45 protein-coding genes and 2 pseudogenes (1 of these 47 only partly in view) are annotated in these 57,671 nt (G+C 43.5%); 22 read left to right on the top strand and 25 right to left on the bottom strand.

The window, feature by feature from the left end; all coding sequences use genetic code 11:
- The 4 genes from QR722_RS06805 to QR722_RS06790 all read left to right on the top strand — a co-directional run.
- Positions 1-437, top strand: the 3' end of a protein-coding gene (locus tag QR722_RS06805) for a haloalkane dehalogenase (RefSeq protein WP_286286498.1). The gene continues 472 nt to the left of window position 1, outside the view; only the last 437 of its 909 coding nucleotides appear in the window; the start codon falls outside the window, past its left edge; the stop codon is at positions 435-437.
- 29 nt (positions 438-466) lie between these two features.
- Positions 467-1,234: an SDR family NAD(P)-dependent oxidoreductase gene (locus QR722_RS06800; RefSeq protein ID WP_286286496.1), complete on the top strand. Its 768-nt coding sequence runs from the start codon at positions 467-469 to the stop codon at positions 1,232-1,234.
- Between the two features lie 39 nt (positions 1,235-1,273).
- A complete protein-coding gene (locus QR722_RS06795; RefSeq protein ID WP_286286494.1) occupies positions 1,274-2,914 on the top strand; it encodes a long-chain-fatty-acid--CoA ligase in 1,641 nt (546 codons plus the stop codon).
- A 185-nt stretch (positions 2,915-3,099) separates the two neighbouring features.
- Positions 3,100-3,495, top strand: coding sequence for a DUF3718 domain-containing protein (locus QR722_RS06790; RefSeq protein WP_286286492.1), 396 nt, complete (start codon positions 3,100-3,102; stop codon positions 3,493-3,495).
- Positions 3,496-3,585: 90 nt separating this feature from the next.
- On the opposite strand, the pseudogene QR722_RS19420 reads toward QR722_RS06790, so the two are convergent.
- The 5 genes and pseudogenes from QR722_RS19420 to QR722_RS06760 all read right to left on the bottom strand — a co-directional run bounded on the left by QR722_RS19420 (position 3,586) and on the right by QR722_RS06760 (position 9,765).
- Positions 3,586-5,154, bottom strand: a pseudogene (locus QR722_RS19420) (substrate-binding domain-containing protein).
- A gap of 279 nt (positions 5,155-5,433) precedes the next feature.
- On the bottom strand, positions 5,434-6,399 hold the full coding sequence (locus QR722_RS06775) for a hypothetical protein (RefSeq protein WP_286286491.1): 966 nt from the start codon (positions 6,397-6,399) through the stop codon (positions 5,434-5,436).
- Positions 6,400-6,497: 98 nt separating this feature from the next.
- The gene (locus tag QR722_RS06770; RefSeq protein WP_286286489.1) at positions 6,498-7,472 is read right to left on the bottom strand and encodes an NADPH:quinone oxidoreductase family protein; all 975 of its coding nucleotides are present in this window, start codon (positions 7,470-7,472) and stop codon (positions 6,498-6,500) included.
- A complete protein-coding gene (locus QR722_RS06765; protein WP_286286487.1) occupies positions 7,473-8,513 on the bottom strand; it encodes a phosphotransferase family protein in 1,041 nt (346 codons plus the stop codon).
- A gap of 22 nt (positions 8,514-8,535) precedes the next feature.
- A complete protein-coding gene (locus QR722_RS06760) occupies positions 8,536-9,765 on the bottom strand; it encodes an acyl-CoA dehydrogenase family protein (RefSeq protein ID WP_286286485.1) in 1,230 nt (409 codons plus the stop codon).
- A 357-nt stretch (positions 9,766-10,122) separates the two neighbouring features.
- Here QR722_RS06760 and QR722_RS06755 point away from each other — a divergent pair, with 357 nt between their 5' ends.
- A complete protein-coding gene (locus QR722_RS06755) occupies positions 10,123-12,759 on the top strand; it encodes a TonB-dependent receptor (RefSeq protein ID WP_286286483.1) in 2,637 nt (878 codons plus the stop codon).
- Between the two features lie 69 nt (positions 12,760-12,828).
- On the opposite strand, the gene QR722_RS06750 is transcribed toward QR722_RS06755, so the two are convergent.
- The 3 genes from QR722_RS06750 to QR722_RS06740 form a co-directional block, all read right to left on the bottom strand.
- On the bottom strand, positions 12,829-15,216 hold the full coding sequence (locus QR722_RS06750; RefSeq protein WP_502872456.1) for a zinc-dependent metalloprotease: 2,388 nt from the start codon (positions 15,214-15,216) through the stop codon (positions 12,829-12,831).
- An 84-nt stretch (positions 15,217-15,300) separates the two neighbouring features.
- Positions 15,301-15,894: an HAD family hydrolase gene (locus QR722_RS06745; RefSeq protein WP_286286481.1), complete on the bottom strand. Its 594-nt coding sequence runs from the start codon at positions 15,892-15,894 to the stop codon at positions 15,301-15,303.
- A gap of 293 nt (positions 15,895-16,187) precedes the next feature.
- Positions 16,188-16,352: a hypothetical protein gene (locus QR722_RS06740; protein WP_286286479.1), complete on the bottom strand. Its 165-nt coding sequence runs from the start codon at positions 16,350-16,352 to the stop codon at positions 16,188-16,190.
- Between the two features lie 327 nt (positions 16,353-16,679).
- On the opposite strand from QR722_RS06740, the gene QR722_RS06735 reads away from it, so the two are divergent.
- Positions 16,680-17,333, top strand: a complete 654-nt coding sequence (locus tag QR722_RS06735; RefSeq protein WP_286287587.1) for a dUTP diphosphatase — start codon at positions 16,680-16,682, stop codon at positions 17,331-17,333.
- A 117-nt stretch (positions 17,334-17,450) separates the two neighbouring features.
- Here the strand turns inward: QR722_RS06735 and QR722_RS06730 are convergent, their stop codons facing one another.
- The 4 genes from QR722_RS06730 to moeB form a co-directional block, all read right to left on the bottom strand.
- Positions 17,451-18,881, bottom strand: a complete 1,431-nt coding sequence (locus QR722_RS06730) for a tetratricopeptide repeat-containing sulfotransferase family protein (protein WP_286286478.1) — start codon at positions 18,879-18,881, stop codon at positions 17,451-17,453.
- 82 nt (positions 18,882-18,963) lie between these two features.
- Entirely contained in the window at positions 18,964-21,612 is a 2,649-nt protein-coding gene (locus QR722_RS06725) for a TonB-dependent receptor plug domain-containing protein (RefSeq protein ID WP_286286476.1), read from the bottom strand.
- A 582-nt stretch (positions 21,613-22,194) separates the two neighbouring features.
- Positions 22,195-23,661: a decarboxylating NADP(+)-dependent phosphogluconate dehydrogenase gene (gnd, locus tag QR722_RS06720; RefSeq protein ID WP_286286474.1), complete on the bottom strand. Its 1,467-nt coding sequence runs from the start codon at positions 23,659-23,661 to the stop codon at positions 22,195-22,197.
- A 228-nt stretch (positions 23,662-23,889) separates the two neighbouring features.
- Positions 23,890-24,690: a molybdopterin-synthase adenylyltransferase MoeB gene (gene moeB / locus QR722_RS06715; protein ID WP_286286473.1), complete on the bottom strand. Its 801-nt coding sequence runs from the start codon at positions 24,688-24,690 to the stop codon at positions 23,890-23,892.
- A 59-nt stretch (positions 24,691-24,749) separates the two neighbouring features.
- On the opposite strand from moeB, the gene QR722_RS06710 reads away from it, so the two are divergent.
- A complete protein-coding gene (locus QR722_RS06710; protein ID WP_286286471.1) occupies positions 24,750-25,277 on the top strand; it encodes a nicotinate-nicotinamide nucleotide adenylyltransferase in 528 nt (175 codons plus the stop codon).
- A gap of 19 nt (positions 25,278-25,296) precedes the next feature.
- Here QR722_RS06710 and QR722_RS06705 read toward each other — a convergent pair whose 3' ends face one another.
- Both QR722_RS06705 and QR722_RS06700 read right to left on the bottom strand, forming a co-directional pair.
- Positions 25,297-25,542: a DUF6868 family protein gene (locus QR722_RS06705; protein ID WP_286286468.1), complete on the bottom strand. Its 246-nt coding sequence runs from the start codon at positions 25,540-25,542 to the stop codon at positions 25,297-25,299.
- A 125-nt stretch (positions 25,543-25,667) separates the two neighbouring features.
- Positions 25,668-26,201, bottom strand: a complete 534-nt coding sequence (locus QR722_RS06700; protein ID WP_286286467.1) for a hypothetical protein — start codon at positions 26,199-26,201, stop codon at positions 25,668-25,670.
- A 99-nt stretch (positions 26,202-26,300) separates the two neighbouring features.
- Here QR722_RS06700 and QR722_RS06695 point away from each other — a divergent pair.
- Positions 26,301-26,627: pseudogene (locus QR722_RS06695) on the top strand (diacylglycerol kinase); the annotation flags it as partial.
- A 19-nt stretch (positions 26,628-26,646) separates the two neighbouring features.
- On the opposite strand, the gene QR722_RS06690 reads toward QR722_RS06695, so the two are convergent.
- The 3 genes from QR722_RS06690 to hutI all read right to left on the bottom strand — a co-directional run bounded on the left by QR722_RS06690 (position 26,647) and on the right by hutI (position 29,520).
- A complete protein-coding gene (locus QR722_RS06690) occupies positions 26,647-27,261 on the bottom strand; it encodes a flavin reductase family protein (RefSeq protein WP_286286466.1) in 615 nt (204 codons plus the stop codon).
- A 104-nt stretch (positions 27,262-27,365) separates the two neighbouring features.
- Positions 27,366-28,316, bottom strand: a complete 951-nt coding sequence (hutG, locus tag QR722_RS06685; protein ID WP_286286464.1) for a formimidoylglutamase — start codon at positions 28,314-28,316, stop codon at positions 27,366-27,368.
- On the bottom strand, positions 28,309-29,520 hold the full coding sequence (hutI, locus tag QR722_RS06680; RefSeq protein WP_286286462.1) for an imidazolonepropionase: 1,212 nt from the start codon (positions 29,518-29,520) through the stop codon (positions 28,309-28,311). Before hutI ends, hutG begins: the two co-directional genes overlap by 8 nt.
- Positions 29,521-29,629: 109 nt before the next feature.
- On the opposite strand from hutI, the gene hutC reads away from it, so the two are divergent.
- From hutC to QR722_RS06655, 5 genes are all read left to right on the top strand, one after another.
- The gene (gene hutC / locus QR722_RS06675; protein ID WP_286286460.1) at positions 29,630-30,355 is read left to right on the top strand and encodes a histidine utilization transcriptional repressor HutC; all 726 of its coding nucleotides are present in this window, start codon (positions 29,630-29,632) and stop codon (positions 30,353-30,355) included.
- On the top strand, positions 30,352-32,025 hold the full coding sequence (hutU, locus tag QR722_RS06670; RefSeq protein ID WP_286286459.1) for a urocanate hydratase: 1,674 nt from the start codon (positions 30,352-30,354) through the stop codon (positions 32,023-32,025). Before hutC ends, hutU begins: the two co-directional genes overlap by 4 nt.
- A gap of 4 nt (positions 32,026-32,029) precedes the next feature.
- Positions 32,030-33,553, top strand: a complete 1,524-nt coding sequence (hutH, locus tag QR722_RS06665; RefSeq protein WP_286286457.1) for a histidine ammonia-lyase — start codon at positions 32,030-32,032, stop codon at positions 33,551-33,553.
- A gap of 184 nt (positions 33,554-33,737) precedes the next feature.
- Positions 33,738-34,112 carry a BlaI/MecI/CopY family transcriptional regulator gene (locus QR722_RS06660; protein WP_286286453.1) on the top strand — a complete coding sequence of 125 codons (375 nt, stop codon included), beginning with the start codon at positions 33,738-33,740 and terminating at the stop codon, positions 34,110-34,112.
- Complete coding sequence (locus tag QR722_RS06655) at positions 34,105-35,280, top strand: M56 family metallopeptidase (RefSeq protein ID WP_286286451.1); 1,176 nt, start codon at positions 34,105-34,107, stop codon at positions 35,278-35,280. The genes QR722_RS06660 and QR722_RS06655 overlap by 8 nt, the downstream gene beginning before the upstream one ends.
- A 68-nt stretch (positions 35,281-35,348) precedes the next feature.
- Here QR722_RS06655 and QR722_RS06650 read toward each other — a convergent pair whose 3' ends face one another.
- From QR722_RS06650 to QR722_RS06630, 5 genes are all read right to left on the bottom strand, one after another.
- Complete coding sequence (locus tag QR722_RS06650; protein ID WP_286286449.1) at positions 35,349-36,476, bottom strand: ABC transporter permease; 1,128 nt, start codon at positions 36,474-36,476, stop codon at positions 35,349-35,351.
- Positions 36,476-37,402 (bottom strand): ABC transporter ATP-binding protein, encoded by a 927-nt coding sequence (locus QR722_RS06645; RefSeq protein ID WP_286286447.1) that lies wholly within the window; start codon positions 37,400-37,402, stop codon positions 36,476-36,478. The genes QR722_RS06650 and QR722_RS06645 overlap by 1 nt, the downstream gene beginning before the upstream one ends.
- On the bottom strand, positions 37,395-38,354 hold the full coding sequence (locus tag QR722_RS06640) for an HlyD family secretion protein (protein ID WP_286286444.1): 960 nt from the start codon (positions 38,352-38,354) through the stop codon (positions 37,395-37,397). Before QR722_RS06640 ends, QR722_RS06645 begins: the two co-directional genes overlap by 8 nt.
- Positions 38,351-38,971: a TetR/AcrR family transcriptional regulator gene (locus tag QR722_RS06635; protein ID WP_286286442.1), complete on the bottom strand. Its 621-nt coding sequence runs from the start codon at positions 38,969-38,971 to the stop codon at positions 38,351-38,353. The genes QR722_RS06640 and QR722_RS06635 overlap by 4 nt, the downstream gene beginning before the upstream one ends.
- 353 nt (positions 38,972-39,324) lie before the next feature.
- Positions 39,325-39,807 carry a MarR family winged helix-turn-helix transcriptional regulator gene (locus tag QR722_RS06630; protein WP_286286440.1) on the bottom strand — a complete coding sequence of 161 codons (483 nt, stop codon included), beginning with the start codon at positions 39,805-39,807 and terminating at the stop codon, positions 39,325-39,327.
- Positions 39,808-40,248: 441 nt separating this feature from the next.
- On the opposite strand from QR722_RS06630, the gene proB reads away from it, so the two are divergent.
- From proB to QR722_RS06615, 3 genes are all read left to right on the top strand, one after another.
- Complete coding sequence (gene proB, locus QR722_RS06625) at positions 40,249-41,355, top strand: glutamate 5-kinase (RefSeq protein ID WP_286286438.1); 1,107 nt, start codon at positions 40,249-40,251, stop codon at positions 41,353-41,355.
- Positions 41,352-42,599, top strand: coding sequence for a glutamate-5-semialdehyde dehydrogenase (locus QR722_RS06620; protein ID WP_286286436.1), 1,248 nt, complete (start codon positions 41,352-41,354; stop codon positions 42,597-42,599). The genes proB and QR722_RS06620 overlap by 4 nt, the downstream gene beginning before the upstream one ends.
- 348 nt (positions 42,600-42,947) lie before the next feature.
- Complete coding sequence (locus tag QR722_RS06615) at positions 42,948-44,438, top strand: tryptophan halogenase family protein (protein ID WP_286286434.1); 1,491 nt, start codon at positions 42,948-42,950, stop codon at positions 44,436-44,438.
- A 95-nt stretch (positions 44,439-44,533) separates the two neighbouring features.
- Here the strand turns inward: QR722_RS06615 and QR722_RS06610 are convergent, their stop codons facing one another.
- The gene (locus QR722_RS06610; RefSeq protein ID WP_286286432.1) at positions 44,534-45,559 is read right to left on the bottom strand and encodes a LacI family DNA-binding transcriptional regulator; all 1,026 of its coding nucleotides are present in this window, start codon (positions 45,557-45,559) and stop codon (positions 44,534-44,536) included.
- 411 nt (positions 45,560-45,970) lie between these two features.
- On the opposite strand from QR722_RS06610, the gene QR722_RS06605 reads away from it, so the two are divergent.
- The 4 genes from QR722_RS06605 to QR722_RS06590 all read left to right on the top strand — a co-directional run bounded on the left by QR722_RS06605 (position 45,971) and on the right by QR722_RS06590 (position 50,709).
- On the top strand, positions 45,971-46,129 hold the full coding sequence (locus QR722_RS06605; RefSeq protein WP_286286430.1) for a YqaE/Pmp3 family membrane protein: 159 nt from the start codon (positions 45,971-45,973) through the stop codon (positions 46,127-46,129).
- Positions 46,130-46,216: 87 nt separating this feature from the next.
- Positions 46,217-47,179 carry an endonuclease/exonuclease/phosphatase family protein gene (locus QR722_RS06600; RefSeq protein ID WP_286286428.1) on the top strand — a complete coding sequence of 321 codons (963 nt, stop codon included), beginning with the start codon at positions 46,217-46,219 and terminating at the stop codon, positions 47,177-47,179.
- Positions 47,180-47,327: 148 nt separating this feature from the next.
- The gene (locus QR722_RS06595) at positions 47,328-49,439 is read left to right on the top strand and encodes a diguanylate cyclase (protein ID WP_286286426.1); all 2,112 of its coding nucleotides are present in this window, start codon (positions 47,328-47,330) and stop codon (positions 49,437-49,439) included.
- Between the two features lie 148 nt (positions 49,440-49,587).
- Positions 49,588-50,709, top strand: a complete 1,122-nt coding sequence (locus QR722_RS06590; RefSeq protein WP_286286424.1) for a zinc-binding dehydrogenase — start codon at positions 49,588-49,590, stop codon at positions 50,707-50,709.
- A 91-nt stretch (positions 50,710-50,800) separates the two neighbouring features.
- On the opposite strand, the gene QR722_RS06585 is transcribed toward QR722_RS06590, so the two are convergent.
- Positions 50,801-52,204: an MBL fold metallo-hydrolase RNA specificity domain-containing protein gene (locus tag QR722_RS06585; protein ID WP_286286422.1), complete on the bottom strand. Its 1,404-nt coding sequence runs from the start codon at positions 52,202-52,204 to the stop codon at positions 50,801-50,803.
- Between the two features lie 148 nt (positions 52,205-52,352).
- Positions 52,353-53,990, bottom strand: a complete 1,638-nt coding sequence (locus tag QR722_RS06580; RefSeq protein WP_286286420.1) for a Na/Pi cotransporter family protein — start codon at positions 53,988-53,990, stop codon at positions 52,353-52,355.
- A gap of 473 nt (positions 53,991-54,463) precedes the next feature.
- Here QR722_RS06580 and QR722_RS06575 point away from each other — a divergent pair, with 473 nt between their 5' ends.
- Together QR722_RS06575 and QR722_RS06570 are read left to right on the top strand one after the other, a co-directional pair.
- Positions 54,464-56,596, top strand: coding sequence for a TonB-dependent siderophore receptor (locus QR722_RS06575; protein ID WP_286286419.1), 2,133 nt, complete (start codon positions 54,464-54,466; stop codon positions 56,594-56,596).
- 290 nt (positions 56,597-56,886) lie between these two features.
- Positions 56,887-57,516 (top strand): hypothetical protein, encoded by a 630-nt coding sequence (locus QR722_RS06570; RefSeq protein WP_286286417.1) that lies wholly within the window; start codon positions 56,887-56,889, stop codon positions 57,514-57,516.
- Positions 57,517-57,671 lie beyond the last annotated feature (155 nt).

The raw sequence follows: 57,671 nt of genomic DNA, 5'->3' as shown, positions 1-57,671 counted from the left end.
GTGCAGCCTTTGAAAAGTGGCAAACATTCTCACAAACTGTCGAAGAATTACCTATCGGCGGTATCATTAAAGGCGGCACCACAACCGAGTTATCTCCGCAGGTTTTGGCTGGTTATGATGCCCCCTTCCCTGACGAGCGCTACAAAGCCGGTGCTCGGGCGTTCCCAAACTTAGTTCCCGCCACCGCAGACAGCCCTGAATCCGAGGCAAATCGTCAGGCATGGAAAACACTCGCCCAATGGCAGAAGCCCTTTTTAACCGCATTTAGTGACTCGGATCCTGTTACCCAAGCAGCGGATAAAATATTCCAACAACGAATTCCAGGATGCGCTGGCCAAGAGCATGTCACAGTCGTAAATGGCGGGCATTTTTTACAAGAGGATCAGGGACCAAGATTGGCTCAAATTGTCGTTCAATTTATTCAGAATAACCCATAATTAATAACCCTATTTTAAGGAGAAAGCATTTGGATTCACTACTCGATTTTAGCGGCCAAGTTGCAATGATCACTGGTGCTGCAAGTGGCTTCGGTAGACTGTTGTCGCAAGGGCTTGCCGCCAGAGGATGTAATCTTGTTATCGGTGACATTAATCAACAAGAACTCGAAAATACGGTGTCATCTCTTCAATTAAAAGACAATAAAGTGGTTTCATTGGCCTGTGATGTTAGCGATGAAAGCCAAGTCAAAGCTATGGTAGATGCGGCGATGTCAAATTTCGGTCGCCTTGATATCGGGGTAAATAATGCCGGTATAGCCCATTCCATGACGCCATTGCACGAAATTGAAAAAGCCACTATGGATAGTCAAATGGCTGTCAATGTTAATGGCGTTCTATTTGGCATGAAACATCAAATTGAAGTGATGCTAAAACAAGGATCGGGACATATTTTAAATCTAAGTTCCATGGCCGGGATAGGTGGAGCGCCAAAAGGGGCGGCTTATTCAGCAGCCAAACATGCAGTTGTTGGCTTAACCCGCACTGCGGCAGTGGAATACGCGAGAAAAGGCATTAGAGCCAACGCTATTTGTCCATTTTATAGCCCGACCAATATTTTAGCCCAAGATGGCTTCGATACCGAAGAAAGTCAGCAACGTCTGGCGCGCGGTTGCCCAATGCGTCGCCTTGCCCAGCCGCAAGAGATCGTCAACACCATGATCTTGATTCTGTCTCCGGGTAATTCTTATATGAGTGGCCAAACTATCGCTATTGATGGTGCAGTAAGTGCCTGGTAATAGACTATTAATTAATGTGTAGAGCGAAGGAACAAGATAATGAAAGCGTTAATGATGAATACCCAATTGATGATATCGTCAATTTTAAGACATGCTGAGAAAAACTACCCAAATCAGCAAATTGTTTCAGTCACGGCCGACAATCCAAGACATAGATATACTTATACAGAATTAGCCAAGCGGAGCCGCCAGTTGGCCAATGCGCTGGAGGGTTTAGGGGCTAAATTTGGCGATCGAATTGGCACATTGGCATGGAATGATTATCGCCATTTGGAACTATACTACGGCGTATCAGGCACAGGCATGGTGTGTCACATGATCAACCCTAAACTCTTCCCTGAGCAGGTCAATTATATTGTCAATCATGCACAAGACAGATTCTTATTTGTCGATGTCTTGGTTATGCCTTTAGTTGAAGCCTTACATCAAAATTTTGAAAGTGTCGAAAAAATCATAGTGCTGACGGATAAAGCGCACATGCCAAAAACAAGCTTACCGAATGTACTCTGTTACGAAGAATTGCTTGCGCAGCAAAGTGATAATTATATCTGGCCAGAATTTGATGAAAATACCGCCTGTGGTATGTGCTATACCTCAGGCACCACTGGTAACCCTAAAGGTGTAGTATATAGTCATCGTTCTACCCTCTTACACGCCTACGCGGGCGCTTTACCAGATGCTACTAATGCATCAAATATGGATGTCTGCCTACCTATAGTTCCGATGTTTCACGTCAATGCTTGGGGGATCCCTTATGCATCTATCATGGTCGGTGCAAAATTGGTGATGCCCGGCCCGAAAATGGCCGACGGCGAAACTCTTCAAGATTTGATTGAAAATGAAAAAGTATCATACAGTTCCGGTGTCCCCACGATCTGGATGGCATTGTTAGACTATCTGGATAAGTCAGGCAAAAAAATTGATTCATTGAAAGTCGCTAGTACCGGGGGGGCGGCCTGTCCAAGGGGGATCATCGAACGCTTCAAGTATGACTATGATACTAAAGTCCTGCAAGGCTGGGGCATGACCGAAATGAGCCCACTTGGGACCTTGTTTAGTTTAAAGCCAGGCATGCAAGATTTACCCGACGAAAAAATTATTGATCTGCAAGCCAAGCAAGGACGCAGCGTGTTTGGCGTCGAGCTGAAAATTGTTGACGATGACAATAACGAACTCCCTTGGGATGGCGTGGCTTTTGGCGCGCTTAAGGTGAAAGGTCCTTGGATTGCAACAGGCTACTATGGCATGTCACAAGTACCTGGCAGCGAAGGCTGCCCAGTAGATGAGGACGGCTGGTTAAATACTGGTGATGTGGCCACTATCGATCCTGATGGCTTTATGCAGATAACAGATAGAACCAAAGATGTGATTAAAACCGGCGGAGAATGGGTCAGTTCAATTGAAATTGAAAACGCCGCCGCAAGCCACCCATTAATTGCTGAAGCAGCCGCCATCGGGCGCTATCATCCTAAATGGACAGAACGTCCATTATTAATAGTGGTGCTAAGCGATGGCGCTGAACTTACTGCCGAGCATATAATCGACTATCTAAAAGATAAGCTTCACAAATGGTCGGTACCTGATGATGTAGTCTTTACTGACGCCCTGCCCCACACCGCCACAGGGAAACTAAACAAATTGGCACTGCGTAATACCTATAAGGAGTACCAATTTTCATAAAATGATATATTCTGCTGAATCGACTTAAAAAGAGGCAATATGCCTCTTTTTTTGATCTCTAAAATAGTATTAAAAAGCATACTTATGTATCACTTGATAGATTTTTTTTTGACCCAAGTTGGACTTTAATAAGGTCATGCAACACATCTTTTAATCAATTTAAATTTCTTTCGGAGGAATTAACCATGTTGAAAATCGTTAAAACTTCTATCGCCATTGCTGCTGTATCTTTGACTTTTTCAGGCGCAGCGAATGCTGATATTAATGACGCCCTGCAAAATATTTGTACCATCGTGAAAACCGATGACAAGGGAGAGCTGCGCAAGAAAATGAAAAAAGTGCAGTCTGACTTTAGATTGAAATTGAAAGATTACTACTCAGGTATTACCTGTGGCGGCAATAGCTTAATCCGCACGGCGATGCTAAGTAACGCAGTTGAAACCGGTGAATTACTAGTTAAAAAGATGCCTAAGGGTGATCTAACCACTCCCGAGCAAGATGGAAAAACGTTACAACAGTGGGCAACTGAAAACGGTCTTGCCGACTCGCCTATCACCGCAGTGCTTAACGAGCGCATTTAAACTGCGTAAATCTAGTGATAAGCTGTTGTATCAAAGCCTCGTAAAGAGGCTTTTTTGTATCTTCAAACTGCTAAGGGAGTTAACTCTAAGTTAATTGTCAAATGGGAAAACGGGATAACCCCATTTGAGATACAATTGTTTCAGTTTTCCAGAGTGCAACAGAACCGGCATTCTTTGGTCATAAATTCTAGCCAATTTGCGCCCTTTGGCGCTTGTCGAGAAGGCTGGATAGAGTTTTAACGTAGCAAGATATTCAAATTGATATTGGCTTAAATCAAACTCGCCCTGCAAACTTTCGCTAGTTTTGAGTATTTCTACCTTATCGTCGATATACACATCAATTCTATCTTTGGCGAGCATCTTCAAAGCACTGCTACGATAGGTATTCTCAATGCTCAAAGTATCAACTGGGATATATCGCTCAAAACCAAAGCCCCTGACCCACGCGACTTTTTTGCCAATTAAAGCCTTGCTATCTTGCCAATCTAAACTGTTTTTCTTGAACACCGCATTGACTTGTTGAACAGCATAATGCCACTGCGGAATGAGCATATTAGAGGCAACCCCTCTATAATTGTCTAACATGCCATCAGCCCTATTATTCATAACCATATGCACTGCACGCTTATATGGCACAAATTCTAGCTTAACTTCAATTCCAATAGGCTCATAAACTTGTTTAAGGATCTCATAAGCTAAACTACTACTGTGCTTGGAGACTAGATTTTGAGGTATCTCTGTGGTTAGCAAGAAATCTTCAACTTTTATGTCAAGGGAAAGTTTTTGAGTTTCAGTCAAAAACGTCCTGACGTTGTCTTTACTCACAACCTCGGTAGGAACTTCAACGAAGACCCCGGTAAATCGCCCCTTTAACACATCCAACAGCACGTTGTGCACAGTGATACCTTGAAGTTGTGCATTGACCATACTGGTCGCAGTAATATCATTGCTGGCTATCAACTCAAGCGCATCTTCCACGCCATCATAGCCAAACAGCAGTATATCTTCCCGAGCGAGAATATCTAATGCAGCTGAGGCACCAATGATCTCGAAGTCATTCGCTGCGAAAATCGCTGAGACGGCAGGATCTTGTTGAATAATATGCATAGTCGCGGCATAACCGCCAACAGAATTCCAATGGCCATTAATCCTGTGGACCACCTCTAAACCACTGCCTTCAATACCATCCAGCAAACCGCCCACTCGCTCTGTAGAAAACTGCCCTTCTTCACCTGTAATAATAGCAACTTTAGCCGGACGTGTTTGAATCCGAGTCAATGCCTAATCAACTAATTCCCGGGTGCTTCTTCGCTGCTTGACCCCCACCACAGCATGCACCGGATACGCCAAATCGATATTGTCACTATTGACATTTATGACGATGATTCCTTGCTGCACAGCTCTTTTTATAATTGGTGCTATAGCTTCTTCAGTCTGAGGTAAAAATGACGAAAAGACGATGACATCCACGCCCTTTTTCACCGCCTCGTCGATCATAGCCACATGTTGCTGCCAATCTTGCCCACTTTGCGGGGCTTTTAACTCAAAGCTGAAATTTTGCTTTAGCGCTTCTGACTCGAGGGCATTACCTAATTTCAAATAAAAGTTGTATTCAGTCGCAGGGGGGAGATATGCGATGGAAAGAGAGGGTTTAATCATTTGGCTGTGCTTGAACGGCGCTTGCAAGTTTAATGGGGCTGATACTACATAGGGAGTCTGCTGGGCAACCGCAATGGAAGCCAAGTAAAACTGCATAAGAAGGATGAATCCCAGCAGCGCAAGTGACGTGCTTTTATACATTACGGAATGCGTCAGTAGACAAAGTCAATAAACGGCCAAATGGTGATCTAGATAACCACACTATAGCCCAATTAATTACTCCAACCAAGGGCGGCGGTTAAAACTCTCTCAAGCTGATTTTTTATTAATAACGGGCAATTACTTGCTATTGATTGATATTTTTGACCTGACATTACCAATCTCTGCTCGGCCTTGTCGTTTCTTTTCATCGTGCAGTAGCGGGTATTCTTCCTCAATCATGGCTAACACCGACATCATGCCCCAATGGTAACCTGATGAAAGCACTAAGTAAGCAAAGTCATTTTGCTGAGCTTCAGCGATGACATGATTGCGCATAGAAGACAACTTTGTAACCTGCTGACCGTAGGATTGTACATTTTCATACTTGTTAACTTCAAAAAATAAGGTTTCATAGTCATCAGTTTGTTGATACGCGTGACTGTAGACTAAAGCATCAAATTGTTCATATTGTTTTTGCAATAATATATTGAATGCCTTGTAGCCATTTTGCGCGTGCAGTGCCAACTGATTATTGGTTGCCAGAAAATCTTCTTGAAATGAACGCCAAGCGAGATCTTGAGGGTAATCCAAAAATTCAGAGGAATCTTGATATAACTGACCACCACATAACTCCTCACGCAAGCCTGGGGATAATTCATCAGCTAATTTGACTTGTCGTGCATAGCCTTTTGCATAGCTGGCACTAAATAATCGGTAGGCCAACTGGGACACATCATACAGAGCCGCTTTTTCGGCATCGGATGAAAAGGTAGCTTGATGGCTGGCTAGTATAGCCATCGCGTCGGCAAACACAGGTTGATTAGTTTGGTAGGACTGAGTTAATTGCTCTAGGTTGTTGTCCACCCCACAAGAATAAGCGCTTAACAACAGATTCCACGCTCTACGATCTACCGACCACACGTGGATCATCCCAGTGTAAAGATTACTGTGTACGAATTGTTCAGCTTGTTCAATTATTTCGTCATGGGCTTGTATTTGCGCCTTTTGTTCCAAGGTATGGGTGGGACTGTTTACACAACCGCTTAACGCGCAGGAAAGCGTAAAAACCAGAACATAATACAGCGGTGAAAACCAAGAGGACATAGAAACTGCGCCACAATAATAAGTGGCAGCAGTTTATGCTCTAGTGAAGCACTGTTCAAGTAGCATTTTGCTATTGCCGCCTTTAACCGAACAGTAGACTATGGGCGCAGCGCCATCTTGCCTTTTACTTGGCGCCCCATCACTTTATTTAACGCCAATTTAGCATCTTTAAGGGGGAGGGTTTCATCTACGATGACTTTGACTTTTCCGGCCAAATACCAGCCGATTAGCTCCTGCATGTTATCAGCAAAGTCTTGTGGCTGATGTTGAGTAAATGAGCCCCAGAACACGCCCATCACGGAATAACCTTTTACTAAGGCTAGGTTGACAGGAAACTCAGGGATGGTGCCCCCCGCAAAACCCACCACCAATAAACGGCCATTCCAGCCCATACTGCGAGAACAGGCATGAAAAGTATCTCCGCCTACACACTCGTAAACCACATCCACACCTTTTCCATCGGTCACTTCTTTCAGCGCCGTTTTGAGATCTCGCTCGGTGTAATTAATTAGAATGTCAGCCCCATTTTGCTTGGCCATATCTAACTTTTCCTGAGTAGAGCATACCGCGATAACCTTAGCGCCTAAGGCTTTACCAATTTGTACCGCTGCCAATCCTGTCCCGCCCGCAGCTCCAGTTACAACTAAGGTTTCACCTGGTTGAATGTTAGCTCGCTGCTTTAATGCATGATGGGCTGTAGCGTGAGCGGTGACCAGCGCCGCGGCTTCATCGTCAGGGATCGCGTCAGGAATAGGAATAACATGGCTGGCTGGCAGGGCTACTTTTTCGGCATAGCCGCCTAACATACACAGCGCAATTACCCTGCGTCCAACTTTGAGATGTTTGACCCCTTCCCCTACTTCACAGATGACACCTGCTACTTCGCTTCCAGGTATAAATGGTCGCTCCGGTTTCATCTGGTATAACCCTTGAACTAACAAACCATCAGGAAAATTTACTCCACAAGCCTTGATGTCAACCACGACTTGTCCCTTGCCGGCGCTTGGATCTGGCACCTCTTGATAGACTAGCTGTTCTACCGGTGCGAATTCATTGCATACAATCGCTTTCATCTAATACTCCTTAATTAATTCAATTGCCATTTGCGCGAGTGGCTGTACCATGGCTCCTACTTTACTGGCCTGCGCACTAGAAGCATTGCCTTCTTGAGCCCGTTTAGCGACCCCTTGTGCGATGGCGCCTAAACGGAAAAAGCTAAAGGCTAGATACACATGCCAGTTTTCAATTTTGCTGATACCAGCATGTTGACAATATTGCTCAACAAATTCGTTTTCACTAGGGATCCCCAGTGCGGCTCTATCAACGCCCCCCAAACCACTCGAATGACCAATGTGAGCTGGCAAACGAAGTTGCATGCATTGATAGGCTAAATCCGCTAATGGATGTCCTAAGGTGGATAATTCCCAATCCAGCACAGCTAATATTTGCGGGCTGTTTTTAGCAAACATTAAATTATCTAAACGATAATCACCATGCACCAACGCCACCCGTCCATCATCTGCAGGCATATGGTTATCCAACCAGCGGATCAACTCGTGCATTTCAGGGATGGGTTGGATCTCGGACAGTTTATACTGTTGTGACCAACGACTCAGTTGCCTCTCAAAATAATTTCCCGCTTTGCCATAGGTCGCCAAGCCGGCCTGATTAATATCCACACAGTGCAGATTGGCCAACACCTGGGACATCTGGGCATACATCTGGCTGCGTGTATGGTTATCGGCTACCTCGGGTAAACTGCTATCCCAGTAAACCATGCCATCGACGTACTCCATCACATAAAACATGCTGCCTAAAACCGAGCTGTCTTCGCATAAATGGTAGACTTTAGCGACCGGCACCTTACTACCCGCCAATGCCTTTAAGACACGATATTCACGATCGACGGCATGGGCTGACTTGAGTAACTTCCCCGGCGGCTGGCGTCGCAGCACGAAATTTTGCTCACCGTTAGTTAGTTTAAAGGTTGGATTAGATTGCCCCCCACTAAATTTTGTTGCGCTAAGCTTGCCCGTTAAGTTAGGCAGCTTATCGCGCAAATAATCGTTTAGAACGTTTTCGTCAAGTAAATTGACAGAGTCTTGTTGAGACACATTCACCTCGTTTTCAATTCAGTTAACCTAGTGCTTTTCGACCAACATGATCTTTAATTAAATTACGACCCAATTGCATCATGTGCACTTGATCTGGGCCATCAGCCAACCTGATTGTACGAGCGTAGGCATAAATGGCTGACAGCACAAAGTCTTGACTGGTTCCAGCCGCTCCGTGCATTTGAATTGCTTGGTCGATCACTCTACATGCCATGCTTGGAGCCACAATCTTAATGGCTGCAATAATATCTCTGGCCACTTTGTTGCCGTAGCGGTCCATTTTGTCCGCCGCTTTTAGCGTCAACAGACGAGCTTGCTCGATATCACAATGCATCTGTGCAATTGATTCACGTACCGACTGTTGTTTACTCAAGGACTGTCCAAATGCAACTCTAGAATCAACCCGCTCACAGGCTAAATCTAATGCACGTTGAGCGCAGCCGATTAAACGCATGCAATGATGAATGCGGCCTGGGCCAAGGCGGCCTTGAGCAATAGCAAAGCCTTCCCCTTCTCCAACCAATAGGTTGCTAGCAGGTACTCGGACATTTTTGAATTCTATCTCAGCATGACCAACAGGTTCATCGTAGTAACCCATCGCCTGCATAGGTCTGATAATGGTGACCCCTGGGGTGTTCATTGGCACTAATATTTGCGATTGTTGACGATGGCGGTCAGCGCTGGTATCGGTTTTACCCATCACCACCATGATTTTACAATTGCTGTTCATTGCGCCACTGGTATACCATTTTAGGCCATTAATAACGTACTCATCCCCATCTCTGACAATGGCCGTCTCAATGTTGGTCGCATCACTAGAAGCCACATCAGGTTCAGTCATAGCAAAAGCAGAGCGTATTTCACCGTTGAGTAAGGGCTCTAGCCACTGCTTTTTATGTTCTTCGCTACCATATCGAGACAACACTTCCATATTGCCGGTATCAGGTGCCGAACAGTTAAAGACTTCAGAGCTCCACATTACACGCCCCATAGCTTCGCACAAAGGAGCATATTCAAGATTGGTCAGTCCTGCACCGTAAGGCAGATACTCTTCTGGTAGAAATAAATTCCACAATCCTGCAGCTTTAGCTTTTGCTTTAAGATCCTGCATCAGTGCAGGGGTAGTCCAACGCTGCTGATTGTTTTCCACAGCGTTAATATATTCTTGCTCAACAGGATAAATATGTTGATCCATGAAATCATTTAATTTGTCGAGCAACCCTTGGGTTTTGGATGAATAATCGAAATGCATAATATATCCTCTATCTGATTTACAAAAATAGTAGAGTCAATAGCACTATAAGTTTAATTGATTATCTTGATACCTTTCTATTAGCATTATAAATACTCGTGCAAAATCAATTCAATACAGGCTACTAGCCTGAGCCAATTTAAAATCATTCCGCTTGACTCCAGCGGTTTATTCTTCGAATAACACTTTACATATTCACAACATTTTTTTTACTTTTTATGCGAAAACTTGGTAAGTTAGGGATTGGTACGATGAGTTGAAAGGGTATTCAATTCATAACTGGGTAATTTTGACCAATAAACTTACCGTACTCATTATAATTACAATAATCCTTAACACACCATTAGAGAACACATTATGAGTAAGTATTTGCCATCCACTTTCAAGCAAAAACCCATTCCATTGCTTGTTGCTTTATCTCTAGGTCTTAGCGGGACACACGCGTTGGCCCAAGAGCAAGCAGAAGTTAAAAAGTCCGGCTTGGAAACTATTACCGTCACCGCACAAAAGCGTGCCCAGAACCTTCAAGAAGTTCCGGTAGCGGTCACTGCATTCACCGGCGATGAAATGGGCGAGTCGGTTATCAAAGATTTATACGATTTACAAACCAACGTTCCAGGCCTTGGTGCTTTTCAAAGCCAAAGTGCCACCAACTCCAGTTTTTCCATTCGCGGTGTGGGAACATCTTCACAAAACTTTGGTTTAGAATCCTCGGTCGGTTTATATGTGGATGGTGTATACCGTGCTCGTCAAAATTCAATGATTAACAATTTAGTCGACATCGCAGCTGTAGAAGTATTAAGAGGGCCTCAGGGTACCTTGTTTGGTAAAAACACTCCCTCAGGTGCGATATTAATTCGCACAGTGGCCCCAAGCCATGATGGCGACGATGGGTTTGTGGAAGCAACCGTGGGTAATTTTGGACTAATTAACTACTCAGGTGCTATGTCATTCTCGGCAATCGAAGACGTGCTGGCGTTCAGAGCGACAGGTTTTGGTAGCAAAAGAGACGGTATTATCAGCGATGTAAATTTGGGTGATGATAAGGTTAATGACCGAGATCGTTGGGGTGCCCGCTTGCAGGCTTTATATACGCCTACTGATGATTTATCTATCCGTTTGATTGCAGATTATGCCGAAATCGATGAAATATGCTGCGGCGCACCGGTTCAACGCAGTAACCGAACCTCTGAAGGGGTTGAGGGCCGTTTTGGCTCTGATGCAGCAATATCTTTACTTGGTGGCACCTACATGGAAGGTGGCGATGCATTTTTCAATCGTGAAATTGCCGTATCCTTTTTACCAGAATCGAGTATGACCGACAAAGGTTTGTCGGCTGAGATAAATTACGACATCGATGACAACTATACCTTTGTTGCCATTTCAGCGTACCGTGATTTTGAATCCTATGACTTAATAGATTCTGATTTTACCGATGCCGATTTATTTGGTACCAAAAACGATGCCCAACAAAGCTCATTCTCGCAGGAGTTCCGTCTCGATTATACCAGCCAAGATTTAAACTACATTGTGGGTGTTTACTACTTCGAACAAGAATTAGATCTAGATTACAGTCTGTATACGGATACCTTGTTCAACCCCTTCTTCTTATCACAGTTCGGCGGGGCCTTTGATCCACTATTTGCCGGCATTAACCAAATCAGTGCGCTAAGTGGCGGAGCAATCGCGCCAGTGGCTGAAGCTGCTCCTGCAGGTACAGGTTTTGACCATGTTGCCCAGCAAGACCATAAAAGTTATGCCATATATGGTCAGTTTGATTACAAATTGAATGAGCAATTTACCTTAACCGCTGGTTTGCGCTACACCGATGAAACGAAAGACATACTCAACGTCTTTAGCGAAAACATGCCTGGGGGGGAAGAATATCCAACTTTCTTCAGTGAAGTTGGCAACCCTAGCGCTCCGGCACCTGGCTCACTGATTTATGGTGCTGCGGTAGCTGGCGCTGCATTGCCTAATATTGGCGCTGCATTGATGAGTGGTCAAGCGCCTAGCGCGGCCGACATGGCGGCTATTGCCCCCTTCCAAACTTTAGGCTGGGGCTTCAAAGCACTGGCTGCAACGACATCTGATAGACCTGATGTCGAAGATTCTTTAAAGGATGACCGCATTACTGGTACTTTGAAACTAAGTTATCAGCCAGACGATGACACTTTGATGTATGCATCTGTGGGAACAGGATATAAATCTGGTGGCACCAACACTGATAGGATCCGTGCTGGATTCAATCCGCTGTTTGAAGCGGAGACCTCTACGTCTTATGAATTGGGAATTAAGAAGGATTTTGATGAGCAAAACCTGCGTATTAATGCAGCAGCTCATTACACCACAGTAGAAGACTTCCAAGCAAACACCTTTACCGGCAATGGCTTTAACTTACAAAATGCCGGTGATTATGAAATCTCTGGACTGGAGTTAGAAGCCACTTGGTATCCCATGGATACGGTTGAAGTGAACTTTGGCTATGCGCTAGTCAATGCTGAATACAAGAGCTTCGAGCGAGGAAATTGCTGGGTTGCCTACGAGTTTCACTATACCCCTGATGGTTCTCCGCCAGCGGATCCTGGACAAGAGTTCGATTCTAATGGCAATCCAAACCCCTACTGTAACCGTTCGGGAGACAGACCAGGTGGTGAGCCACAAAATTACGCGGTCGTTAAAGTCAAAAAAGACTTCCAAATGAGCGATGATATCTACTCTTATGTGTTAGCAGAATATAGCTACACTGGAGATATGGTATTGGATGGCAGCAATGATCCTTTGACCACCCAAGATGCTTATCAAATCTTGAATCTACGATTCTTCATGAGCTTCTCTGACTATGATACAGATGTGGTATTTTGGGCCCGTAACGTGTTGGACGAAGAATATATAAATCGCACCAACTTCAACACTCCCTTACAATCAGGTAAGTTAAATGCCTATGTAGCAGAGCCTGCGACATACGGTATAACAGTGAAGAAGCGTTTCTAAGAGATATGTTTCTACAATCCAAAAAGTAAGCCGGCTATTTAGCCGGCTTTTTTATAATCAGATTAATAGTTAGATTGGTGAGCCAGGCGGCATTTCTTTGATTTCAAACTCGCCTCTCCACTCACCTGTTTGTAGGAACCAACTCAGTTGTTGTTCCATAGCTCGAAAGTGCGGGTCGCGTCTATGTTTACCCAGCCAAGCGTGTACAATTGTGATTTGCGACAATAATTCTCCGCGCACCTCTGGCGCTAATTCAGCGTTGTGCATAGCTTTAATGATGCTATTGAGCACCACATAATCAATTCTTCGTTTAATCTCCTGACCCAAATGACCCTGTTTCTTTTGGATAGTGTTAGTAACGATTTGTTGCAATAAGCTACTGACGGAAAGCTGCTCTTTGCTGTTAATGGGACGAGATGCCAATCTGTTTAAACGTTGGGTTTGCAGCAATAACGACAAGCTATGGCCTACCCCAGCTTCAGCGGCACTAACGGGATCAAAAACCAGTCCATTTCGGCCTTTAAAGCTTTCTCTAGAGTGACTCTCGCCGTAAATTTTGGGGGGAATTAATTGGGTTACTGCAACAGGCAATTTCCAAAAGCCACTGGATAAGGTCTCCAACATAGTTGTTAGTGCCTTTTGTTGAACGTCTTGTGGCACGAAGCTTACACCTTGAGGTACGTCAAAATCCCCTTTAAGTTCGTACTGATAGTTCACTCCACCGATCAATTTACTCACGGCTTCTATCTGAAAGCGATGCAAATAGTAAACCGGTACTAGGGTTTCTTGCAGAGATGATAGCGACGCACCTTGCGCCAGACTATTAATGCCAAAATTAGCTAAGGCTGTTTTGCGTACTTCGTATAAATGAGTTAATTCGGCTATAGGGTCTGCGCCGCCGTCCCATAAGTGCCCTTGTGCATTTGCAGCTGACGCTGGACGTGCATCAGGGTCTGACTGATAAGACAAGCCTGCTTTATGGGCTTTGCGGATCAATTCGGCCAGAAACTCACTTTCCATTTGTTGATTGGGTAGGTCTTGATAACCGTAGGCAATAGTGTGCATATCCCACTTCCCTAGTCCACTGGCGTAGGCATCCTCAAGTGTAACCTGAGCATTTTCAACTGTCAGTTTTGGATGTGGGTAATCCATAACGGATCCACGACCATCCGCACTAGCGGCAAAATTATGTGCAATTCCTAAGGTATGCCCGACTTCATGAGCTGATAGCTGCCGAATACGAGCCAACGCCATATTTTTCTGTGCTAGGGTGCTGGTGTTGCCGTCTTTGAACGGACTAGTCAGTCCTAAGGCAATAAGATAGTCTTGTCGTACCCTCAACGATCCCAAGGTGACATGCCCTTTGATTATTTCTCCACTTCTAGGGTCAATCACCGAACTGCCATAAGACCATCCTCGGGTGGCGCGATGGACCCACTGGATCACGTTAAAACGCACATCCATAGGATCCGCATCCGTTGGTAACATTTTAACTTGGAAAGCATCTTTATAACCTAGTGCCTCAAACCCGTCATTCCACCACGAAGCACCTTCTAGTAGCGCAGTTTTAATCGGCTCAGGCGTACCGGGATCGAGATAATAAACTATTGGCTCTATGGCTTCGGTGACTTTCGCTGCAGGGTCTTTCTTGGCAAGACGATGGCGAGGTATAAACTTTTGCTCCATGGGTTCATCGATAGCCGTGGAATAGTCTTGATAGCCCACTTTCCAAAACCCTGAATAAGGATGAAAACGTCGCGGTTGATACTTATCATCTGGTAATTCGATTAACGAATGATGCAAGTGCACGCTAATGCTATCTGGCGAGGGAGCGACTTGCCGCAGGTATTCCCCAGCATTGCTGCCGCCAAAGGTCACTAAGGCTTCCAGCTCGGTATTTTTGGGGAAGGCTTTGCTGCGCGCAATGTAGGCCCCACTGCGGGTTTTATCTAACTTAAAACTTCCTTGCTTAGTTTGCTCTAAACGCTCGGCAATACCATGAATATCTGAAAGTAAAAAATCAGTATAGTCGACCAATACGCTGCTCTCATCTTGGGCCACTATATTCAGCCCGGCAATCACTGAGTCGGCAAATGCTTCATCAATGCTGGCCCGCTCGGCAGCATTTTGTGAATTAACCCGGTAAACCGTATTGAGCTGCTTGAATAACACACGATCACCAAAGCGCTCGAACTCCACGAGCCGAGTTTCTCCTAACTGCCCTCGGTCTAAGCCTATATCGTTAGAGCCAACACCTTGGGGCATACTGCTTTGAAATAATAATGGCTGGCGAAATTTATCAATATGCAGATAAACCTTGCCATTTTGTCGATCATAATAGAATGAGTAAAATCCTTCTTGCGCAGTCATCTGCTGGGTGAACTCATCGATACTCTTAATTTGGCTAAACGCACTAAACGAAAAAATTACAAGGCAAAGGGCAAAAAGTTTATTCACTTCAATCTCCTAACAAACAATTGACAGACCTTATCAGCAATTAATCTTGGCCGATAGTAGCGCAAACCCGCCCTATGCCATTTTTCATCTCGATTTAACTGCATCACTTAACTGGTTAAAGTGTTCAAACACAACATTCGCTTGACTTGCATACACTGGAAGCTCGCCTGGTGCATATAAGCAAGACAGCATCCCAGCATTGTTGGCTGCTTGAACGTCATACAGGTAGTCACCTATATAGGCTAGCTTGGTTACATCAATCTCCCATAATTCAGCGATTTGCAATAATGAAGTGGGATCTGGCTTTGGGGGGGCATCTTCTCGGGTAAGTAATAACTTAATCTGACCAGCACTTTGCCCCATCTTAATGGATGCTGCTTGGCGACAATTACGTGTCACTATGGCGATTGGATATTTTAACTGAAGCAATAGCTGAATGAATTCGTGCGCGCCTTCTATCCAGGCCGAGCCTTGAGCATCATTAATTTCATGTTCAATTATAATTTGATTAGCTAAGCGCTTTTGCTCTGCTTGCAAGCCTGCGACAAAGCTAAGGATGTCAATATTTGCTGGGCAGCTTATCGCGTTCCGAATAGCGTTAAAATCAAGGGTTGAGTGCATCAATGTGCCATCTAAATCAAAAATAAAGCCCTTGAGTGACGAGATGTTTGAAAGCATAACTGGTAATTAACTGTGGTTAATATAGCACGGCGAATGAAGGTACGAGAATAGCTTACTTTGGGCTGACATGTATAGACTAGAAAGCCCTAATTGGCGCAATGCTTAGCAATTAATACTAAGGCCAGTTAGCCCTAATAATACTAACCATGCAGGGAGGCTTGTTCTGTGTTAAATCCATGGTGTAACGCGTGGAATTAAATTAATAAAGCACAATATTGTGCAGCAAAAAACGCCAGCCATGTTGATGGAATAATGTCAATCATCACCACTGGCGTTGATACATTAATAGATTAACACGCTTTCTTTAGTCTAGAGCCTACTGTCGCGGCACAGTCTTTATTCGCTTTGTCGCTAGCGGTGTTCGCCTGATCTGCTTTGTCGGCAGAGTCAGTTGATTTACATCCTGTCATTGCCAGAACGGCTAGTACACTGATAAAAATGAGTTTAGATTTCACGCCTGTTTCCTTTTTGCATGTTTAATTCCGACTTCTAAATGGATTTAACCTAAAGCCATCCTTGTTTGTTGAGTAGCAACTTTCAACCTCAACTCGGAATATCTTGCTACCGAGCAAAGTTTTCTACTTAAGACTAAGTAGATAAGACAAACGTTATATGAAATTGTTTACCTTAGTCAATATTTTTAACAAAATAGGCATAAAAAAGACCTAACTTTATGATATCAGGTACTATTTTTGACCTATAAATTTTGCTTTTTCGCCTATCCGGTGAAAGTTAAAACAAGTAAACTAACCGGCAAAATATTACCGGCTTACAGGATCACTATGCTCTCCACTACACAATTAAATACCATGCTTGAATTACAAGATAAAATGAACACTAAAGTTAACCCACAATGGTTAACCGCTGGTTACCAGTACTTACGAGCAGCAATGATTGAAGCGGTGGAAGGAATAGAGCACCACGGTTGGAAGTGGTGGAAGGCGCAAACTAAAGATTTACCGCAATTACAAATGGAATTGGTCGACATCTGGCACTTTGCTTTATCGGCCATTATCATAGAATTTGATGGTGATATTCAGCGCTCTGCAAAGACCATTTCTGAGCAACTTGAAAGTGGCGAAACCAGCGTAAAATTTGATGGCAAGGATTATCACTTTAGCCAGCAAGGTATTTTAGATAACTTAGAATTATTAAGTGGCCTATGCGCAGCGAAACGCTTTTCAGTGCCGCTGTTTATTCAAATCGTCGAACAGGCTGATATGACCCCAGATGAATTGTATCGACAATATGTGGGGAAAAACATCCTTAACTTTTTCCGCCAAGACAACGGTTATAAAGAGGGTAGCTACATTAAAATTTGGCAAGGACAGGAAGACAATGAACATCTAGTAGAAGTATTAAATAGTCTGGATATTCAGTTGCAAGATTACAGTAATTTAGTCTATCAAGGTCTTCGTCAACGTTACCCTAATTAAGACCATGCTATACAAACAGGCGACGCTGTTCGTTGCCTGTTTTTAATTGTCTTGGCTATGACTAGCAAACTCATTTGGACGCGTTAATCCCTCCTTTGAAAATCAACAAGCATGATATTAATATCCCAATAATGTCCCGTAGTTTCGCCAACACCCAATAGACTGAGCATTGATTGGTTCGCGCACTTGAACGGCGCTGAGGGTCTTTACAGCAGCCGTTGTGTTGTTGTGTGAGGATAAACACTCAGGCTGCCATGCCAAACCCAAATATTCTAAACATGCCCGAACCGATTTTTCAGGCTGGGTAACCAGTTGCTCATAGCTAGGTGTAAAGATCTTATTAGGGAAGATCTCCTGCCATTTTTCCATCATATTGTGGTACATCTTAGCGTATAAATTAAATTCACTTACATCACAAAAATAGGGCTCATTTTCAGCGAAATGATTCTTAAACACAGACAGGGCGACATCTTCAATATCACGGCGAATATCAATAATTTTCGCATTCGGAAATAGTTGTAAAATCAAACCCACATGCTGAAAATTTGCGGGTAACTTATTAATAATGAAACCTTGTTTAAGATTTGTTGACACCACGTCTAAATAACGCTGTGCAGCAAGTTTCAACGTTTCACTCGATACCGACTGGGCAAACATCGGAAAAGGTTGCTTAGCCTGGCTCTCAATAAAAGGCACCACAAAATCACTCAAGTAGGTTTGTTCGCCGACAGTGGCGATATCGCTATGCTGGCAGAGCATTTGCTCTAACAATGTCGAACCCGTTCTTGGTAACCCAAGGATAAACACCGGAGTTATTTTATCGGGCTGGGCTTGGGTCTCATCATTACCCCTGCAGGGCTGATAAGACTGAACAATAGCGTTAAACAAAGGCTCCATTTCGCAGGTACTAAAATCACATAAACTTTTTTGGAATTTATTGGCACGTTTTAAGTGGACGGCTGCTCGGCTATAGTCTTTCTGCTGATCAAATACATTCCCTAAGGCATAGTCCAGTAACATCTTTTGCTGACTATTTACAGGCGCTAATTGTTGCTCTTTGATTAGTTTTGTCACATCGGTTGCTGCCATGTTGGCATTTTTAACTCGGCATAAATCCAACCAAGCATAACCTCTGACAATTGGATTCTCACTGTGTAATAACTGACGTAATCCCTGCTCAGCCTCAGCGAGTTTGCCCATTTGAATATGCTGTTGGGCAAGATGACTTCGCACAAGTTCATCTTTTGGAAACGTTTTTATTGCATATTCAAGTACCGTTAGTGCATCGGTTTGTGCATGCACTTGATTAAACGCCTCGGCTAGTTCTAATAATGGTGCGCAGTGCTCAGCAAGCTGTTGGCATGCTTGTTGGTATAGCCCTATGGATTTGTCATATTGAAAAGTCAAAAAGGCGATTTTTGCCAAACCCCACAGTGCCATGCCATTGCTGTGATCCTGTTTAATGACTTGCATAAAACATGCGTTGGCTTGGGACAAGTGATGTTGCTGAAGATGTGCAAATCCTTGATTGATATTGTCTATTGCCAAACTCAAGTAATCCTATTGATAAGTGAACGCCCAGAAAATAAAAAGCCTTGTCAATGACAAGGCTTTTTCAGAACGTTAACGATTAAAAGTTATACGTTGCTTTTACGTAGTAAAAACCACCGTTGAATCCCATAGGAGATGTCTCGTAGTAAATACCACCCCAATTATTATTTGGGATACCTTGATCTGCTGGAATGTTAATTTTTTCAGCATCTTGATCAAAGATATTTTGCGCACCTGCACTTAAGGTGAAAGATTCATTAACGAAGTAACTCGCTTCAAAATCTACCGTAACAGCGGCGTCAGCAGTGATAGCTGTTGCATCATAGTCAACATGCACACCTTGATATTCACCATAGTAATTTACACGGGTAAACATTGAGAAGGAGTCATAAGACTGTGACCAAGTTAACGTAGCTCTGTGATTTGGTAAATCTTCTTCAATACGTTTAACTTTAAACTCACCAGTGATGTCAGAGAATCTATCAACTTCAGTTTCATTCCAGTTATAGGCTAAACTGAATAACGAACTACCGTCAAACAAGTCAGTTGTATAGTTGGCAACCACGTCAATACCTTGAGTAGTGGTATCAAAATCGTTAGTAAAGAAACTAACCTGTGCCAAACCATCTACATTTGGTACACCTGCATTTTTCAATACTTCTTTATCAGCATCGGATAAATTGATTTTCTCAGATTGGCTGATGCGATCTTCTACTTGGATATTATAGTAATCCAAGGTGATGAACACTTGACCCACTTCATAAATCGCACCTAAAGTGAAACTTTGTGACTCTTCTGGCTCAAGCTCGGTACCACCTAATTGAACGGCAATAGGGTTAGTGGGTGGCAATAGCGCTGAATCAACCAACACACCACTACTCAAGTTAGTTTGTACGTTACTAACATTGGCTTGACCTACCGTAGGTGCACGGAATCCAGTACTAACAGAACCACGGAAGGATAAATCGTCAGTGGCATGGAATTGTGCAGAGATCTTGTAGTTAGCAGTCGAGCCAAAGGTGTCATAATCTTCATATCGAAGTGCATACCCCATTAGGAAGGCTTCAGTGAAAGGTACTTCCGCATCCACATAGATTGCAGCATTGCGACGAGTGGATACACCTTGATCTGAAGGTTTAAATCCAGGGAAACCATTTGAACCAACACTAAAGCCCTGCGAGAACAAAGGCCCATTGGTAAATGAAGCTTCATCGCCAGCGATGATTTCAAAGGACTCTTCACGCCATTCTAAACCACCAGCTAAGTTAACATCACCATAGAGGCCTGCATCAATTTGCTTCACAGCATCAAAGTTAAAGCTCTTTTCCAATTGGATATATTTACCAGGCGAGAAGTCGCGAGGTGTATCCGGACCTAAGGATGCATTCAAGGTATTATAAATAAAGAATTGAGATTCACTGCGACCTACAGAGCCGCTCACGTCCCAATACACGCCCTTAGCAAAACCTTCATTGAATTGACCCTTAGTACCTATGGTCAAGGATGTGTCGGTTATATTACCACCGAAGTTAGGAGTGAAACCTTCTGGAATATTTTGGTTGAACGCAAAGCAGTTAGCTGCAGTTAATGAGCCCAACGCCGTTGAATCAGGAAGGCCATTTTCGCCAATCTCGACTACTGGACAATTAAGCTGTTGCTCTAGCCCATCTAGCGAACCAACTAATATGGTAGCGGGTGCGGCATCCCACGCGGCTTGACCATCTGGATTATCATCGCCAGGACGGTAGCTAGCAGAGCCATCTACGTTTCTTACGATACCGCCATAAACACCTGGGCGAGTGGTCGGGTTACGATAGTAAAAACCACCTCTAACATCACGCTCAGAGTAGTTACCAAACATGTAAAATTCTTTGTCATCGCCTAAATCTAGGCCAACATTAGCAAAAATTGTAATATCATCATTAACCTCAGGTGAACCCCAGATTTGTGCAGGGTCCGCAACATTCAAGCCTGCATCTGCAAATGCTGCAGCGTCTGGACGTTGAGTACTGCGACTGGTGGCATCAGAATTTTTATATTGGAAACTTAAGTTGGCAAAACCATCTTTAGTAAAGGGCAAACCGACGTTTCCAGAGATTTCAGTTGTAGTACCGTCACCTTCGTAATATTCGCCATGACGAACCTGCAAAGAGCCGCCTTCGGAGTCGTCTTTCAATACAAAGTTCATTACACCAGCAATCGCATCTGAACCGTATTGAGCCGCAGCGCCATCACGTAACACTTCGACTTGCTTCAACGCGATACTTGGGATGACAGAAATGTCTGGGCCCTGAGCACCATCATTGATACCGCCACCTAAGAATGCAATAACGGATGAACGATGACGACGCTTACCATTTAACAGGATCAAGGTGCTATCTGCTGACAAACCACGTAAATTGGCTGGGCGCACTAGTGTTGCCGCATCACTGATTGGATTAGTGTGGACATTCAAGGAAGGCACTGTGCCTTTAAGAATTTCTAGCATGTCACTGCTACCGGTCTTACCTAGCTCTTCTGAACCAATAATATCAATCGGCACAGGTGAATCACCAATTGATCTAGGCGCAGCGCGGCTACCTACAACGGCTATTTTTTCGACATTAGCGTTTTTTTGATCTGCTGATTCTTGGGCGCTTACTGCCCCATTAAATGCTACTGTTGCCACTGCACTTCCAAGCAGCACTGCGCGGATGCTACCAGATAATTTAGATATGTTCTTTTTCATGTGTTGTTCCCACTTTCTTATTGTTTGACTTGTTAATTATGTGCATTGAACATGATTTATTATTATTTTTATCATTTCAGTTCGTCCTTCAGCCAAAATTGACATTGATGCACTACCAATATTTATAGATGGTAATGCTAAAAAAAACAACACTTTAGATTTCAATTCCATTGACAAAATTGTGATTGAAGGCTACTTGTCGAACAATAAATAGGCTAAAACATCCTATTGCCCCAACAAAAACACCACTAAAATCTCTAAACAATTGATATTAAAAGATATTATTTTTGCTTTTATTCGTACAATTAATCATCTTAAAAAATTTAAATAAATAAAGTAATAAATCAAATTTAAGCTGCTAATGTGTAGCAAGATGCAAAATCACCTACGACTAATGATTAATTGTCATTTATCCAATATCGTGTCTACACAGCGTTTCTTAAGGCGATTGGAGTTGGGCAGGTGAACCTGCACTGGTTGGAATTAGCAATAATTCAATCATCGAAGTGTTAATTTGAGTTATTTCAAACTATTGCAAACAAAAAAAAGGCTGCAATTGCAGCCTTTTTTCGTCAGTCGATGTTAGACATCATAAGTTGTCGAAGCGGTATTACCGCCTCGCCCTGTCCAATTGGTATGGAAAAACTCACCACGAGGCTTGTCGTTGCGCTCATAGGTGTGAGCCCCAAAATAGTCACGCTGAGCTTGTAACAAATTAGCGGGTAAGTTTTCAGTGCGATAACCATCAAAATAGCTTAGCGCGGAAGAAACACATGGCACTGCTACCCCTTGCATCGCAGCAGTGGCAACTACTTCGCGCCAGCCCATCTGAGCGTCGGCAACCACTTTATTAAAGTAATCGTCTAATAACAGGTTATCCAACTCTGGATGATTATCATAGGCTGTTTTAATGTTGTCTAAAAATACCGAGCGAATAATGCAGCCTTCACGCCACATCATGGCGATAGAGCCATAGTCTAGCTGCCACTTATATTCTTTAGCTGCTTGCTGCATCACTGCAAAACCCTGAGCGTAGGACACAATTTTTGAAGCTAACAAGGCTTGGCGCAAACTTTCTAAGAAAGCCGTTTTATCACCACTAAAATGCGCTTTAGGGCCACTTAAAACCTGAGCGGCTTTAACTCTTTGCTCTTTAATTGCTGACAAGCAACGGGCAAAAACGGCCTCGCCAATAAGCGTGAGGGGTACCCCTAAATGCAATGCAGTAATACCCGTCCATTTACCTGTACCTTTTTGACCGGCAGTATCTAAAATTGAGTTAACCAAGGCTTCGCCGTTTTCTTTATAGCCTAGAATATCTGCTGTAATTTCAGTCAGATAGCTAGATAATTCCGTTTCATTCCATTGTCTAAACACAGCTTCCATTTCATCAGTGGTCATGCCGAGCAAATCGCGCATTAAAATATAGCCTTCACAGATGATCTGCATATCGCCATATTCAATACCATTGTGAACCATTTTGACAAAGTGACCAGCGCCACCCTCTCCTACCCATTCGCAACAAGGGATGGTTAGCTCGCCATTTTCATCTTTGACCTTGGCTGATATAGCTTGAAAGATTGGCTTAACATGAGGCCACGCGGCTGGGTTGCCTCCTGGCATAATTGAAGGACCTAACAATGCCCCTTCTTCGCCACCAGAGACACCTGTTCCCACATACAACAAGCCCTTTTCAGATAGCATTTCGGTGCGGCGATTGGAATCTTCAAATTGACTGTTACCGCCGTCAATTATGATGTCGCCTTGCTCAAGGTGTGGAATTAGCTGCTGAATGAAGTCATCCACAGGTTGACCAGATTTAACCATCAGCATGATTTTCCGAGGTTTAGCCAAAGAGGCCACCAAGCTTTCAATGGAATCGACTCCCCGAATGGTTTTGTCTTTTGCACGAGTGGCCAGAAAGTTTTCTACTTTGCTGTACGAACGATTATAGGCGGTGACGGTAAAACCTTTGCTAGCCATATTTAAGATTAGGTTTTCACCCATTACAGCTAAGCCTACAACAGCAATATCGGAGAGTGTCTTCATAGTTTTCCTCGTTGGATGTCATCAAAAGAGTTGCGTTTTGCAAAGCACCTTCAATGCACAGTAGCGTCTTGACAAAAATTGCGCGTAATGTACATGAAAAGGTGACTTTTTTATAGGGAAACAGCGCAACAATTTGTCACTTATTCATCAATATATAAAAAGTGTACTTAAACGCCATGGCTTGCGCAAAATATTAAAGGCGCAACAGACAGGCCGATTTCGTCCAAGTTATTCCAGCCCACTAGCGCAGGTAGGGCATTGTGGAAATTTAGTCACGTTTAAACGATGCCATTGGTTGCACGCAGCGTCAAAAATCAGTAATTCATTGCAAAGGGCTGTACCGAATCCAGTCAATAATTTAATCCCTTCTAACGCTTGCATAGCGCCGATAACGCCTACCAGCGGTGACATTACACCTGACTCAGAACAAGTTAAATTCTGCTCACCAAACAAGCGACTCAAACATTGATAACAAGCACTATTTAGATGGGGCTGTACACAAAATAGCTGCCCTTCCATTCGAATCGCAGCGCCAGAAACCAAGGGTATTTGCGCCTGCCAACAAAGTCTGTTCAACTGATTACGGGTGTCTAGATTATCACTGCAATCAAACACCATATCGTGTTTTTCAAGCTGTTCACTAAGGGCTTTGTCGTCCAACCTTTGCTGTATACAACTGATATCACTGTCACTGCTTAGTTGCTGTAAACTGTGTTGCGCCGATTCCACCTTACTCGTTCCAACGGCCGACTCCGTATGCAATATTTGACGTTGCAAATTACTCATCTCTACCTCGTCATCATCAACCAAGGTAAGCATACCTATGCCCGAAGCAACTAAATATTGCGCAGCCGCACAGCCTAGTCCACCTAGGCCGATAATCAATACTCGAGCGGCTAGCAAACGCTCTTGTTTGTCTAAATCAAATTTTGGTAAGTTTATCTGCCTGCTATAGCGTATTGCTTGGGATGGGGTAATTTCCTTCAAAAGCACTTCCTCTTGATTCCGGCTAAAAGTTAAATCAATCATCTTGAAACAAGTCCCTTGCAAAGGTATCGTGCAAAACTCATTTATAGCAAGGTATTTCCATGAACATTGCAGTATTCGGTTCAGCGTTTAATCCCCCCACAAATGGTCATAAGGATGTGATTGAATACTTGCTGGGTGAACAGCAACAATTTGAGCAAATTTTGTTGGTCCCTTCCTTCGAACATGCCTTTGCTAAAAAGATGATTCCTTACCAGCACCGAGTGAATATGCTGCAACTTTTTGTCGATGAGCTGAACAATGAAAAAGTCATTGCTTTACCGGTTGAAGATATCATTAGTGACGGTCAGCGCCCTGTTTACACCTATGATTTAATGCATTATTTGCAACAAGCGCTTTATCCTACTGACAGCTTAAGCTTTATTATTGGGCCTGATAATGTAGATAATTGGCATAGATTTTATCGAGCAGACGATATCATGCAGCGCTGGCAGCGACTTGTTGTACCAGAGCGCATCGACGTAAGGGCCACTTACGTCCGCGAAGGAATTGAAAAAGGAAATGATATCAAGGGGTTACTACCTGCATCTGTGTATGACTATATTACAAAAAATAAATTATATGCGTGAGTCGATTATTTAAACCTTCTCAGAAAATCATTTTCATCGCAATATAAGGCACTAAATTCAGCAAAACCCAAGCTAGTTTGAAGAATGCCATTGCCGCATAATGAATTTTATCAAACTCATCCATACTCAGTTTGAATAGCCTGCCGCTCGTCACGTACATCCAATCGTGAGCTTTGATGAACATAAAAAACCAAATCACTAAGATCCCGTAATTTATCAAGGTACACCAAGCCAAAAAACTGGTAAATTGCTCAACTGACATCATGTTCTGTCTACCTTTACCTTAAAAAGACCACAAGTATAAGCTCGTTGTGCCAGGGGAAACTTGATAAAGATCAACATTCTACTTGCGAGCAAACTTTCAGCCCCAGCAAGATTTTGCCAACCTATTCAATCTACCGGGTAAATCTTGACTGCACCTGATTTTGCAGTTAAATCGCCTAACACCCAAATTTGCTCGAATGGATGTGAAACGGGAATATCAATATGCTCGATTTGTTTTCTGATTTTGTCACTGTTCCAAGCAGGATGTGCATTGCGAATAACCAACCAAGTATGTTCGCTTTGATAGGATTTTGACGCTTTATTGCGCAGAATATGATTTAACGCATGAGTGAATCGTTGCGGTGTATTGCAGCTTTCGCGTAATTTTTGCAAGGCTTCGCGGGTACGACTATCTAGAAAGCGGCCGAGAATTTTCATTGCTTCTTGCTCACTGCCATACAAGTGGGCAATTTCAATATCAATGGGCTTGTGGTCAATTAGACATGACACATCGGGTTTACTTGGCTGATTATGCGAGATGAATCTATAGGAAACTTGAAACTTCTGCTGATACCAATCAAGAAATACCACAGTGGCAGATTTCTCCCATTCGACTTTCTCAATTTCAGCTTTTCTCAATTTAGTTTGACCCGAACCCACACCAATCCTACTAACTATGTTGTTGATGACTCAAAATGATACTATCGCAAAGCGCACAGCCTGACTATAGTTGCCTAACTTTTACCTTCATGGGAAGGTTTTAAAGCGCCGTGGCAATTAGAATTAGCCTTTCGACAAGAACTGCTTCTTGCTTTGTTATTGCTGCCCTTTAGTTTCGTGCTGGCGACCACCCACGAGCATTGTTTGATGCTCGTGGGTAGCCTACTGTTTAGGTTATTTGCAGAAGTGCTTAATTCAGCAATTGAAGCCATCAGTGACGCTGTCACTTTAGAGCATCATCCGTTGATTGGACGAGCAAAATATATCAGCTTATCCGCAGTGTTCATCTCGCTGGTTTGGTTAAGCTTGGATTGGCCGCATGCTATTGCGCAGCTGTTTCCCATATCCCCTTTCAGCTTGGCTTAATTAATTTTTAGCCCTTTAGTTAAGGTCGCTTCATCACAAATTTTTGTTGTTCTGATAAGGTAAAGTAGTCACCTGCTCCGCCGCCCCGCAATACCGGTTGTGCTAAGGTTGTTTGATACACTCCATCCCTAAGGGTTTGATTCGCTATATGCACGCCTACCACTTCTCCCATCACCAACCAAGTATCACAGTGGGAACCGTCAGCAGCGCGCAACTGTATAATTTGACTGGTTTTACATTCCATCACCACCGGGCTGTGTAACACATAAGGCGGTTTAATCATGCGACTATTGCCCTTTGCCAATTGAGCCAGCTCAAACTCATCCACATCAATTGGAGCGGCTTGACTGGTCAGATTCATTGCTTGGGCCAAAGACTGGGATACTAGATTCCAACAAAATTCACCGGTTTGCTCAGCATTTCTGACCGTATCTTTGTAGCCGATACTAGAGAATCCAATCAGTGGAGGAGAATAATTAAACGCATTAAAGAAGCTGTAGGGCGCTAAATTCGCGTTTCCATCTTGCCCTAACGTTGAAATCCAGCCAATGGGTCGCGGAGCGATAATTCCGTTGAAGGGATCATGCTTAAGGTTGTGCCCTTCTTTGGGTTGGTAAAAATGATAGTCCGACATAATACTCCAAAATACCTGTTTACATTAGCGATGGGGTGTATGGCAATTAATGCCATATCGCACCAATAATGCGTAACACTATTTGCTCACAATTGTTTGCCCAACTACGGCTTCGACGATTGGACTTTGACAATCTCAAATATCAATCTCGCCGCTAACTTAGCCGTGCGATTATCCACATCAAAATGAGGATTCATCTCTGCTATATCAGCCAACTGCCATTGATAGTCATAGCGTTGTTGCGACTGCGCCAACCACTTCAATACGTCAATCACTGCGGCCAGATCAATCCCAAAGGCACTGGGGGCACTCACACCAGGTGCCTGGTCGGCGCTAAAGCCATCCAAACAGATTGTCACATAGAGCTGATCCACTTGTTGTAACATTGGAGTCAACGCCGTTTTTGCATTTTCCGCGCTAAAGTTAAAATCCTTTAGACTAATAACCTTTAATTGTTCCGCCCGTGTAAATAGCGCTTGGGTATTGGCCGATTCGGCAACCCCTAAGCAGGCATAATGAAATGGCTTAGAGTGAGTTTTACAGTGTTCTGCTATTTGGAAAAACGGCGTACCAGAGCTATTATGCGGTGCAGGTTTGCGCAGATCAAAATGGGCGTCAAAATTGATGATGCCTATAGTTCCACTATTTTTTTTGTTACTTTCGAATAAGCCATTGTAACTTGCCCAGGCTATTTCATGCCCCCCTCCCAGGCCAATCACGAACTGTTGATTATTCAGGCACCGCTTAACCGTTTTGGCAAACAAATCCTGACTGTCGGCCAAACTGTCGCCAGCCACTACATTACCCAAATCTTCAATAGTCAGGTGGCTGTGCCAAGCAAGATTAGCCAAAGCGTGACGAATGGCATTGGGTCCATCTTTTGCTCCCTTGCGCCCCTTATTTGCAATAACACCCAGATCACAGGCAAAACCCAATATTGACAGATCATGGGTATCTGAGATGGCATTAAACTTATGGTGCCAACGGAAGCCATTCTCGCCATCTTCACTATCTTGTCTGCCGCGCCACTGAAATGATGTATCTAAATTATGCATGCTTGCCCCTGAACCATTTTTGAGTAGGTCGATGTTGATTCACACCATAAACTAACTCGGCTGGATGTTGTATGTCCCAAAGGCACATATCAGCGTCCTTGCCCACCGCAATTGACCCCTTGTTATCCATCCCCAGCGCTGTTGCGGCGTGGATGGTAACCCCCTGGAGCACTTCGTGAGGTGTCAAACCAAATAACACACTGGCCATATTCATAATGGTTAGGATAGATGCGATAGGTGAACTCCCGGGGTTTAAGTCGGTGGCAATTGCAATGGGTACATTATGCTGGCGCAGCGCTGCAACGGGTGGCTTCTTAGTTTCATTCAAAAAATAAAATGCACCAGGTAGTAGCACCGCGACTGTATTATTTTGCTTCAGCACACTCACATCTTCCTCGCTCAAAAATTCCAAGTGGTCCACCGATAAAGCCTGAAAATTTGCAGCTAGTTTAGCGCCGTGTAAATCACTTAATTGTTCGGCGTGGGCTTTAATTTGCAAACCGTAACCCTTAGCCGTAGTGAAGACTTTTTCACATTGGGCGAGATCAAAGCCGATTGACTCACAAAACACGTCCACGCTATCGGCAAGTTTTTGCTTAGCTATCTCTGGCATCACTACCTCACAGACAAAATCAATGTAATCATCGGCGCGATTGGCATATTCAAGAGGTAATGCATGAGCGCCTAAATAGGTAGTAGCAACGTCGATAGGCAGAAACTGACTGAGGCTTTTGGCCACCTTGAGCATGTTAATCTCTGTGACTAAATCTAATCCATAGCCCGACTTAATCTCAATGGTGGTCACTCCTTCTTCAGCCAAACGGCTGGCGCGTTTTAATGCATCTTTTTGCAGGCTATCAAAACTGGCTAAGCGAGTAGCGGCCACTGTGCTTTTAATCCCCCCACCTTGTCGAGAGATCTCAGCATAAGAAACACCATTGAGTCTCTTCTCGAATTCATCAGCGCGACTACCGGCATAAACTAAATGAGTATGGCAATCAACAAAGCCAGGCAACAGCCATTGCCCTTGTCCATCGAAAATTTGCTCAGCATGCCCTGTAAATCCGGCTTTTGCACCGACATATGCAATCTTGCCCTCACTGATTGCCACAGCTGCATCTCTTACCTCACCGTACGGCTGCGCGGAATTTGTCATGCTGGCTAGATGCACATTTTCGATCAGTAAATCATATTGTTGGGGCATTATTTAACTCCATCAGTGCTGCTATTTATGATTGCTACAGTTTACTTGTGCATACTTGTATATACAAGTAAGATGCTGTGAATTTCATGTCACGAGTATAACCCATACTATGCAGCCAAGATTTGTGCAAATTAAGTCCGCTATATTGCGACAGATTGAGACTTCTCAAATGAAGGCTGGTGACAAAGTTGCCTCTGAAAATCAATTAGCTGAACAGTATTCTGTCAGTCGCATGACCGCTAGACGTGCACTAACTGAGTTGGTTGAAGAAGGTATCCTGTTGCGCTCACAAGGTTTGGGTACTTTTGTGTCTGATCATCGACCGATGAGCTCAATGCTGGAAATTCGCAGCATCCAAGATGAGATCGAACAACGTGGTCATATTTATTCCAACGTGGTATTGACCAAACAGGCAGTAAAAGCCAACAGCCAACAAAGCGCTTGGTTTGGGATCCAAACACAGGATAACTTGTACCATACCCAAATTGTCCATTTGGAATCATCGGTGCCGATCCAACTGGAAGACCGCTTGGTCAATCCATTGTGGGCGCCGGACTATTTACAGCAAGATTTTAGCCGTACCACAGCCAATCAATATCTTAGTCAGGTTGCTCCGCTGACCCAGGCTGATCATTCTGTAGAGGCCATACTTGCAGCCCCTGAGATAACTGAAATTTTAAACATACCCCCTAGCCAACCCTGTTTGCATATTGTCAGGCGAACCTTTTCAACAAATGGCATCGTCAGTTTTGCGTCACTTTATCATCCAGGCAATCGATATCGAATTGGTGGACATTTAAATTTCCACCCCAGCGATTTAGGAGAAAGAAAATGAATAAGCGTTATGATCCCACCCGTAACATAACTGCGCCTCGCGGCTCTACCTTAACGGCCAAAAGTTGGCAAACAGAGGCTGCTATGCGGATGTTAATGAACAACCTTGATCCTGAGGTAGCCGAACATCCGCAGGACTTGGTGGTGTACGGCGGGATTGGCCGTGCAGCTAGGGACTGGCCTAGCTACGATAAAATTGTTGAGGTACTTAAGCGCCTCAATAATGACGAAACTCTATTGGTACAAAGTGGTAAACCTGTGGGCGTATTTCCGACCCACGAAAATGCCCCTCGCGTATTAATAGCCAACTCAAACTTAGTACCTCATTGGGCCAATTGGGAACACTTTAATCAATTGGATAAACTCGGTTTGATGATGTACGGCCAAATGACGGCGGGTTCGTGGATCTACATTGGCTCTCAAGGCATAGTGCAAGGCACATATGAGACTTTTGTCAGCATAGCAAAAGCGCATTTTGACGGTTCAGCCGAAGGTCGCTGGATCCTCACTGGCGGCCTAGGAGGCATGGGCGGTGCGCAACCACTGGCAGCCACCATGGCAGGTTTTTCAATGTTGGCGGTGGAAGTTGACGAAAGTCGTATCGATTTTCGCTTGAAGACCGGCTATGTGGATGAGAAAGCCTCATCACTGACTCATGCTTTAGAGATAATTGAACAAGCCAAGCAGCAGCAAAAAGCGGTTTCTGTTGGCTTACTAGGCAATGCCGCCGATGTGTTTAGTCAGCTAGTCGAGCGCGGGGTCACTCCTGACGTGGTCACAGACCAAACCAGTGCCCATGATCCTTTAAATGGCTATTTACCGCAGGGCTGGACCATGCAACAAGCTGCCGCAATACGCTTACAAGATGAAGCCAAGGTGGTGCTTGCAGCTAAACAATCTATGGCTGTTCAAGTACAAGCGATGCTGGTCTTGCAACAGCGCGGAGCAGCGACCTTGGACTATGGTAACAACATCCGTCAAATGGCACTAGAACAAGGGGTTAAAAACGCTTTCGATTTCCCAGGATTCGTACCTGCTTATATTCGTCCTTTGTTCTGTCAAGGTATAGGCCCATTTCGCTGGGTAGCCTTATCGGGTGATCCTGAAGATATCTACAAGACCGATGCCAAAGTCAAAGAGCTGCTCCCCGATAACCAACACTTACATAATTGGCTGGATATGGCTAAACAGCGTATCCAGTTTCAAGGATTACCTGCACGAATATGTTGGGTAGGCTTAGGCGAGCGCCAAAAGCTTGGGCTGGCCTTTAATGAGATGGTCAGAAACGGCGAGCTTTCTGCTCCCATCGTCATTGGGCGTGACCACTTAGATTCTGGCTCTGTTGCTTCGCCTAATCGCGAAACGGAAAGTATGCTGGACGGCTCTGATGCGGTGTCTGATTGGCCATTGCTTAACGCCATGCTCAATACTGCTGGCGGCGCGACTTGGGTGAGTTTACATCACGGGGGGGGCGTAGGCATGGGATTCAGTCAACATTCTGGAGTGGTCATTGTTTGTGATGGCAGCGAAGAAGCGGATAAACGTATTGCCCGAGTACTACATAATGATCCGGCCACAGGCGTGATGCGTCATGCCGATGCCGGTTATGAAATTGCCAAGCAATGTGCCAGACAGAATAAGCTCGATTTACCTATGCTAAAAGGAGAGTAATCCATTGGAAACCTTAACAATTATACCGGGCCAATTATCCCTAGATGATATGCGCCGGGTTGCTCGTCAACATATCGCGATACAATTGTGCGAAGACGCTAAGCCAGCCATCTTGGCAGCCGAACAAACCGTCGTAAATGTCATCAAAGAAGGCCGCACCGTTTACGGCATCAATACTGGGTTCGGTCTGCTTGCCAATACCAAAATACATGCGGACGAACTGGGCTTATTGCAGCGCAGTATCGTCTTGTCTCATGCTGCTGGCATCGGCAATTTCATGTCAGCTGAGACGGTTAGGTTGATGCTGCTGCTAAAAATTAATTCATTGGCACGGGGTTATTCAGGGATCCGCCTATCGGTGATAGAAGCATTGATCACCTTATACAACGCTGAAGTTTACCCAGCAATTCCTGAAAAAGGTTCGGTGGGTGCATCCGGAGATTTAGCACCATTGGCCCATATGAGCGCGGTGTTACTTGGCGAAGGCGAAGTCTTTCACAACGGACAACGGTTAACCGCAGAGCAAGGTTTGAGCATTGCTAAGATGCAAAAAATTGAGCTTGCTCCCAAAGAAGGTTTAGCGTTACTTAATGGTACTCAGGCTTCCACCGCCTTTACTTTGCAAGGCTTATTTTATGCAGAAAATGCGCTCTATAGTGCCATTGCCATTGGCAGTTTAACCGTAGACGCTGCGCAAGGCTCGCGAGTGCCCTTTGACCCGCGGATCCATCAAGTACGCGGACATCAAGCTCAATCCGATGTAGCAGCTAGCTTCCAACAACTGCTTGGCAACTCGGAAATTGCAGAGTCTCACCAAGGTTGCGAAAAAGTACAAGATCCCTATTCACTGCGCTGCCAACCTCAAGTAATGGGCGCATGTTTACAGCAAATGCGCTTTGCCGCGCAAACCTTGATAGTTGAAGCAAATGGTGTATCTGACAACCCATTAGTATTCGCAGACTGCGGCGATATATTATCAGGTGGAAACTTCCATGCTGAAGCCGTGGCTATGACCGCCGATATGTTAGCCATTGCCCTGTCAGAAATTGGTGCCTTGGCTGAACGCAGAATGGCCTTGTTAATTGATACCCATTTGAGTGGCTTACCACCCTTTTTGGTGAACAACGGTGGCGTCAATTCTGGTTTTATGATTGCTCAGGTGACCTGCGCTGCGCTAGCTAGTGAAAACAAAACCTTGGCCCATCCTGCATCCATTGACTCGTTGCCTACCTCAGCCAATCAGGAAGATCATGTATCTATGGCGACTTTTGCAGGCAGACGACTCAGAGATATCTTTGATAATGTCGCCGGTATACTAGCTATAGAATGGTTGGCGTCGGCTCAAGGTCTGGATTTTCGTGCACCGTTGAAAACCAGTGAAAGATTAGAATCCGTCAAAGCCTTACTACGTGAAACCGTGCCCTTTTATGACAAAGATCGATACTTTTCTCCTGACATTGAGAATGCCAAAAAGCTAATTGTAAACAACAGCTTGAACGATTTAGCCGGGATTAACCTGCTGTCCTAATCCAAGCCATGCTGCGCTTCCAACTACCTTTTTGCAAGTGTAGCCATCCCACTCGCTGAGCAGTTCGATCATGCTGAGCTATCTGACTCGTCTATCAATAAATCCCAAATTAATCTTGCAATTTAAGATTACGGGTGTAATCTTAAATTCAAGACTACAAACGTAATCATAAGAGCTAAATAGTATGCAAGAGATATCAAAAACTGAATTTGAGGTGTTAGATGCCCTTTGGGAAGGTTATCCGGCCTCAGCCAACACCATCATCGAGAGACTCAATCAACATAAATCCTGGCATGACAAGACGGTTAAAACCTTACTTAGTCGCCTGGTTAAAAAACAAGCTATTGAGTTTCAAAAATCTAATCGCAGCTATCTGTACTCACCGTTGTTTGAACGTGAGTCTTATCTCAACAAAGAAAGTAAAAGCCTGGTCCGTCGCTTATTTAACGGAAAAGTGGCCCCCTTAGTCGCAGGCTTTGCCCAGGGTAATGATTTAACCAAAGATGATATAGATGAGCTAAAAATGCTTATTTCTAATTGGGAGAAAAACAATGATTAGTTGGCTTATCTCACAACAGCTGTTGGTTTGCTGTGTACTATCGGCACTAATATTGTTAGAGCGCTATGCAGTCAAATACTTAGGCACGCGCACAAGTTATGCTATTTGGGCTTTACTCCCGTTAGCATTGCTAGCCAATAATTTACCTAAACAGATTATCCCAGTGCAAAATAATCAAATTGTCGAATATTTGGTGTTATTCAATCAACAAGCACAAGCAACGGACTGGTCGCCAAATTGGATTTTTCTATGGAGCCTGGGGGCGCTGAGTGTAATCAGCTACGTGATTGTGAGCCAATTTTCATTGCTGCAAAGAATCAATAAAGCCTATGCTGGCCCCTTACCCCTTTGTCTGCCAAATCGCCTCCAAGTATATAGTTGTGCGGACATCAAGGGGCCAGTACTGACAGGTATCATCAGCCCCAAATTACTCTTACCCACAGAGTTTACAACCCGTTTTAGTCCAACTCAGCAATCACTGATGTTACAACATGAATTGGTTCATTATCAGCGCAAGGATATTTGGTTTAACTTGCTAGCCATTCTGTTAGTCGCGGTATTCTGGTTTAACCCTCTTAGCTGGTTAAGTTATGGCGCTTTTAGGCGTACTCAAGAGCTTTCCTGTGATGAAGCTGTATTACGCACCTCATCCTTACAACAAAAACTATGTTACGGCAAAGCGTTAGTTCAATGCGCCGAAAAGGCCACTGGTCAATTTGCGATCTACTCACCCTATGGAGAAAAACACACTATGATTACTCGACTAAAACTAATCCAACACGCACCCAAAAATCGACCTGGGATTACAGCCATGGTGTTGCTACTGGGAACTGCCCTACTCTCAAGTGTAGCCTTAGCGAATATGGCAAACAAAACCCAAGTTGAGGATAAAGCTTTTTTAGCTGCACCTATCACTAGAGTGGAGCCGGTATATCCCAATGAGGCGGCCAGCCAAGGTTTGGAAGGCTCGGTTGTACTGCAATTTGATATTGAGGCCGATGGTTCAACTAGCAATATACGAGTTATTGACGCCCAGCCAGCCTACACATTCGACGACAGTGCGATAAATGCACTGGCTGCTTGGACCTATAAACCGCGTATTATGGGAGGGCAGGCCCTCAAACAAACTGGCCTAAAAGTGCAACTTGACTTCAAATTAGGCGAATAAGCTTACCTGATACTAGCCGCTACTTGTTGTAGCGGCTGCAAAGTATTTATGCCATCTAGATAATCCGATTAATCTAAAGTAGTTCGATAGCGTGCAATTGCCACCACCCCCACCAGGGTAATAAAACCAAACAGCGCATAAAAATCATAAGATAGGTCACTTATATCACTACCCTTTAGCATGATACCTCTGGTAATTCGCAGAAAATGGGTTAATGGCAATACCTCACCAATACCCTGCGCCCATTCAGGCATGCCCCGGAATGGAAACATAAATCCGGATAATAAAAGGGAAGGAAGAAAAAAGAAGAAAGTCGCTTGCATCGCTTGCATCTGAGTTGTTGCAATAGTTGAGAAAGTAAAACCTAGGCACAGGTTTGCCACGATAAAAATAATCACTGCCCAAAGTAAACTAAACAGGCTGCCCAAAAACGGCACGGTAAACAAATATTTGGCTGCTAACAGTATAATAATGCTCTGCACCACCCCCACCAGTACATAGGGTAGGATTTTGCCAAGCATGACTTCATGTGGTTTTGTTGGCATCGCCAAGATATTCTCAAGATTACCTTTTTCGCGCTCTCTGGTCATAGCCATAGAAGTAATCATTACCGATGTCATGGTCAATATCACCCCAAGTAAACCTGGCACTATATTATATTGAGTGATCCCTTCTGGGTTATATTTTCGATGCACTATAACCTCAATACTTGGTGGTACTGAAGTTAAGAATGAAAGGGGTCCGGTGACATCATGAGATATGGCTTGCAACACAATCTTATTAGCATTTGAAACCGCATTAGACGCAGCGGCAGGATCTGACGCATCTGCTTCAATCAGTAGTTGCGGCTTCTCGCCACGGATTAGTTGCTTGGTAAACCCCTGCGGAATTCGAATAACAAAAGCGACGTCCCCCTTGGCAAGTAACCTGTTGGCTTGGGCAGCACTATAGACTCGCTGATTGACGTCAAAATAGGCCGACACCTCAAAACCAGCTAAGATGGCACGTGTCATTGAGGTGTTTTCTTCTAAATAGACCGCGGTGGGTAGACTTTTTGGGTCATTGTTAATTGCGAATCCAAATAGCACCAGTTGCATAATAGGTACGCCAATCATCATTGCAAAGGTCATTCTATCCCGGCGCATTTGGATTAATTCTTTACTCAATATGGCCCAGATTCGATATAAGCTATTCATTAAAATTTCCGCTGATCAGATGCTGTATTCTTCATTAAAGATATAAATACATCTTCTAGGTTAGGCTCAATTCTTTGCCATTTTAATTTGTCAAAATTTGCATGCTGAGTAATCGCTTCCATGCCGGCCTGATCTGTACCACTGATGTGCAATGCCGAACCAAAATAAGCGGCATTTTCGATAGCAGGCTGTTTTTTCAGTTCCGTTAACGCCTGCCGCGAATTATCACCGGTCGCGCTAAAGGTAACTAAATTTGAACGAGCAATGACATCAGCAACACTGCCTTTGGTGATAAGATTGCCATGGGCTAGATACGCTATCTGATCACAACGTTCTGCCTCATCCATATAATGGGTTGACACCAACACGGTAATACCTTGATTGGACAAAAAGTGGATCTCGTCCCAAAATTCTCTCCTGGCCTGCGGATCAACACCAGCGGTAGGCTCATCAAGAAGCAGTAGTTTTGGTTTATGCATAGTCACAGCAGCAAGGGCAAGTCGTTGTTTCCATCCCCCTGATAATGCCCCAGCCAGTTGGTGCTGGCGATTTTGTAATCCTAGCTTTTGAAGGGTTGCATCAATCACTTGACGCTTGTTTGACAAATTGTAGATGCGTGCCACAAATTGCAAGTTCTCGCGGATGGTTAAATCCTCCCAAAATGAAAACTTTTGGGTCATGTAGCCAGTTTGTGTTTTGACCTTTTCAGCTTCAGTGACAATATCAAACCCGAGACACTTACCCTGCCCTTGTGTTGGAGTTAACAAGCCACAAATCATCCGGATCGTGGTAGTTTTACCCGAGCCATTTGGACCCAAAAAACCCCATACCTGGCCCTTGGGAATGCTTAGGTCGACTTCATTCACCACTCGCTTGCCGTCAAATTCTTTGACCAAGCCTTCAACATCTATAACTAATTCAGTCACTGAACAATACATCCACGGGTTGGCCCTGATTGAGATTGACCGGTCGCTCAAAGCTTGCTTCAACTAAAAACACCAGCGAGTCTCTAGCCCCCTTGCCATAGAGTACCGGTGGGGTAAATTCAGTGTGATTAGAGATATAACTGATTTTAGCGGTATCGCCTTCCGGTCTGCCATCACTTATAACCTTAACGATATTGCCAATTTTAACTTGATTCAAACGCTCTTGAGCGACGTAAAAGCGAACTTTTTTACTATTCACTATGGCGACAGACATTAACGGTTGCCCTTGGTTGACAAACTCACCCTGTCGATAAAATATTTGCTCAACGGTGCCCCGATTATGAGCGATGATGCTTCGCCGTTGGAGTTGCCAGTTAGCTTTTTCAGATGCAATTTGACTTGCCCGAAATTGCTGCTGGGCACTCTCGATTACCTTATCTCTAGCAGGTAATCTAGCCGCTGCAATTTGCGCCTGAACAGATTGCACGGCGAATTTTAATCCTTGCTGATGAAATTTGGCTTTATCAACTTCAGCTTGAGAGACCAACTCTTTATTTAACAGCTTAACTAAGCGAGCATACTCGACCTCCGCCAACTGACTATTTTGCTGCATTTCGTTGAGTTGACTTTTTAACACCTCAATCTCTTCTGCTCTGGCACCTTGCTGTAAATTTTCCAGTTGAGATAAGGCATTTGCAGATTGCACTTCAAGCTCTTGTTGATTGAGCAATTGATAATCCCGATCAAGTGTGGCAACCCTGTCACCAAGTTCGATGACCTGACCTTCAGTTAAATTCAATTCAGTGATCCAACCCGACTCAGGTGCTGAAATGTAAAAATGTTGAATCTCTATATAGCCTGTGGTGCCGTGATGAGTGGGCTCTTGTGTGCATGCAAATAACAACAATACTATACTGCAAACACCAAATTTTACGCGCTGTGCAAATTTCATACATGTATTCCCAGTGCTTTAAAAAGGATTTTCCGATGTTGGTCAAATAAGCCTGGCACATCTAACGCTGGGCTATTGACTTGCTCAAAAACAACCCTCCAAATGATAGAAAAAATTAGTGGAGCAATGATCAGACGAGCCGTAATTTCTGCATCGTCGATTAAAATTTCATTATTTCTCACGCCGGTTTTTAGCAGATTAACCAAGGCGTCCAAACCGGGCTCGATGATCTTATCTCGATATTGGCTGACCACATGAGGAAACACATAGGCATCACTGATGAGGACTTTAATTAGTTTGGGCATTGGAGTGTTTAACACGATATGGGTGGCTAATTCACACAATGTAGTGATCCCAGATTCAACCGTCTGCGCATTACTTAAACGAAGTTGAAGTAGCTGGATTACAGGCTTGGCAATAGATTCAATCGCCGCCTCAAAAAGTTCATCTTTGGATTTGGAGTATAAGTAAATGGTCCCTTTGGATACACCTATTCGTTGTGCGATATCCTCCATCTTTGAAGCACTAAAGCCTTTTAGATAGAACTCATCTAAGGCTGCGAATACGATATCCTCGCGGCGTTTATCCTTTGCTTTGTCGGTAACAGCTCTTTTCATAGCTGCTCATATTTGACTCTAAATAACTGACTGGTTAGTTATTTATATTGGTTGGGCATATGCAGTTTGTCAATATATGAGCGCAAAAAACAAACAACGAATTATAATTTAAAGGCATATTTTACCCGCAGTAATCTGGCACCAAAACTCATTGTTCGATGATGATTATTTGGCAATAACTAATCCGTGAATCGGGACAATTAGAAATTCCGAGATAGGAATCGCTATATAAATAGGTGGAGTAAGAATGAATTAAAGCAGGGCTAAGCACTGCTTTGAAGACGCGAAGTGGCAAGTATTTTAGCGCCTTGTCGGGGCCTGTTTAACACGCTAAGATCACTTAACTTGCTAGCTTAATTTGAATTCTGCTGCTGAATGATACCTACCTGCAAGAGTGGAGCAGCATCAATTTCATCTGCATCCATCATTTTTGCAATGCGCTGCATAGTCGATAGCATTTGAGATTGCTCCCATTCTTCAAGCTGTTCAAAGCGCTGCACGAAGTGATCTTGCAGCGGTTTAGGCGCATCTTTAATAGCTTCGAAGCCTAAGTCAGTTAAATGTAGGCCTACTTTTCGCTTATCTTGGGTTGAACGCTCACGAACAACATATGAGCGACTCTCTAGTCTATCTAAGATGTTAGTTACTGTCGCTGAGCTCAAGTTAATACTGCTGGCAATATCCTTCACCGCAATTCCATCATAGGCTGATATTTCCCGCATGACAATTAACTGCGGGCTAGTCAATCCAGTTTCTTTACTGAGCTTTTTCGAATATAAATCGATGGCTCTTATCACTCTACGTAAGGAAACAAGGAGCTCTTCGTACTTTTGCATTTCCGGATGTCCCATATTCAACATTGGCGGCGATTAACAACAAGAACAAACTTGCCAGCACACTTTGATTAGCCAGCCAATATACCTGTTCACGCTAACTAAATCACTCACAAATTACTCACATAACATAGAACACAAATCATAATAACGTAAACAAAAATGAACAAGAACCAGTTAACGGTTCTATTTTCATAGGTTTATATCTAGATTAAACTTGATCGAACTCGATCTATCTGGGCATAATATAGATAGAACTCTAATAATTAGTGCTGTAAACAGTTCTGATGCGAAAGGTAAAACGGTTTAGAAAAATCCATCTGGTCTACAGGTTAGGCTCAACTCGCTGTTTTACTTATCCGTAGCTTTGCCAAATTTAACTGGCAGCTATCGGACTTCGCATTCTTTGCAGCAACAATTTTTTTCACTATGCAGGAGCATAAAATGCAGTCTCGAAATTGGAAGCGCATCGTTATAAAAGTGGGAAGTGCACTAATTGCACCGAACAATAGCGGGTGCAGCAGCCATTACTTACTGAGTATTGCTCAGTTTATTGTTAGGGTCCGTTCAATGGGCATCGATGTCGTATTAGTGTCTTCAGGCTCAGTAGCAGCCGGCGCTCACCTTTTCCCCAACGACACGAAATCAAATATTGCTACCAAGAAAGCTATGGCAGCCGCTGGACAAACTGAAATGATGTCCACTTGGGATAAGTTATTCGACTTCCCGACCGCACAAATTTTATTAACCCACGGTGACCTCAGGGATCGTGAGCGTTACGTGAGTATAAAGGACACCATTTTCACCTTACTAGACAATGGTATCCTGCCGATTTTGAATGAAAATGATACGGTAACAACAGACAAGTTGAAGGTGGGTGATAACGATAATTTATCCGCCATGATAGCCTCTGCAGCAGATGCAGATGTGTTGTTAATTTGTTCGGACGTTGATGGTTTATACGATAAAAACCCTCACACCCATGATGATGCTAAGTTACTTTCATTAGTGTCCAACATAGATGAAAGTATTTACGCCATGGCGGGCAGTGCCACCAGTGATGTGGGAACCGGCGGGATGAAAACTAAAATACAAGCAGCCGAAAAGGCTGTTTCACATGGTATTGATACCTTCATCCTCAACGGTTTCTCCGAGCTTCCCTTTAATATGCTGCTACAAGGGAAGAATCCAGGCACCCATTTCAAGCCCCACGAAACGCCAATGCAAGAGCACTTGCATTGGATGACTCACACCTCCAGCGCAGAAGGAGAAGTGGTAGTGGGAGATAGTTTTGACAGCCCTCTAGATGCGCAAAGTAAAGAATTGACCAGTGAAGAAATACTGGCTGTGAATGGTAACTTTTCTGTTGGAGACACCATTTTGGTCCGCAAAGATGACGGTACTAAACTGGCTAAGGCCAAATCCAACTACAGCAGTTGTTTGCTTAGCTTTATTGCCGGTCAAAATGACAAAAAATTTGCTAATGCCCTTCAGCACCGGACCGGCCCGATCATTTCAGATAAGAATATCGCCTTATTGGAGGAACAATGAGTTTAATTAGTAACCTTTGCAAAGGTGCTGCAACAGCAGCCCAAACATTATTAACACTAGATGAAGATACAAAAAACAACGTACTAGCTGACATGGCTGCTGCTTTGCGCGAACAAGCGGTGCATATCCTGCGGGCCAATGCGTCTGATGTTCAAGAAGCCACTATCAATAACCTTCCTAACGCCATGTTGGACCGTTTGACACTAGACGTAGATGGTATAGAAGCTATGGCACAAGGTCTTGAAACTGTCGCCTCATTGGCAGATCCGGTTGGACGCTTACGAGACTTAGGCACACGACCTAATGGGATTGAAATCAGTAAAATGCGCATCCCCCTTGGCGTCGTTTGCATGATCTATGAAGCAAGACCCAATGTCACCGCAGATGCCGCCGCACTGTGCTTCAAGTCGGGCAACGCGGCTATATTACGTTGCGGTAAGGAAGCCCTATCTAGTAGCAAGGTGATCGCAAAAATATTACAAGATGTGCTGCAAAAGCATGGTTTACCCATCGAATTAATCTCTGTCGTACCTGATCCCGACAGAGCGCTGCTTCAAGAGTTGATGGAACAAAAAGACTATATAGATGTGATTATTCCCCGCGGTGGCGAAGGGCTAATCAATTATGTTACTAACAACAGTAAGGTTCCAGTAATTCAACATTTTAAAGGGGTGTGCCATCTGTATGTAGACAAAGATGCTGATCTTCAAGCAGCGTTGAATATTCTGCTAAATGGTAAGACCCAAAGGACCGGCGTATGTAATGCATTAGAAGGCTTGATAGTGCACCAGGATATTGCTGCAGAGTTTTTGCCTATGGTCGCAGAAGCCTTTGAGCTGAAAAATGTAAAAGTCAATGGCTGCGCCAAAGCAGAAGCTTACTTTGAAAACTTCACTGTGCTCGATGAGAGTGACTTCGGTGAAGAATACCTTGATTTGGAAATCGCCATTAAGGTAGTTAACACTACCACTGAAGCGTTTCAGCACATCGCTCGTTACGGCAGTCATCACACCGAAGTGATCTGTACACAAAACGACGTCACCGCCAAACTATTCCAACGCAGTGTTGACGCCTCTGTTGTGATGGTAAATGCTTCCTCGCGGTTCTCTGATGGCAGTCAGCTAGGACTCGGAGCAGAGATTGGCATTGCTACAACCAAATTGCATGCCTATGGGCCTATGGGCCTTGAATCCTTGACCACAGAAAAATATTTGGTCACAGGTACAGGGCAGATTAGAGCATAGCCTGACTCAGCCCATCCACAAGAGAAGGCTAGTAGCCTTCTCTTTTTTTGCCTAGCCAAAGCAGTCTTCCCTATACTCTTCAAACTGCTCTTAATCATTTAAGAAAAAGCTTGCTTGATAAACAATTGTTAAATACCATTAACAGCAATGCAACACTCTGATAAAGAGCTTATCGGGTCCTCTGCGTGCCTAAAAAGTTAATCAATGTGACACCTTTTCGAACAACTAAATGACTCCCGTTATATAGTGTTAACCTCTTAAGTTTCGAGACTTTTGAGGTTTTTTTTTTTACAATCAAACACAGAGATTTTACAGTCTGAAAAGACCCAGAAACGAAGGTAAATCGAAATGCACACCCCAGTAAGGAAAATCGTAATAGCTGGAGGCGGAACAGCAGGTTGGATGACCGCAGCACTGTTGCGCAAAGTATTGCAGCAACAAGTCGAAATACAACTTATAGAATCAGAAGAAATTGGGATCCTTGGTGTAGGCGAAGCGACCATTCCGCCTATCCAAATTTTTAATCAGTACCTGGGCCTTGATGAAAAAGAATTTTTACGAGAAACCAATGGCACCATTAAACTTGCCATCAAGTTTGAAAACTGGCGTGTTCAAAATGAGAGTTATTTTCACACTTTTGGCGCGCCAGGTGCCAATCTAGGTTTTTGTAGTTTTCAACACTATTGGTTACAAGCTAAAAAAGCCGGCATGCAAGCGTCTTTATGGGATTTCGATTTGAATTACTTGTGTTGCAAACAAGGAAAATTCAATAAAATCAATACACCCAACCCAATTTACGAATTACCTTATGCCTATCATTTTGACTCTGGACTTTACGGTAGGTATCTGCGAAAACTGGCAGAAAAAAGTGGCGTTATTCGCACCGAAGGGATCATTGAACAGGTTAAAACCGATGCTGAATCTGGGTTTATCCAAGGCCTACAACTAAAAAGTGGCGAGCAAATCGAAGGTGATCTATTTATCGATTGCACGGGCTTACGCGGCGTGCTGATCAAGCAAACCTTAGGAGTAGAGTTCGAACCTTGGAACCATTTTCTACCGGCCAACCGGGCGCTCGCCGTGCCCACAGAGCGCTTTGAACACACGTCCCCTTTTACTCGAAGTATTGCCCATTCAGCAGGCTGGCAATGGCGTATTCCATTAACCCATAGAAACGGCAATGGTATTGTTTACAGCAATGATTATTTATCTGATGATGATGCCTACAAGACATTAATGGGCAATTTAGATAGTAAAGCCTTAGACGAGCCGCGACAAATCAAATTCGAAACTGGCCGTACTGTTAAACAGTGGCATAAGAACGTGGTCGCAATTGGCTTATCTAGTGGCTTTTTAGAGCCATTGGAATCAACTAGCATACATCTGATTCAATCAGGCATAGTGCGTCTGTTAAAAATCTTTCCTAATCAGGGGATATCACAACATACTATCGATTTTTATAATGCAGACTCCCAGGAAGAATTTGAGACGATCAGGGATTTCATCATTTTGCACTATCACATGAATGAGCGGAATGATTCAGAATTCTGGAAAGATATGCGCAGTATGACCATCCCTTCACGCCTGCAGCACAAAATTGACTTATTTAATCATTCGGCAGCTATTTTTAATGATAAAAATGATATTTTCCGCGACGCATCATGGTTGCAAGTGATGCTTGGGCAAGGGGCAAAACCACAAGATCACCATCCAGCAGCGGCGGTCCATGGAGATGCTGCGCTGCTGGATGCAATGCACAAATTACTTTCAGCCAAACAGCAACCCTTGGACAAAATGTTACCTCATGACGAATTCTTAGATCGGTATATCGGCCGCTAAAACCTCTTAACCAACTGCTAACTAGGGACAGCTTGAGCAATTAATGAAGCTAACTGTGGGTACAAAGGACCAAGCTGCTTACCTTATTTAGCAGCTCAAACGGTTTCTCCCTGCTTTAGCTCATAGGGCAAAATACTAGATTCACTGGTATCATTAAGTAAGGTAATCGCTGCCACTTTGCCTTTTTCTGCACTAGATTGACACACAGTTGTCAAATATGGCCGCGTCCGAGCAGCTTCTGCAATCCCATCAAACCCGGTTATTCGCAATTGATTCGGAACATCTAGTCCCATTGACATCGCACATTGCAATAATTCTAATGCAATAATGTCGCTCATACACAAAATAATATTCGGTCGGGGATGACTATTCAATACTTCCTTAGCAGCCTGTATTGCAAACTTACCTTCACTTTCAGGAATATTCCAAATTAAGTCATTGCCGATTGTTATCCCTGCTTCTTTCAGGGCTCTGAGATAGCCATTCAATCGCCGGTGAGCAATACAGTGCTCCACGTCCAGTAAGGGCGTATCATAAATTCGGCAGACACTGGGGGAATCGATTAACCTCAGACCAAGAATTGCCACCCGATCATTGGGTTTGAGGGCCAAACGAGCAATTTCATATGACGCTTGCTCGTTGTCAATATTTACCGAAGGACGATCGGGAAGATTAAAATCAACCGTTACAACGGGTTTGTTCTGCCGATTCAGCACGTCTGCAAGGTTCGGATTTCTGGGCGCGCCATAACAAATAAAACCATCTACGAAGTCAACCACATCACGTACCGACTCAGAATCCCCTGCATACAGCAGCATGTGTTTTTTCTGCTCTTTTAATATGTTAGCCACACCAGTGATAAAGGTGTTGGCGACGGGATCGTTGACACTATATTCAATGCTATCGGCTAACACCAAGGCGACAATATTAGACCGGCCTTTGCGTAAAATTTGCGCAGCTTTATTCGGACCTTCATATCCTATACTTTTGCAGGCAGCCAAAATTTCTGTACGCTTGAGTGCTGACAACTGATCTGGTCGATTGTATGCGTTGGAAATTGTAGCAGTTGACACGCCTAATTTCAGCGCGACGTCCTTGAGGGTCAGTTTAGGCTTCTTCATAGTATTTCAGTTTACTTCCGGCTAGTTGAAATCAGTCTGTTCAAAACCTGCGGGTATTCACCAAAGGCTCAAAAGAAAGCATTTGTTATTTATCTGAGGTTAAATAATAACTCATTTTTTGTTAAAAAAACATGAATTAGCTCAGGCGGCGTTCATTAGCTAAACCGATTAAGTTAGCACGCTATATTTAACCCAAAAATTTTCGATACCTGATTAGACAAATCCTGAGTTCAATTAGGTTCAGGTATCGGCATCCCACCATTCAATTTTGGAAGTGTGAATAAACAACAAAAAATAATTTATCTTGGAATGGGATTTGCTTAGTTGCCTATGTTAGATAATTTTTTAGACCTCAAAACTGCCTGATATAGATGCTTGGGCATTCAGACAATCATTGATAAAGGAACAATTATGGATATCATTAGAATCATATTCGCTATACTCTTGCCGCCGCTGGGCGTATTTTTGCAAGTGGGTTTAGGTGGTGCATTTTGGTTGAACATCTTGCTGACCCTACTAGGTTACATCCCTGGGATCATTCACGCGGTTTGGATAATAGCGAAACGCTAATTGTAAATATTACACGCATCAGGCGAGTAATGGCGGTCGCCTGATTCGTGTAACCATTTTGATCGACCAATGACCTAAGGGATTGCTGTGGAAAACTGGCACATTTACACGACAGGACTACTTCTTTTGATCACCGCTCTTCCTTTGGCGCCGACCGACCACTGGATTGCTAGAGTATGGGAATTCCCCAGAGTGCAAATCAGCGGGCTGTTACTGATCAATACCCTAGCGGTAATTGTATTTGTAGATAGCAACACAATATCTATGTGGGTGTGTCTTGGCATTAGCGGCTGTTGCTTGGTGTATCATCTAATTTGGATATTGCCATACACTGCTTTATGGCGAAAACAAGTTCAAAGCTCCGCCGCCAATCCAGATGAACATATTAGTATTATTACCGCCAATGTGTTGATGAGTAATAAAGACACGGGTAAATTAATTGATTTGGTGATTCAGCTAGAGCCGGATATTTTAGTGACACTGGAAACCAATTCATGGTGGCAAGACAAGCTGTCTATATTGCATGAACGTTACCCGTACCGCGTGGCATCACCCTTGGACAATCTTTACGGTATGCATTTATACAGCAAGCGTATTTTGAATGATGTGGAACTAAAGGAACGTGTAGAGCAAGGCGTGCCCTCGATTACATGCTCTATTGTGATTAACGATTCAAAGCACATCAAAGCTTATTTCCTGCACCCTGCCCCTCCTAGCCCCACAGAAAATGAAAGCGCCGAGCAGCGGGACCATGAATTAATGCAAGTGGCTAATGAGATCCGAACACAATCTGGCCCTATTATTGTGACCGGTGATCTGAATGATGTCGCTTGGTCCCCCAGCACCCGAGAATTTCGTAAAACCAGTGGTTTGTTGGATCCTCGAATAGGCAGAGGTATATTTAATACGTTCCATGCTGACTACAGATTTTGCCGCTGGCCGCTGGATCATATTTTCCATAGTGATGAATTCGAACTCACGCAAATCAAACGGTTACCTAATATCGGCAGCGACCATTTTCCGCTATATTCTAAGCTATCCCTCAAGTGATATTCGCAATCAAAAGCATAGTAGGTAGATTAGCGATAAACTGCTAAAGTCTATCAACAGTAACGCAATAGATATTATTGCAACCGATTAAGTTATGTAATTGGATTGTTGAAACTATAGTTAGCTGATGTAAGGAAGCCTTATTCTTGTGTTTAATTTCAACGTCATCACAGGCTGCGCGCTAGTCTATGCAATGCTATTGTGCCTACCGATCCAAGCTCAAGGATTAGATCAACCGTCAGATATTTTACTGCAGCAGATAGCAGCGGCTAGAAATAAAGGAGATATGTCCCTAGCGGATGAACTTGCAGCCAGACTCAACCAATACGCCCACCAGTCTAATGACCTAAACGCTATTGCAGACGCTAATTATCAACTTGCTAGAAATGCTATGGAGCGGAACCGTTACCAGCAAGCACAGGATCATTTAAATGCTGCAATAAGTGCTTATCAAGATCTGGATAACCAAAATGGTTTGGCCAACGCTTATCGACAATTGGGATTAACTTATCGCTACCAAGCAAACTATCCCCAGGCTTTAGAATATATTTATTTAGCAATGCAGATATACCAGCAAATGGATAATAAGTCTGCCATTAGCAGTACCCATAACAGTATTGGCCTAGTATTAGAAAAGCTTGGCCAGTATGAAGCAGCTGCACAAGCACACCAAAAAGCCTTGGAAATCCATTACGAATTGGGCGATCAACAAGGAATCGCCAGTGCATTATATAACCTTGGGGATCTGCGCAGAGTGATGGGAGACAGGGAGCTAGCGTTGGTTTATTTTCAAGATGCACTGAAAATAGATAGTGTTACAGGAAACCTCAAAAATTTAGCCTACAGCCACCATAAAATTGGCTACTTATATATGGTGCTGGGCGATTTTGACAATGCACGATTACACATAAATCAAGCGCTAAGTGGATTTAAACAAATATCGGCTCCTCGGGACACAGACTGGGCTTTGTCCTCTTTGGCTGAACTTGAAATGAAATTAGGCAATTTTGACCTAGCCCGTGACATTATCGATGGCGTCATACTGCGCGCCCAAACACAGCAGTACAATAGTCTACTGGCAGACGCCTATTACGTATCTGCTGAGCTGGCTTATTTACAAGATAACAGCCAGACCGCAGCCGATCAGATTGATATGGGTTTACAGCAAGCGCGAGCAAATCATGAACGTCAAAAAGAAGCTGAATTTGAGGCACTTAGAGTTAAAGTGCACGTTAAAAATGAGGCTTATAAACAAGCATTTGAATCCTTACAACGAGAAAAGCACATTAGCGAAGAAATACTCAATACTAAGCGAATAGGAAATATTGCTAACCTGCAGGCTCAAACGGAATTCATCCGTCGGGCACAGCAAATTGAATTATTGAAAAAAGAAACTGCGTTACAAAAGGCCAATATCGAGCAGCAAAATCTGAGCAGAAATCTATGGATTTTGGCGGTTATTGCGAGTTTTCTGCTGTTATTTTTATTGTATAGTCGCCGAGTTCAGATAAAACTAAATAAAAGATTAGGCGAGCAAGTTGAGCAACGCACCCAGGAGCTAAAACAGAAGAACATTGAACTGCAAATTGCTTATCAAGAGATGGAGACTATCAGCTTAACTGACCAGCTTACCGGTATTCATAATCGGCGCTACTTGGAAAATCAGATTGATGCAGATCTCGAGCAGAGTTTACGCCTTCATCAAGATTGGTTGGCAGGGAAAACCGATAAACCAGTCCACGCCGATATTGTTGTGTTCATGATTGATATGGACAGATTCAAGTCGATAAACGATATACATGGGCATGTCGCGGGGGACGCCGTATTAATCCAATTAACTCAACGATTAGCCCAAGTATTCCGTCAATCAGATTATTTGACTAGGTGGGGTGGTGAGGAGTTCGTAGCAGTCGCAAGGTTTATTAACCGTGATGATGCGCCAGTGCTTGCCCAACGGGTAGTGGATCATGTTGCTCAAACGCCCTTCCAACTACCTAATGGTGCTGAATATAGTACTAGCTGTTCTGTCGGCTATGCATGTTACCCACTCTATGCAGATAACAGCATAGCGCCAAAGTGGAACACCTTAATTTCTATTGCTGATGCCTGTCTATATATGGTTAAAAGTGCAGGACGTAATGGTTGGGTTGGCATAGATAAAGTTCAGGAGTCAACTGTTCCTCTGGAAGTGATGACCCCAGAAAAGATTTTGAACTGGCAGAATGATAAAAAGGTAGTCCTTAAAAGGTCTTTTAAGTGACTTGAGTTAGTTGAGCATAATTGATAACAATTATGATCAACTAACATTTCAAATTACTCGTCAGTTGTATATGAGCGTGTTACTTTTCTACTCATTCATTTCTTGCGGCCACAAGCCGACTAATAACCCTACATGAGAAACCGATAATATGAATAATTCACAGCAATTGTTTACCCAGATTACGTCAGAGGGTGTCCTCGAGCTTTCACTAAAAACCGTTGACATTCCAAGCCCCAAACCCCATGAAGTGATAGTCAAAATTGAGGCCGCCCCGATTAATCCATCGGATATGTGGCCAATGTTTGGTCCTGCTGATCTGCGTGAAGCAAAGCACGATAGCGAAGCTCAAACCACCACGGCACCAGTCCACCCAAGTATGCTGCCTAGGATTAAATCGCGCTTAGATCAGACACTGCCTATTGGCAATGAAGGTGCTGGAACCGTTGTAGCAGCAGGAGAAAGTGCGGCTGCGCAGGCGCTAATTGGAAAAACCGTGGGTGTTTTATCCGGCGCCACATACGCACAGTACTGCTGCGTGCCTTTGCAAGCTTGTATTGTGCATAATGAAGGAACAGTTGCTAAAGATGCCGCCTCATCATTTGTAAACCCATTGACCGCTTTAGGAATGGTGGAAACCATGCGTTTAGAAGGCCACACAGCCCTAGTCCACACGGCTGCTGCTTCAAGTTTGGGTACTATGTTGAATAAAATTTGTATCGCTGAAAATGTCCCCCTTGTGAATATCGTCCGAAAACAACAGCAAGTTGATATGCTTAAAAAGTTGGGTGCTAAGTATGTGATAGATTCATCGAGTGACACTTATAAAGCTGACTTGTATAAAGCCATTGAAGAAACCGGTGCCACCTTAGCCTTTGATGCTATAGGCGGTGGTGAGTTGGCGAGCGATATTCTCACGGCTATGGAACAAGTCGGCAGTAAAGATGCGAAAGGGTTTAATACCTATGGTTCACTAACTAACAAGCAGGTTTACATTTATGGCGGATTAGACTTCTCACCTACGGTATTAAACCGTGCATTTGGGATGACCTGGTCCGTAGGCGGTTGGTTGCTAATGCGTTTCTTAGCAAAATTAAGCCCAGAGCGCGTAGGCCAATTACATAAAAAAGTGGCTGATGAGATTAAAACCACTTTTGCCAGCGAATTTACTGACGAGCTTAGCTTCGAACAAGCCATTACCCCAGCGCTGATGATGCAATACAATGCAAAGAAAACCGGCGAAAAATATCTAATTAACCCAACTAAAAAATAAGCGATTAAAGCCAATTGCAGCACTGCCTGAGGTATTAGGCAGTGCTTCCCTAGAGATTGAATCTCCTTGCATTCTTCAACGAGTCATTTAGTTAAAATACCAAACTCTCACCTTTGGCAGGAATAGTGGCTCGGATTTGTTTATCTTCCCATAACTTTTGAGCCAATGTCTCAAGCGCTTTTGCCTCACCATGCACCAATACGACCTTTGGGGAGTTTTCAAAATTGCTGATCCATTCAATGAGTTCTGCTTGTCCGGCGTGGGCAGAAAAACCACCCAATGTCTCTATTTGTGCCTTAACCACATAATCTTCACCAAATAACTTGAGATGATGTAATCCATCAACTAATAAGCGCCCCAAGGTGCCCTTGGCCTGAAACCCACAGAATATGATGGCATTGCGGGCATCCCAAATCCGTTGTTTGAAATGATGACGGATCCGTCCACCGGTACACATACCACTGCCAGCTATAATCAGAGCGCCTTTACTTATCTTATTCACCGACATCGAATCTTGCGGTGTGACAGACAAAAATAACCGTGGAATAAAGTCCTTTAAAATCGAGTGAGCGTTAGGACTAGCTTGCGCGATTTCGTTCTTATCCAGAGCACTAAACCATTTATCATAAACTCGGGTCACCTCTATCGCCATAGGGCTATCCAAAATGATTTGCCAATTTTTTAATAAACCTTCTTGGTGCAAACAGCCCAAGTAGAACAAAATTTCTTGGGTTCGCCCAACCGCAAACGCTGGGATCATGATATTGCCGCCTCGGGCTTCAGTTTCTTGTAAGATTGTTTTTAGTTGAGATACCGTATCATCTAGAGATTTATGATTGCGATCACCGTATGTGCCTTCCATTAGCACTACATCAGCTTTAGTGAGGATACTTGGCTCTTTCATCAGTACCGCACTTTTGTTGCCCAAGTCTCCGGAGAAAACCAACTTCTTGTTCTCTCCGCGCTCTTCAAACGTCAATTCAACAATAGCTGAACCCAAAATATGGCCCGCGTCATGAAAGCATACTGATGATTTGTCGGTTAAATTGAACGGCTTTTTATAGGGATAGGCCACACATTGCTGCAATGTCTGCAGAACATCTTGTTCAGTATACTCAGGTTCAAGTGGCGGCTTATCTTTGCGAGCACGACGGCGATTTTCCCGTTCTAAATCACTCATGTAGATGCCTACTGAATCCTTCAACATCACCTCTAATAGATCTGCGGTTTCTAAACTACAGTAAATTGGCCCGCTGTAGCCATCATGCACCAGTCTAGGCAGCATACCACTGTGGTCTAAATGTGCGTGGGAAAGAATGACCGCATCTAGTGAGGTGGGGCTAAATTCAAAGTCTGCATCTCCAATGCGGTCCATCGAATTTCCGCCTTGATGCATGCCACAATCCAACAACACCTTGCCAAATTCGGCAGACTCAACCAGATGACATGAACCCGTAACTTCCTGGGCCGCTCCCCAGAAATAGACAATCGCCATATAAACTACCTTCCATATTAATAAACACCCACTGTGTTTATCTTAGCTAAATAGAGAATAGGCGAACCTGCAAATAACATCTTGTTTTAGATCAAACTTTCCCTTTCTTTATGACCTCCTAGACTGCAATAAATGCCGTTTTTGCGTCCTAAACTGCAGGCTGTGGAGCAAGCTTATCATCATCCTCATCGGTCACATGTTGCTCAGCGTGCATATCTAAATACAAGTAGGAGTAGTTGGTCAACTTGTCCTTAAGCCGCTGTGAATAAGTTATGAAATTTGTCAACGCACCAGCATCTGCTCTGGAGGGGTCAATCATCAGAAGTAACAAAGAACGATTGGCAGAATCAATTTCATGCTGAAGCTCTTTTGCGTGGGCTTTAATGTGATTTCGCTCGCGACTGAGTTTGGCAGTAGTGATTTCGTTAAAGTACTCTATTGTTTGCATCGAGAGTCCGCGAGTGAGCATGAGTAAATCACTCTTCAACTCGATATATTGCTCCTTCATCACCCGCTTAGATTCAAAGAGATCTTTAATTGAATCGTGAATTTGGAACAGATAATCAAATTGATTAATGATTTTTATTAGTGCTTTTGACTCATCTTTTTCTTTTATCAGTGAAACTGCCTTGGCAAAAAAGTGCAAATATTCCTTTTTCAAAAAATCGATATATTGGATGCGTTTATCGGCTGCATCATATATGCCCTGAAAATTAGTTTCGACACTGAGGGTCACTGCATTGTAGTTTTCTTGCAGAAAATAGAATAAACGATCTGAGCCATCCTCAAGCTTTTCCTTGACTGATATAAAATTATCTTCGTCCTCTAATATTGGCAGTTCCAGCCGTTCGAAATCCATTTTCCCTTCACCGAGTAAGTAATCGACAAATCGGGTAAAAGGGCCAATGAAAATGGTAAAAACTAAACTGGCCACTATATTGAAGACTAAATGAATATTAGCCAACGCGATGGCAGGTGATTCAGTAAATTCAGATAGCCTATCACCATATAAATAAAGGGCTGGTAAAAATAATAATACGCCACCAACATTGAATAAAAAATGACTCAGAGCCGCTTTTTTGGCAGCAATATCCATACTAAACACCGCAATAAAGGCGGTGGCGGTGGTACCTATGTTTGCCCCTAAAATTAACGGAACAGCATTTTCAAGGCCAATTAATCCTTGTTGAGTGAATATAATCGCAAGACCAGTCGTCACCGAGCTTGACTGGACTATAGCGGTAAAAATACACCCAAAGGCGATTGCATAGAGCGGATTTTGCGGTTGGGTTAAAATTGAAATTAAGGCTTCATTTTGTTGTAACGGCTGTAGGGTAGTTGAAATCAAATTCAAACTAAAAAATACGAATCCAAAATAGAAAATGGCTTTACCAAAAATCGACACCCTATTGCGCAATATGGTCACGACGAATCCCAGCAAAATCAAAAACGGCGCGAAATTAGTTAATTTAAACGCCACTAACTGGGCGGTGATTGTGGTACCGATATTACTGCCGAAAATAATTCCGACACTGTTTTTAAACGACAGAACCCCTGCGTTAACTAAGCTAATAGTGATGACAGATGTGGCTGAACTCGACTGGATAACCATTGTTACCAACGCACCTATTATGACACTCATAATAGGTATTTTTGTCGCTGCACTTAAAGACTTACGGAAATGTTCACCGGAAATACGCTCAATTTCTTTAGAGAAATTTTCCAATCCAAAGACAAACAGAATGATTGCGGTCAAACCTGCCATGACGACTTGCAGTATTTCCACAGTATTAACCCCCAGACAAATAACAGATCCAATTCAATCAAAAATGTGCAGTCTTAGTAGTAGATAAGTTCCTGCACCTATTTGCCTAGTTTAGTCCTTAAATAAATTATCAGTATGATTTAAATCAATTTTTATCAAATATACCTAAGGGTGTGTTGCTACAGAATCAGGCAACCTTAGGTTACTGAGGATTTCGCACATAGGCTAGATCCCGCCTTTAGTTAGGCTGCTGAGAATCAAAGCTTCCCGCTTTTTCATTGCCCTCAAGAGTCACAAAATTCGAGATTTATCTACATCTTAATGTTGAATATTTACCTTGATAACAATCAGCCAGCAGCACATATTTCGTGCAGCCAATAACTACATGCAAATGATAATAATTATCGTTTGCGTTATCATATATTTTGGTTAAAATAGCGCTAACAAATAATTTAATACTCACCCTTAGATCCACAATGAAGGCATAACGATACATGAATCAACATAAATTAGGCTTCCTCTGCTTCTCTGTTTTACTTGGATTAAATTCAGCTAACCCTGCCATAGCACAATCCAAAAGTAATGAGGCAGAGATCGAGGTTGTAGAAGTTCAAGGCTCTTATATCAAAGGCTATGCAGCTCATGATGCAAGTGGTGCATCCCATCTGGATCTATCTATTGCTGATATTCCCCAATCAGTTTCAGTGATCACAAGTGCCCAGATGCAAGATTTCCAACTCACGGGGATAAATGAAGCACTAGAGAGTGCAACGGGTGTGAATGTTGAGCGCATAGAAACGGATCGTACTTATTACACGGCTCGTGGGTTTGATATTACCAACTTTCAAGTGGATGGGATTGGATTGCCTCTAACCAACGGTAATAATCATGCTAATGAAGACACCGCTATCTATGATCGAGTCGAAGTTATCCGCGGTGCAAATGGGTTAATGACCGGCGTAGGTAATCCTTCAGCCACCATAAACTTCATCCGCAAGCGCCCCACCGCTGACACTCAATTACTCATAAATGGCACTAGAGGTTCTTGGAACAACTCACGAATCGAGATTGATCTTTCTACACCGATAACAGATAAGGTAAGCGGCCGGTTTGTGGCAGTCAAAGAATTCAAGGACTCTTACTTGGATCGTTACCAAACCGACAAAAATGTTGTATACGGCTTTATTGAAGCCAAATTATCTGACGACACAACCTTTTCACTCAGTCATACCTTTTTAAATACGACTTCAACGGGTAACAGTTGGGGTGCGCTCCCGCTTTTTTATACTGATGGCAGTGCGACCCAGTTTGATGCTTCAACGAATACCTCAGCTGATTGGTCTAATTGGCACATTATAAATAACAATACAGTGGCTGAGATTAGTCATTATTTCACTAGCGACTGGCGCCTAAAAGCTACCTACACCCATAAAACCACCGATGAAGACACCGAACTATTTTATGTTTTCGGTACCCCTAACAAAGAAACTGGCCTAGGTTTGACTGGCTATGCCAGTGAATATGATCTTGATGATAAACATGATTTGTTCGACATTTATGTTAACGGTGATTTCGAGCTATTCGAACGTGATCACCAACTAGTATTTGGGGCTAATTACGCGAAAATGAGTTACCAAGATATCTCTTTGTATGACTATGCAAATGGTTTTCCTAGCATACCAGATTTAGACGAATGGGACGGTAAAACGGCGCAAATGAACTTTGCTGATGGTAAAACCGGGAGCGATGTTACCGAAACCCAAAAAGCTGTTTATTTCACAGCACGCTTTAATTTGGCTGATGAGCTCCACCTTATCACAGGAGGCCGTTATAATTATTGGGATGTCGAAGGGATTTCATATGGCATCGACGAATATGCCGATGAATCTCAGTTCATTCCCTATGTTGGCTTGGTTTACAAGGTTCTGCCTAATTTGTCAGCCTATGCAAGTTACACCGAAACTTTTGTTTCTCAAACGGAGCGGGATATTAACAATAACTTTCTAGCGCCTGTTACCGGAGAAAGCCAGGAAGTTGGCGTTAAAGGCGAACTATTCGACGGCAAACTTATTGCTAGCTTTGCATACTTTGATGTACTTCAGAAAAATTTGGCCGTGCTCGACCCGGCTACATTAGACCGCCCTATTGATGACCAACGTTATATGGGTGCCCAAGGCATCAGCAGTGATGGCTTTGAAATCGACATTGCTGGCCAACTGTATCCAGGCTTACAGGTTAGTATGGGCTACACTGATTTCACTATCGACGGCAATGAATTGGTTGCGAATTATACCCCTAGCCAAATGTTAAAGTTAGGCGCGAGTTATAAAGTTGCTCAAGTCGAGGGACTTAGCCTTGGTGTGAATATGCGTTGGCAGAACGACATCTCCCGTGTTCAAGGGGTCGTGGCCGAAGGCTTTACTAAGGCAGGACAAACTATTGTTACCACGCAAGACGCTTATAGCGTGGTCAGTTTGATGGCAAGGTACGAGTATAATAAGCATGTTTCATTAACGATTAATGCTAACAACGTGATGGATGAAAAATACCTTACCAGCCTATACTGGGCTCAAGGTTACTATGGTGCTCCAGCTAATTATAGCGCCAGCTTAACGATTAAGATGTAACCCCCCCTAATACCGTGGCGCAGAGTTAACTCTGCGCCACGGTATTTCCAGTCAAAAAAGCCCCCCATAATTACCGCTATCACTGCCTTTGCTACAAAAATGCCGCTGTTACTTATTATTTAAGCATCCTAGAGGCAGTAAATTGCCACTTTTGGCTCCGTTGATACTCTCACATATTAGCTTCTGCTAGCCCTGTCTATTGCACCCATTGTATTTGCTGACAATCAAGCTAACTGGCCTGTTTATTGCTGTATCTAACGTAAGCTACCTTCACCCACAGTCTAATAGTTATGCAAATCAATCCTTCCCAGACCAGTCTATTTGATTATATTTACGATTCTGATAAATCAGCATCAACTCTGGAAACCATAGGTAAAAACCAGTCAAAAAATATAAGCAGTGGTTTATCTGCGTTTGAAACCGGCCTGCAACGAAATGAATTTGATGACACATTAAAACGTATTGAAAAAGGTCAAATTGATCTCGACGTAAATACCGTCGAACATTACTTACAATTTAATTTGCAGCGACTCGAACAACAAGTATCAAGCTTGCAGAGCCGGTTTGACCTACAGCAACCTATTAGAATCACAATAGCAGAGGATGGCTTGCAGGTAGATACCCAAAGCCAGCCAGAGCTTCAAGGCTACTTAGCCAAAGATCAGCGTCTGACAAGTCTGTTAGAACAAACGTCAAAATTATCTCAATTTATGGAATGGGCCGCGGCTAAACAGCAAGCTGCTAGCTTTCAATCGGAAGACATGCCAGAGGATACCCTCATCAACTTTCTGCAAGATGCTCGAAAGGTGGTTACTGAACCCAATAGTATTTTTTTATCTAGCAAGGGCGTGACCTTTGGCTCACAAGGGCATAGTCAAAAATTGATCGAACAATACTCAGAAAACAGCAGTCGAAAGTGAAGTTAAACACATGCCTACAAATCGACTTTCACGCTGGCGCACTTGCTTAAAAAGGATAGCTATTGAGCAATTAACAGCGGTTTTTCTGTAAAAATATTCAAACTTAAACATTAACGGTTAAATCTATACCGCTCAAAGGGCAAAGATGTCAAAAT

Source organism: Aliiglaciecola sp. LCG003 (genome assembly GCF_030316135.1).
Taxonomy (GTDB): domain Bacteria; phylum Pseudomonadota; class Gammaproteobacteria; order Enterobacterales; family Alteromonadaceae; genus Aliiglaciecola.
This window is presented reverse-complemented; position numbering and strand designations above follow the sequence as displayed.

Coding starts and splice junctions, on each gene's coding strand:
- QR722_RS06795 (WP_286286494.1), top strand. CDS start 1,274: ATGAAAGCGTTAATGATGAATACCCAATTGATGATATCGTCAATTTTA.
- QR722_RS06790 (WP_286286492.1), top strand. CDS start 3,100: ATGTTGAAAATCGTTAAAACTTCTATCGCCATTGCTGCTGTATCTTTG.
- QR722_RS06775 (WP_286286491.1), bottom strand. CDS start 6,399: ATGTCCTCTTGGTTTTCACCGCTGTATTATGTTCTGGTTTTTACGCTT.
- QR722_RS06770 (WP_286286489.1), bottom strand. CDS start 7,472: ATGAAAGCGATTGTATGCAATGAATTCGCACCGGTAGAACAGCTAGTC.
- QR722_RS06760 (WP_286286485.1), bottom strand. CDS start 9,765: ATGCATTTCGATTATTCATCCAAAACCCAAGGGTTGCTCGACAAATTA.
- QR722_RS06755 (WP_286286483.1), top strand. CDS start 10,123: ATGAGTAAGTATTTGCCATCCACTTTCAAGCAAAAACCCATTCCATTG.
- QR722_RS06745 (WP_286286481.1), bottom strand. CDS start 15,894: ATGCTTTCAAACATCTCGTCACTCAAGGGCTTTATTTTTGATTTAGAT.
- QR722_RS06735 (WP_286287587.1), top strand. CDS start 16,680: ATGCTCTCCACTACACAATTAAATACCATGCTTGAATTACAAGATAAA.
- QR722_RS06725 (WP_286286476.1), bottom strand. CDS start 21,612: ATGAAAAAGAACATATCTAAATTATCTGGTAGCATCCGCGCAGTGCTG.
- gnd (WP_286286474.1), bottom strand. CDS start 23,661: ATGAAGACACTCTCCGATATTGCTGTTGTAGGCTTAGCTGTAATGGGT.
- moeB (WP_286286473.1), bottom strand. CDS start 24,690: ATGATTGATTTAACTTTTAGCCGGAATCAAGAGGAAGTGCTTTTGAAG.
- QR722_RS06710 (WP_286286471.1), top strand. CDS start 24,750: ATGAACATTGCAGTATTCGGTTCAGCGTTTAATCCCCCCACAAATGGT.
- QR722_RS06705 (WP_286286468.1), bottom strand. CDS start 25,542: ATGATGTCAGTTGAGCAATTTACCAGTTTTTTGGCTTGGTGTACCTTG.
- QR722_RS06690 (WP_286286466.1), bottom strand. CDS start 27,261: ATGTCGGACTATCATTTTTACCAACCCAAAGAAGGGCACAACCTTAAG.
- hutG (WP_286286464.1), bottom strand. CDS start 28,316: ATGCATAATTTAGATACATCATTTCAGTGGCGCGGCAGACAAGATAGT.
- hutI (WP_286286462.1), bottom strand. CDS start 29,520: ATGCCCCAACAATATGATTTACTGATCGAAAATGTGCATCTAGCCAGC.
- hutC (WP_286286460.1), top strand. CDS start 29,630: ATGCAGCCAAGATTTGTGCAAATTAAGTCCGCTATATTGCGACAGATT.
- hutU (WP_286286459.1), top strand. CDS start 30,352: ATGAATAAGCGTTATGATCCCACCCGTAACATAACTGCGCCTCGCGGC.
- QR722_RS06660 (WP_286286453.1), top strand. CDS start 33,738: ATGCAAGAGATATCAAAAACTGAATTTGAGGTGTTAGATGCCCTTTGG.
- QR722_RS06655 (WP_286286451.1), top strand. CDS start 34,105: ATGATTAGTTGGCTTATCTCACAACAGCTGTTGGTTTGCTGTGTACTA.
- QR722_RS06650 (WP_286286449.1), bottom strand. CDS start 36,476: ATGAATAGCTTATATCGAATCTGGGCCATATTGAGTAAAGAATTAATC.
- QR722_RS06640 (WP_286286444.1), bottom strand. CDS start 38,354: ATGAAATTTGCACAGCGCGTAAAATTTGGTGTTTGCAGTATAGTATTG.
- QR722_RS06635 (WP_286286442.1), bottom strand. CDS start 38,971: ATGAAAAGAGCTGTTACCGACAAAGCAAAGGATAAACGCCGCGAGGAT.
- QR722_RS06630 (WP_286286440.1), bottom strand. CDS start 39,807: ATGCAAAAGTACGAAGAGCTCCTTGTTTCCTTACGTAGAGTGATAAGA.
- proB (WP_286286438.1), top strand. CDS start 40,249: ATGCAGTCTCGAAATTGGAAGCGCATCGTTATAAAAGTGGGAAGTGCA.
- QR722_RS06620 (WP_286286436.1), top strand. CDS start 41,352: ATGAGTTTAATTAGTAACCTTTGCAAAGGTGCTGCAACAGCAGCCCAA.
- QR722_RS06615 (WP_286286434.1), top strand. CDS start 42,948: ATGCACACCCCAGTAAGGAAAATCGTAATAGCTGGAGGCGGAACAGCA.
- QR722_RS06610 (WP_286286432.1), bottom strand. CDS start 45,559: ATGAAGAAGCCTAAACTGACCCTCAAGGACGTCGCGCTGAAATTAGGC.
- QR722_RS06605 (WP_286286430.1), top strand. CDS start 45,971: ATGGATATCATTAGAATCATATTCGCTATACTCTTGCCGCCGCTGGGC.
- QR722_RS06590 (WP_286286424.1), top strand. CDS start 49,588: ATGAATAATTCACAGCAATTGTTTACCCAGATTACGTCAGAGGGTGTC.
- QR722_RS06585 (WP_286286422.1), bottom strand. CDS start 52,204: ATGGCGATTGTCTATTTCTGGGGAGCGGCCCAGGAAGTTACGGGTTCA.
- QR722_RS06575 (WP_286286419.1), top strand. CDS start 54,464: ATGAATCAACATAAATTAGGCTTCCTCTGCTTCTCTGTTTTACTTGGA.
- QR722_RS06570 (WP_286286417.1), top strand. CDS start 56,887: ATGCAAATCAATCCTTCCCAGACCAGTCTATTTGATTATATTTACGAT.